Annotated in this window: 41 protein-coding genes and 1 pseudogene (1 of these 42 cut by a window edge); 17 read left to right on the top strand and 25 right to left on the bottom strand. The window is 59.1% G+C overall.

The genetic code is table 11. The features are described from left to right. Positions 1-719: the 3' portion of a helix-turn-helix transcriptional regulator gene (locus tag FHX15_RS21350; RefSeq protein WP_184400359.1), read on the top strand. 427 nt of this gene lie to the left of the window's left edge; only the last 719 of its 1,146 coding nucleotides appear in the window; its start codon lies beyond the left edge, outside the window; it ends in the stop codon at positions 717-719. A 26-nt stretch (positions 720-745) separates the two neighbouring features. Here FHX15_RS21350 and FHX15_RS21345 read toward each other — a convergent pair whose 3' ends face one another. The 9 genes from FHX15_RS21345 to FHX15_RS21305 all read right to left on the bottom strand — a co-directional run bounded on the left by FHX15_RS21345 (position 746) and on the right by FHX15_RS21305 (position 9,661). Next, positions 746-1,084 (bottom strand): slr1659 superfamily regulator, encoded by a 339-nt coding sequence (locus tag FHX15_RS21345; RefSeq protein WP_184400358.1) that lies wholly within the window; start codon positions 1,082-1,084, stop codon positions 746-748. Between the two features lie 15 nt (positions 1,085-1,099). Next, positions 1,100-1,660: a slr1658 superfamily regulator gene (locus FHX15_RS21340; protein ID WP_184400357.1), complete on the bottom strand. Its 561-nt coding sequence runs from the start codon at positions 1,658-1,660 to the stop codon at positions 1,100-1,102. Positions 1,661-1,664: 4 nt separating this feature from the next. Beyond that, entirely contained in the window at positions 1,665-4,025 is a 2,361-nt protein-coding gene (locus tag FHX15_RS21335) for a SpoIIE family protein phosphatase (protein WP_184400356.1), read from the bottom strand. Beyond that, on the bottom strand, positions 4,022-5,188 hold the full coding sequence (locus tag FHX15_RS21330; protein ID WP_184400355.1) for a class I SAM-dependent methyltransferase: 1,167 nt from the start codon (positions 5,186-5,188) through the stop codon (positions 4,022-4,024). Before FHX15_RS21330 ends, FHX15_RS21335 begins: the two co-directional genes overlap by 4 nt. After that, positions 5,185-5,703 carry a ubiquinone biosynthesis methyltransferase UbiE gene (locus FHX15_RS21325; protein WP_184400354.1) on the bottom strand — a complete coding sequence of 173 codons (519 nt, stop codon included), beginning with the start codon at positions 5,701-5,703 and terminating at the stop codon, positions 5,185-5,187. Before FHX15_RS21325 ends, FHX15_RS21330 begins: the two co-directional genes overlap by 4 nt. 49 nt (positions 5,704-5,752) lie before the next feature. Beyond that, complete coding sequence (locus tag FHX15_RS21320) at positions 5,753-7,477, bottom strand: bifunctional diguanylate cyclase/phosphodiesterase (protein ID WP_184400353.1); 1,725 nt, start codon at positions 7,475-7,477, stop codon at positions 5,753-5,755. 568 nt (positions 7,478-8,045) lie between these two features. Beyond that, positions 8,046-8,402, bottom strand: a complete 357-nt coding sequence (locus FHX15_RS31065; RefSeq protein WP_246779014.1) for a hypothetical protein — start codon at positions 8,400-8,402, stop codon at positions 8,046-8,048. 349 nt (positions 8,403-8,751) lie between these two features. Then, positions 8,752-9,189, bottom strand: coding sequence for a CBS domain-containing protein (locus tag FHX15_RS21310; RefSeq protein ID WP_184400352.1), 438 nt, complete (start codon positions 9,187-9,189; stop codon positions 8,752-8,754). Positions 9,190-9,235: 46 nt separating this feature from the next. Beyond that, positions 9,236-9,661, bottom strand: coding sequence for a hypothetical protein (locus FHX15_RS21305; RefSeq protein ID WP_184400351.1), 426 nt, complete (start codon positions 9,659-9,661; stop codon positions 9,236-9,238). A gap of 227 nt (positions 9,662-9,888) precedes the next feature. Between FHX15_RS21305 and hemN the strand changes: the two genes are divergently transcribed. Beyond that, positions 9,889-11,241: an oxygen-independent coproporphyrinogen III oxidase gene (hemN, locus tag FHX15_RS21300; protein ID WP_184400350.1), complete on the top strand. Its 1,353-nt coding sequence runs from the start codon at positions 9,889-9,891 to the stop codon at positions 11,239-11,241. A 343-nt stretch (positions 11,242-11,584) separates the two neighbouring features. On the opposite strand, the gene FHX15_RS21295 is transcribed toward hemN, so the two are convergent. The 9 genes from FHX15_RS21295 to FHX15_RS21255 form a co-directional block, all read right to left on the bottom strand. Beyond that, positions 11,585-12,289, bottom strand: coding sequence for an HAD family hydrolase (locus FHX15_RS21295; protein WP_184400349.1), 705 nt, complete (start codon positions 12,287-12,289; stop codon positions 11,585-11,587). After that, positions 12,286-13,272: a UbiA family prenyltransferase gene (locus FHX15_RS21290; RefSeq protein WP_184400348.1), complete on the bottom strand. Its 987-nt coding sequence runs from the start codon at positions 13,270-13,272 to the stop codon at positions 12,286-12,288. The genes FHX15_RS21295 and FHX15_RS21290 overlap by 4 nt, the downstream gene beginning before the upstream one ends. A gap of 39 nt (positions 13,273-13,311) precedes the next feature. Then, positions 13,312-14,889, bottom strand: coding sequence for a hypothetical protein (locus tag FHX15_RS21285; RefSeq protein WP_184400347.1), 1,578 nt, complete (start codon positions 14,887-14,889; stop codon positions 13,312-13,314). A gap of 234 nt (positions 14,890-15,123) precedes the next feature. After that, on the bottom strand, positions 15,124-16,185 hold the full coding sequence (locus FHX15_RS21280; protein WP_184400346.1) for an ABC transporter ATP-binding protein: 1,062 nt from the start codon (positions 16,183-16,185) through the stop codon (positions 15,124-15,126). Between the two features lie 21 nt (positions 16,186-16,206). Continuing rightward, a complete protein-coding gene (locus FHX15_RS21275; protein WP_184400345.1) occupies positions 16,207-17,061 on the bottom strand; it encodes a sugar phosphate isomerase/epimerase in 855 nt (284 codons plus the stop codon). A gap of 31 nt (positions 17,062-17,092) precedes the next feature. Continuing rightward, on the bottom strand, positions 17,093-18,331 hold the full coding sequence (locus tag FHX15_RS21270) for an ROK family transcriptional regulator (RefSeq protein ID WP_184400344.1): 1,239 nt from the start codon (positions 18,329-18,331) through the stop codon (positions 17,093-17,095). Positions 18,332-18,370: 39 nt separating this feature from the next. Next, positions 18,371-19,213: a carbohydrate ABC transporter permease gene (locus FHX15_RS21265; protein WP_184400343.1), complete on the bottom strand. Its 843-nt coding sequence runs from the start codon at positions 19,211-19,213 to the stop codon at positions 18,371-18,373. Continuing rightward, positions 19,210-20,139, bottom strand: coding sequence for a carbohydrate ABC transporter permease (locus tag FHX15_RS21260; RefSeq protein WP_184400342.1), 930 nt, complete (start codon positions 20,137-20,139; stop codon positions 19,210-19,212). The genes FHX15_RS21265 and FHX15_RS21260 overlap by 4 nt, the downstream gene beginning before the upstream one ends. An 85-nt stretch (positions 20,140-20,224) precedes the next feature. Next, a complete protein-coding gene (locus FHX15_RS21255; RefSeq protein ID WP_184400341.1) occupies positions 20,225-21,523 on the bottom strand; it encodes an ABC transporter substrate-binding protein in 1,299 nt (432 codons plus the stop codon). A 277-nt stretch (positions 21,524-21,800) separates the two neighbouring features. Here FHX15_RS21255 and FHX15_RS21250 point away from each other — a divergent pair, with 277 nt between their 5' ends. Further along, on the top strand, positions 21,801-22,847 hold the full coding sequence (locus FHX15_RS21250; protein ID WP_184400340.1) for a Gfo/Idh/MocA family protein: 1,047 nt from the start codon (positions 21,801-21,803) through the stop codon (positions 22,845-22,847). A gap of 15 nt (positions 22,848-22,862) precedes the next feature. Here FHX15_RS21250 and FHX15_RS21245 read toward each other — a convergent pair whose 3' ends face one another. Then, the gene (locus FHX15_RS21245; RefSeq protein WP_184400339.1) at positions 22,863-23,999 is read right to left on the bottom strand and encodes an ROK family transcriptional regulator; all 1,137 of its coding nucleotides are present in this window, start codon (positions 23,997-23,999) and stop codon (positions 22,863-22,865) included. A 363-nt stretch (positions 24,000-24,362) separates the two neighbouring features. Next, the gene (locus FHX15_RS21240; RefSeq protein ID WP_184400338.1) at positions 24,363-26,147 is read right to left on the bottom strand and encodes an adenylate/guanylate cyclase domain-containing protein; all 1,785 of its coding nucleotides are present in this window, start codon (positions 26,145-26,147) and stop codon (positions 24,363-24,365) included. Positions 26,148-26,400: 253 nt separating this feature from the next. Here FHX15_RS21240 and FHX15_RS21235 point away from each other — a divergent pair, with 253 nt between their 5' ends. Together FHX15_RS21235 and tkt are read left to right on the top strand one after the other, a co-directional pair. Next, entirely contained in the window at positions 26,401-29,427 is a 3,027-nt protein-coding gene (locus FHX15_RS21235) for a glycoside hydrolase family 38 C-terminal domain-containing protein (protein ID WP_184400337.1), read from the top strand. 212 nt (positions 29,428-29,639) lie between these two features. Beyond that, a complete protein-coding gene (gene tkt / locus FHX15_RS21230; RefSeq protein ID WP_184400336.1) occupies positions 29,640-31,670 on the top strand; it encodes a transketolase in 2,031 nt (676 codons plus the stop codon). 75 nt (positions 31,671-31,745) lie between these two features. On the opposite strand, the gene FHX15_RS21225 is transcribed toward tkt, so the two are convergent. Next, positions 31,746-32,129, bottom strand: coding sequence for a nuclear transport factor 2 family protein (locus FHX15_RS21225; RefSeq protein WP_184400335.1), 384 nt, complete (start codon positions 32,127-32,129; stop codon positions 31,746-31,748). Positions 32,130-32,268: 139 nt separating this feature from the next. Here FHX15_RS21225 and FHX15_RS21220 point away from each other — a divergent pair, with 139 nt between their 5' ends. From FHX15_RS21220 to FHX15_RS21195, 6 genes are all read left to right on the top strand, one after another. Beyond that, entirely contained in the window at positions 32,269-33,606 is a 1,338-nt protein-coding gene (locus FHX15_RS21220; protein ID WP_184400334.1) for an epoxide hydrolase family protein, read from the top strand. A 227-nt stretch (positions 33,607-33,833) separates the two neighbouring features. Then, the gene (locus FHX15_RS21215) at positions 33,834-36,086 is read left to right on the top strand and encodes a CDC48 family AAA ATPase (protein WP_184400333.1); all 2,253 of its coding nucleotides are present in this window, start codon (positions 33,834-33,836) and stop codon (positions 36,084-36,086) included. 381 nt (positions 36,087-36,467) lie between these two features. Then, positions 36,468-37,613 carry an extracellular solute-binding protein gene (locus tag FHX15_RS21210; protein WP_184400332.1) on the top strand — a complete coding sequence of 382 codons (1,146 nt, stop codon included), beginning with the start codon at positions 36,468-36,470 and terminating at the stop codon, positions 37,611-37,613. Beyond that, positions 37,613-38,503 (top strand): ABC transporter permease, encoded by an 891-nt coding sequence (locus FHX15_RS21205; RefSeq protein ID WP_184400331.1) that lies wholly within the window; start codon positions 37,613-37,615, stop codon positions 38,501-38,503. Before FHX15_RS21210 ends, FHX15_RS21205 begins: the two co-directional genes overlap by 1 nt. Next, positions 38,500-39,321 carry an ABC transporter permease gene (locus FHX15_RS21200; protein WP_184400330.1) on the top strand — a complete coding sequence of 274 codons (822 nt, stop codon included), beginning with the start codon at positions 38,500-38,502 and terminating at the stop codon, positions 39,319-39,321. The genes FHX15_RS21205 and FHX15_RS21200 overlap by 4 nt, the downstream gene beginning before the upstream one ends. Before the next feature lie 22 nt (positions 39,322-39,343). Beyond that, entirely contained in the window at positions 39,344-40,423 is a 1,080-nt protein-coding gene (locus FHX15_RS21195) for an ABC transporter ATP-binding protein (RefSeq protein WP_184400329.1), read from the top strand. A 6-nt stretch (positions 40,424-40,429) separates the two neighbouring features. Here FHX15_RS21195 and FHX15_RS21190 read toward each other — a convergent pair. Together FHX15_RS21190 and FHX15_RS21185 are read right to left on the bottom strand one after the other, a co-directional pair. Beyond that, positions 40,430-41,264, bottom strand: a pseudogene (locus FHX15_RS21190) (inositol monophosphatase family protein). A gap of 154 nt (positions 41,265-41,418) precedes the next feature. Continuing rightward, a complete protein-coding gene (locus FHX15_RS21185) occupies positions 41,419-42,444 on the bottom strand; it encodes a LacI family DNA-binding transcriptional regulator (protein ID WP_184400328.1) in 1,026 nt (341 codons plus the stop codon). Positions 42,445-42,651: 207 nt separating this feature from the next. Between FHX15_RS21185 and FHX15_RS21180 the strand changes: the two genes are divergently transcribed. The 5 genes from FHX15_RS21180 (at position 42,652) to FHX15_RS21160 (ending at position 49,530) form a co-directional block, all read left to right on the top strand. Beyond that, the gene (locus FHX15_RS21180) at positions 42,652-43,935 is read left to right on the top strand and encodes a sugar ABC transporter substrate-binding protein (protein WP_184400327.1); all 1,284 of its coding nucleotides are present in this window, start codon (positions 42,652-42,654) and stop codon (positions 43,933-43,935) included. A gap of 88 nt (positions 43,936-44,023) precedes the next feature. Beyond that, positions 44,024-44,968 carry a carbohydrate ABC transporter permease gene (locus FHX15_RS21175; protein WP_246779013.1) on the top strand — a complete coding sequence of 315 codons (945 nt, stop codon included), beginning with the start codon at positions 44,024-44,026 and terminating at the stop codon, positions 44,966-44,968. Continuing rightward, on the top strand, positions 44,965-45,816 hold the full coding sequence (locus FHX15_RS21170; RefSeq protein ID WP_184400326.1) for a carbohydrate ABC transporter permease: 852 nt from the start codon (positions 44,965-44,967) through the stop codon (positions 45,814-45,816). Before FHX15_RS21175 ends, FHX15_RS21170 begins: the two co-directional genes overlap by 4 nt. 19 nt (positions 45,817-45,835) lie before the next feature. Further along, a complete protein-coding gene (locus FHX15_RS21165; RefSeq protein WP_184400325.1) occupies positions 45,836-48,427 on the top strand; it encodes a GH116 family glycosyl-hydrolase in 2,592 nt (863 codons plus the stop codon). Beyond that, entirely contained in the window at positions 48,427-49,530 is a 1,104-nt protein-coding gene (locus FHX15_RS21160) for an ABC transporter ATP-binding protein (protein ID WP_184400324.1), read from the top strand. The genes FHX15_RS21165 and FHX15_RS21160 overlap by 1 nt, the downstream gene beginning before the upstream one ends. 110 nt (positions 49,531-49,640) lie before the next feature. On the opposite strand, the gene poxB is transcribed toward FHX15_RS21160, so the two are convergent. Together poxB and FHX15_RS21150 are read right to left on the bottom strand one after the other, a co-directional pair. Continuing rightward, the gene (gene poxB, locus FHX15_RS21155) at positions 49,641-51,368 is read right to left on the bottom strand and encodes a ubiquinone-dependent pyruvate dehydrogenase (RefSeq protein WP_184400323.1); all 1,728 of its coding nucleotides are present in this window, start codon (positions 51,366-51,368) and stop codon (positions 49,641-49,643) included. Positions 51,369-51,727: 359 nt separating this feature from the next. Further along, the gene (locus FHX15_RS21150) at positions 51,728-53,587 is read right to left on the bottom strand and encodes an adenylate/guanylate cyclase domain-containing protein (RefSeq protein WP_184400461.1); all 1,860 of its coding nucleotides are present in this window, start codon (positions 53,585-53,587) and stop codon (positions 51,728-51,730) included. 497 nt (positions 53,588-54,084) lie between these two features. Between FHX15_RS21150 and FHX15_RS21145 the strand changes: the two genes are divergently transcribed. Beyond that, a partial coding sequence (locus FHX15_RS21145) for a N,N-dimethylformamidase beta subunit family domain-containing protein (RefSeq protein WP_246779015.1) occupies positions 54,085-57,671 on the top strand: 3,587 nt, incomplete at its 3' end.

Raw genomic sequence — 57,671 nt, 5'->3', positions numbered from 1 at the left:
CGGAAGCCGGTCCCGGCGAGGTATTCTTCAGATCTCTCGGTTATCCCTTTCGCGGCCGAATGACTGATTCAGTCGCTGTACTTGTCTTCTTGCCCTACGAATTGTTGGCTGCGAATGCGAGCCTCCTCCAGGGTGCCAACAACACGCTTCTGTCCGGGAGCCTGGCTGAACTGCTAGTGAACTATATTACTGTTCTGGAAACGAAGCTGAGCAATTTGACGACGGGGGAGGTGCCGCGGATCGTGCAAACCATCTCCGATATGGTCGTCGCATGCGCCGCGTCGTCCACACGAGCAGACACGGGACAAACCCAGACCGGCACGGGAATGATGGAGCGGGCGCACCGCTACATTCACCTCAATCTCCATTCAGATAATTTGACGCCTGACGTCATGTGCCGTGCGCTCGGCATCTCGCGCACGCGGCTTTATCAATTGTTCGAAGCGAGCGGGGGTGTCTCCAACTACATTCGCAAACGTCGATTGCTGCAAGCATATGCGGACCTCAGCAACCCCACCGACAGCAGGCAGATCTCGGAGATTGCGGAGTCCGCCGGTTTCGACACCGCTGCCAATTTTACGCGGGCTTTCAGTCATGAATTCGGGCTGAGCCCCCGTGAAGTCCGAAAAACCGTGACAGCTGAGCGTCCGGTTGGCCCGGTTGCACGGTCTACGCGGCGTCATGGGGCAACGATCGGCGATTGGTTCGTACTTGGCTGATCCTGTGCCACGATCAAGGTCTTTCCTCAGCTAAGTCTGAGATCTACTCCCGGATATAACTTCTTCAAATTCGGAAGGGATTTCGACTGCCAAGGATATTCCGAGCTTCCGCGCACTGTGAATTGGACATTCGGCTTGTTGCGGACCTCAATCGTGAGCTTGGCGAGCAGGTTGATCCCGGAAGAATTGAGAAATTGTAGCCCTGTGAGATCGATGGTGACCCGCTCGGGCGCGGCTTCCAAAATCCCCATGACGAGGGAAAAAATCGGCGCATAGGCCTCCGTGTTGGGTAGGCGCATGACCCCATCGAAATAGATTTCCGTGCCTTCCGACCAGACGTGATACTCTTCTTCCTTGATTTCCATATCCAACCTCTCCCCTCAATTCGAGGCATCTGGAACTGTGATCGACGCGTAGGTTTCCAGCGGAATTCTCCCGTCCGGGTCCCCGGCTCCGAAGACCCATGCAAAATGAGCGCCATAATCGCTCATAAGGGTCAGAAGTCCGAGACCCGAGCCGGTTGTATTCGCATCGGTTGCATTCGCCTCAATTCGCTTGATGAGAAGCTCGCCCGGATCGCTTACGGTTATTTGCGAAAGCAGATCCTGAAACTGTCGGGACGCGTCCTCGTCGACAAGATTGGAGACTTTGGCGCGAAAGACATCGTTCTCAACTGAAGCCTCTATGACGATTTCGCCGGCTGCGCGAAATTTCACTGCATTTTCAACAAGCTCGTTCGTGAGAAAGCGAACATCATGTCGGACCTCCCTATAGAGGTTACGGGATTTGCGGTAGCGCAGGGCGACGATTTCGGCGACGAAATCAGAGGTGATCGCGCAATGTTTCCAGCCGAGATCGAGAGGTCCCTCGAAAAGGCGCAGCCGCGTTATATTCTTGCCTGTTCCGATCGTCAGATCCGCTAATCCGTACAAGATCGTCATCCGCTCACCTGTGCCTCATAACCACGAGTGTTATGTCATCATGGATCTTCTGAGTGCCGATATGAGCCATCAAATCCTCGATGATCCCAACTTTGACGTCCTCCGCACTCAAGCCGTATCGCCGGCCGGCGCTCTCGCAAAGCCGCTCGATACCGAAGAGTTCACCCTTGTGATCCTCGGCCTCGGTCACGCCATCCGTATGCAGAATGATGAGGTCGTCGCGGCCAAAGGAAACCTCGCGTGTGGCCACGAACGGCGAAATATCCGGTTCGAGCCCAATCGGCAGGCCGAGGTCGAGCGTATCGATCCGCTCCACCTTTCCGAATTGGCGGACGACGATCAATTCCTCGTGCTGACCCGAAAGCATCAGGCGTCTTCCGTCGTAGTCCAGGAAGGCGAGGGAAAGATGCTTGTTGGTGCTGGTCCTGACGAGGTTTTTGTAAATGGCCCGGTTCAATCTGTTCAGAAATTGCGAGGGTTCCATGTCGCCGGCTTCCTGCAGTGCCCGCGCGATCGACTGAACCATCAGCATCAGTACGCCGCTTTCCAGCCCATGTCCGGTAACGTCGCCGATGCCGATTTTCAGCCGCTTTCCATCCCTCAAGACATCGTAGTAGTCGCCGCCGACCTCGTCCGCCGGCCGCATATAAGCAGCAATTTCCAGATCCGAAATTTCCTCCAATTCGCCGGCCTTGGGAAGAACCATCATCTGGATGCGGCGCGCAACCGCAAGTTCGGCCCCGAGCCGCAGGTTTTCGCTGCGCAACTGTTGATTCAAGCTGGAGATCTGCTGGTTTGCTTCTTCGATCTCCTTCGTTCTGTCCTCGACGAGCTGCTCGAGATTTTCGGTGTGATAGCTGATCTCTTCAGCCATGCGGTTGAAGGCTGTCCCAGCTTCTCCAACCTCATCATGTGTCGGTATGTCCACCCGGACCGAATAATCCTTGGCTTGGATGCGCTTGGCGGCTTCGGCGAGCGAGCTGATGCCTCTGGTGATGCGCTTTGAGATCGCGAAAACGGCCGTAATGACAAAACACAGAGACACAAGGAGTGCCAGGACCTGGTAGATCAGAATTCGATTTGTCGCCTGTGAAATTCCGGCTTGGGCAGCAAATAGCGAAGCATAGATTTCCCGCTCCGGCACGACGATGCCGAGCAGCATGGCTTCGCGTCTGACAGGACCGGAAATCCACAGATTCGTCGGCTGCAGCTGTTTCAAGACGACAAGGTAGGGAACCTTCTCGCCATTTTCATCAAGGCGGATATGGCGTAACAGTCCATCCTCCCCGAGCGGCAGCTGAGCCACCTCCGGCTGCATACTCCTTTTCAATGAGCGGTTCAGACCCGTGACACCTTCGCCGCCCTGATTATTCGATGCCTGCAATCCGATGATTTTCTCGCCGGTCGGATTGATGGCAACTACATTGCCGTCCGACATGGCCAGGAACCCAAAGCCGTTATCGGCAACTTTGACGTTTTCAACAATTCTGGCCAACTGGTCGAGCGTGATATCCGTTCCCGCGGCGCCAGCAACTTTTGTACGGTCAGGAGACCAGAGCGGCTGGAAGAAGCTGACGATGAGTTTGCCGGTGATTGCATCCGTATAGGGTGCTGTCTGAGTGATGTCGCTATTGACCGGGCGCTGTCCTCTGTCCTTGCCCCATTGCTCCCAAGATTCGTAAAGCCCGGGAAAGAAAAAAGGCCAGAATTCCGCGGTGTTGTGGCCCGGATAGAGCCTGTCGAAAGTTTGCGCCTGGGCCGTATAGGGCGTTGTCCGGAAGATCGGACGCTCCTTCGGGCCGATATAGTACATCTGAAGCTTCGACAGGCCGTCCGACACGAGACTTGGCGCTACAAGGTCGAGGACCGCGCTGTTTTCGATGTCACTTTGGACCTCTGGCAACGGAAGGTGATCAGGTCCGAGGAGATAACCCCAGACGCTGACGACGGATGGCGAGCCGGGCAGATTTTGAGCCCATCCTCCCGTGGCATCGTAAACGACTTTGGTGGTTTCCGGAGAACCGGAAGCCATTGCCCGGCCGATCTGGGCTTCTCTCAAGGGGCGATCGATCTGCTCTTGAAGCACGCCTGCCAATGTGCTGACGTCGGAATGGACCTGGTTGAGGAGCAGATTGACACGCTCGGCGGTTATTTCCGCATAGGAGCGGATATAGCCTTGATTGGCCTGCTCCAGGCCTTGGCCGACTTCGGTAGTGGCATCGCGAGAAAGCCTTTGCACGTTCCAAAGCGCCAGGCCGCCGGTCACCATGAGGTCGAAGAGCACGGCGCTGCCGACGACGAGCACGAACTTTGCACGAAACGAGTTCAAGCCAAAACGTGAGATCTGTCGAGCGGCTGCAGTCATGACGGTTTGCGTCCGGACGCCGCCCAGATTGGCCAGCCGGCATAGCCCTTCGGATGAAGGGCTGCGAAAATGTGGTCTCTGAACCCCTGGCGGAAACGTGCTATAAATTCAGACGAATCTCCCCGCTTGACTGCCATTTCTCCGGCATAGACGTTTTCCCAGGCTGTGATGACGTCGGCAAAATCCTGCGGGTCTCCATCGAGATTGGTGACCATGAAGGATTCGATGAGGATATCGTCAAAGCCGGTCTCGGCGAGATACCGGCGACTCTTCGGGCCGAGTTCCACGTCCATTTCGAAGTGCCTGAAGAGTTTTGCCACTTCGTTATACGTCCACTGGATGCTTTGCGAGTGCGGCTCTCCCAGGCAATGCGAATTTTTCTCGTTGGTTATGTAAACCCGACCTCCCGGCTTGCAGATGCGGAAGAGTTCTTTCAGAAGCATATCCGGGCGGTTGAATATCTGCAGCGAATGGCGGCAAGTCACCAGGTCGAACTGGTTGTCTTCGAGCAGCATTTCGGAGGCATCGCCGTAAGTATATTCGATATCGGTAACGTCAAAGCTTGCGGCCATCTTGCGTGCATAGGCAAGACTCGCCTTGGAATGATCGAGCGCCACGATCCGCGCTGGGCGGAACTCTTTTTTGACAAGCGCAGCAAAATCGCCGATGCCACAGCAGATATCGGCCATCACGATCCCCGGCCGCATGCCGTGACGGGGAAGGATCGTGCGCTCGTGGCGCCAGGTCATCTTCGTTTGCGTGCGCAATATCGGAATGAAGCTCTCATCCTCGACGAAGCTCTGGCCGGGGTAAAATCCGGAATCATAGACCTCCACCGTTATCCGCGGCTCAATGCTGCTCAGATGCTTGAACATGCGTTCGGTCCAGCCGACAACGCTCGAAGTCACCACCACGAAACGAAGATCGGATCTTGTTCGGCAGGTGTCCAGCACAACGCGGGCAATGGCCTGGAATGCGGTGTTATTCATCTGAACGAGGCGTTTCACATTGATGTAAAGAACCCCTCGAACGTCGTCGATAGCCTCCTTGAGCATGAAAATGCTGGCCGCGATCTCATTGATGGAACAGGGCCGGATCACGCCGGCTAACAAGAATTCCTGGCTGCTGGAGTCGAATTCCGCATGGAAGGGTGTTTCGCTCAACGTATGCTTCCCTCAACAGGCAGGTCGACGACCAACGTTATGGATGCCGGAGCGGGTTCTTCCAGATGCAGGCGAGCATCGAAGTTGATTGCCAGATCAAGGAGAATGGTCTCCCTGTTAGGCGTCTGACCCATTGAAATGGCACTGTGATAACGCTTGGTTGCATCTTTCTCATGAGTTCTCGACACTGCCTCGCGGTAGGATTCTTGCTGCCCAGCAGGGCACGTAAAACTGAGCTTCACACGTTCTGTCGCGTCGCGTCGATAGACTGTGCAGTCTATCGAGCCCTGCGGGGAACCGTCGCGGAATGATACTTCCAGCAGTTCATTGAGCGCAAACGAGAAGAAATTTGAATGCCGAACAGGGTCGGTGCGATTGTGGCTGATCATCCGTGCCATGAAGGTCGACAATTGATCGCAATGCTGCCAGTCGGAAAGAAAGGCCGCCATCTCCATCTCGAACTGGAGGAGTGGCTGGAACGCCACGTCCGCTGGCTTGTCGCTACTTGCATGCATGCCGTTTCCTCCTTCCCATATCTTTCGAGGGAGTTCAAAAGCCCGATGCTCACATTCGCCGAGGATTGAGAGATTGGGTTGGTGCGGAAATCAAGAAGTTTTCAAGGGAGACGGGCGGCCTGAGCTTGCCAAGGAACGTACCGATCTCTTCGGTGGGGATCGGCTTGCCGAGGAAATATCCTTGCAGCCGGTCGCATTTCGTTTTCTTGAGCAAGGTAGCTTGTTCTGCCGTTTCCACACCCTCGGCAGTGACGCTCATGCCGAGCCCATGCGCGAGTGCAACAATGAAACGGACGATTGTCTGACTCTTCTCGTCGATCTCAAGATCTTTGATGAAATACTGGTCGATCTTGATCGTATCAAAGGGGAAATTTTTCAGGTAGCTGAGCGATGAATAGTAGGTTCCGAAGTCGTCGAGCGAAATCTGAACTCCGAGCATTTTTAACGTATTAAGGGTATCGAGATTGTTGATTGTACGCTCCAACAGCACAGACTCGGTGATCTCGAGTTCAAGCCGGTCGGCACGGATGCCAACAAGGTCCAAGGTTTGAGCAATGCGATCGGTCAGTCCTTCATGTAGAAACTCCGCCGGTGAGAGATTGACAGCAACTGTAAAATGCTCGGGCCATGACATTGCTTCACGGCAGGCCTGTTCAAGGGCCCATTGGCCGATTTCCCTCATCAAGCCGTCCGTCTCGGCCATGGGAATAAAGATACTGGGCGGGATGATGCCGACAACGGGATGACGCCATCGTAACAGGGCTTCAAAGCCGACGATCGAAAAAGGAGGTTGTACGAGTGGCTGATACTCGATGAAGAACTGGCCCTCCTTGAGCGCTGTGCGCAAACTGCGACGCAGTGTCTCCCGCTGTTCCAGAACCATGAGCATGGAGCGGCTAAACTTCCTTGCCCTGCGCCTGCCGTCCTTTTTGGCGGCATAGAGCGCAATGTCTGCCGCTTTCATGAGCTGTTCGAATTCGTTTCCATCTGCTGGAGCAATGGCAACTCCAACGCTTGCGCCGACAAAGACATTGATACCCTCGACCGTGAACGGCTCCTTGAAAGCGCCGACGAGCGCTTCTGCAAGGCGCTCGGCCTCCCGAGGCTGGCTTGCTCTTTGCTGTATGACTGCGAACTCATCACCGGCCAACCGATACGCAATTTCGTGCTCCCCAAGCACGCTACGTATGCGTTCGGCAGCCATCTTCAGAACAGTGTCGCCTGCGCCGTGGCCCAATGTGTCATTCACCGGTTTAAAATCATCGAGGTCGATCTGCATGAGAGCAAATCTTGCCCCCTTTGATACAGGCAGAGCACTGCGCAATTGATCGCTGAATTGCCGTCGGTTTGGCAGTCCGGTCAAAACATCGTGGGTAGCCTGATGGAAAAGAAGCGCACGGTCATTTTCACCCTGGCTATAAGTGCCCCGCAAGCTCGACATATCGTCCGCCTCGACAACGCCCAATCCATGGGGGCTGCGAAAGACTGTGAGTGTGCGCCGATCTCCCGTCTTCGCGTTTGCGACCTCGACGTTTCGCGGCAATCCGCTCGAAAGGACGAAATCAACCGCAGATTTGGTCGAAGGAGCGAGAAGCTCCGGATAGACATGCCATAAAGTGGCATCGACCAGAGAATCTACGGCATAGGTGTGCCGATGTCTTGCCGAACATTCGGTGAGATGAAAGCTCTCGTCATAAAGAGATACAAGCTCGTCGGTATTGGCAGGGAGATAGGCTTCAACAGGAGCACGCTGTGTCGCATCGCCTTCCGGCATCGTTTCCTCTCCTTCCATAAAGTCCTTTTGAAGACTCCTGCTAGTCCATTTTCGCCCGATTGATCGTGATGTGGATCGAATATCCCTTTAATTTAGACTCGCCTGAATAATGATCGCACAACGTGTCGCGGTCAATGCCACTCCACTGACGAGATAGTGGTTTTTCAGATTGGCCCGGCAGCTCGGCGTCGTGGCTGCGGCGTGAAGCATGCATGCTCTGCACGTTGGCCGAGGCCTATGACTGCAGTCAGGTCGGCTTCTCATGCGGGGCGGATCTTCCGGTTCGAAGACCGGCGAGCACCAGAGGCCCGCCATCGACGGCAAATCATCCGATCCACTGTTGTGCAGGTCCTGGGCGTCTTTCAACTCGAAAGAGCGCCGATGGCAAGGGTTATGGAGAAAGCGACGAGCACCGCGCAACCGCAATAGCGCGCAAGAGGCGGCATTTGCTCATGGCGTCCGATGAGCAGACCACCGAGACCAAGCCAGATCGCCGACGCCACCGTCACGCAACAGACGAATACCACCGTCGCTATGGGTATCCCTACTTCGACAGCGGGTACCAGGGTCAAGCCAATGATAAGGGCTTTGGGATTAAGCAGCGTGGTGATGACCAGTGACGGATGCCGAGCCTATTATGGCCGGCCGCCGGCGTCGGAACCCAAAGCTTGAGCGCAAGATAGAGAACCCAGGTCGCCGAAATGAGCTTGACGAGGCTGGCGAGGTCCGGATGGCTGTTCAGGAGCGGACCTGCGATGCTGGACACAGGAACGATGATTACGAGATAGGTGAGCACCACCGCGGCGATGAGCGACAGCGACCGCCAGACCGTCAGTCCCGTCGACAACAAGGCGAGAACCGCATTGGTAGGGCCTGGGAGGATCAGCAGTGAGAAGACGGCGATGACGAATGTCGGCAAGTTCATCAAATCTGGTCCTTGATTTGATCTCTATCGGTTCAAGTACCGCTCCGGTCGAGCTGAGATTCCGCAAGGACAACAAGCAGGAGCTCGATGGCAACGGCATCATATCCGAAATGCGGTCTATCCTGCCACGCTCCTCAGAGATATCGAGCCAGCCATCGTCAGATGCGTTTATGCCGGCGATTTGGCGAGAGCCCTTCGACCATGTGACGACCGCATATGACTAACCGACACCGACAGAAAATGGTCGCGTGCACCCTCGCATCACTCGCGCCAGGATTATGGCGCGACTGACTTAATGAGCGGATGGCGGTCAATAGCCGGCAGTTCTGCTGCGGAGCTGCGATGATCGTCAGTGAGCTGTCTGCGAATGGGCACCGCCGCGTTGCGAGATGCCCCCCAGCGCCTTGCCTGTTTCCTTGGCACTGCCCTTCATGGCGAGATCGCCAAGCGAAATGATGCCAACGAGCCGCTTTTTTCGGTTCAGCACGGGCAGGCGCCGGACTCGGAGATCGCCCATATTGTGAAGGACGTCTTCCGCGTCTTCGTCCTCGAAGCAGTACTTGACATCGGTACTCATCACGTCCCGTACCTTCGTCTTCGGGCCTTTTCCCTCTGCCACCCCGCGGATGGCGATATCCCGATCGGTGATCATGCCGACCAACCGGTCATTCTCCCCCACCGGGAGAACCCCGGTATCGAGACGTCCCATCATTAAAGCGGCGTCCTGCAATGTCTGCTCCGGATCAGTGATCTGGACATTTGTGGTCATGTAATTGCTAATTTTCATGATAGCCTCCCTCATCTTGCCCAGGCCGAGCTTGGGCTAAGAATGATCAACGCGCACCGGTCGCAAACGTTCCGAAAACAGGCCTGTCGACGACCATGATGCGAAAGTTCGCTTCGCAACGATTGGGGAGGATCAATCGGCCATTGTCAGAGGTCGGTGCAAATCGGTTCAGGATCGGGTGGATCATCTTCGACTGTGTTGGGCGCTTGCCGACCGACGTCGTGCCGGAAAACCGCGTTGCCTCCCTGAGCACGCAGCCGTCCTCACTCACGATCGAATCCAGGCCCGATTGCCCATGCGACGGAAAGATGCCGCGTGCCGGCGTCTTCATCGGTACCGATCTCCACTCTCGAGCCGACAATACCTGCGCGCAGGTAATCCATGAGAAGATCGGGTAACGCCTAAGCGCGGCGAGGACGGCAGCATCGATGACGGGATTGTCGTCTGACTTAGCTCCAGGCAGGCTTCTCATCGTCCATGTCTTCGCTCGTCAGCACGGCTCGTGGACGAGGTCGATAGCGGCCCGTCTTACGCCGGCAATATCCTCAAGGCGCTGACGTGCCGCGTCGGCCGGCCTGCTTTGACAGCGAGCACGCAGCCGGCCGATTGGCGACATGTGCGTTGTTATTGATCCAGGACAAGGAAGCGGCCCTGTCGCCAGCATATGCACATCATAATATTTTTATGAAGGAAGGCGAAATGTCCAATGCCCTGGTCGCCAAATACGGCGAGGCCCGCCTGCCACGTTACACCAGCTATCCGACCGCTCCCGCGTTTTCGCCGGCTGTCGGGCCGGAACAATATGTGCATGGTCTTTCTGAGATCGGGTCCTCCGGACCTGTCTCCGTTTATCTTCACATTCCCTTTTGTCGCTCCATGTGCTGGTATTGCGGCTGTCACACGACCATCACGCGCCACGATGCGCCTGTCCTGCAATATCTCGACATCCTGAGCCAGGAGATCGAACTCGTAACGCAGGCGGCTGGTAACGATGTTTCAGTCAAGAATGTTCATTTCGGCGGCGGCACGCCGACCATCATGAAGCCGGACGAATTTACAAGCCTGATGAACAAGCTAAAAAGCGCGTTTCAGTTTACGAGTGACTGCAGCGTCGCCGTGGAGATCGATCCCCGGACGCTGTCGAACGGGATGATCTCCGCTCTTTGCGAGAACGGCGTCGACCGCGCAAGTCTTGGGGTTCAGAGCTTCGACCCGGTCGTCCAAAAAGCGATCAACCGGAGACAGAGCGTCGAGCAGACGCAGTCAGCCGTGACAGGGCTTAGAGGCTATGGTGTGACGAGCATCAACTTCGACCTGATCTACGGGCTTCCGCATCAGACCACCCAGTCGTGTATCGAAACAGTCAGGACGGCTGCCGAGCTGCGGCCGGAGCGTTTCGCCGTTTTTGGATATGCGCATGTGCCGGCCTTCAAGAAGCATCAGAGGCTGATCGACGAAGCGGCGCTGCCCGATGCTTCTCAACGCAACGAGCAGGCCGAGGCAATTGCCGAGGAGTTGGAGCGCGCCGGATATATTCGCGTCGGCCTCGACCATTTCGCATTGCCCGACGATCAGCTCGCCGTCGCCGCCCTTTCGGGAAGCATGCGGCGGAACTTCCAGGGTTATACAACGGACGAATGCGAAACCTTGGTCGGCCTCGGTGCTTCGGCGATCGGCCGCCTGCCTGGCGGCTACTTCCAGAACCACGTGGCGCTTGGTCGCTATGCCGAGCGGGTCACTTCGGGCATCCTGGCAACGGCCAAGGGATATGCTCTGACCTGGGAGGATAGGTTTCGCGCCAAAGTGATCGAGCGTCTGATGTGCGACTTCAAGGTCGATCTCGCAAAGCTCGGCGCAGAGGTCGGCTACGATATCGGCTTCCTGGTCGAGCGAAACGACCGGCTGGACAGTCTCGTGTCGGATGGCGTGGTGACGATAGACAATGGCTGCGTGACCGTCTCGAAAGCGCGCCGCTTCATGGTCCGTGCCGTCGCGGCGGCCTTTGACGCTTATTTCGGCTCATTCGGCCGGGCGCACAGCAAGGCGACTTGATCGCTCTCTTCGGCCAAGCGGCAGCGATGAGCGGCAATGTGCCGGCCAGCGGATTCGTCGCAACAACACACAAGAACCAGGCGGAAGCGATTCCACCCGGTTCTTGTGTGCAAAGGGAACTTGGTCCTTCCCACCGCGACGTCGGCAAGCTTCTATAAATGGCTGGCAGAGCACTCGCCAACTTGATATGTCCGACGCGAGCTAAACCCGAATATGTCGGAAATCACTCGCAGCTGGTCGCCAGCGCTGCGGTCGCACCCTTCATGCGTGCCTCCACGACGGCAGCTTGCGCGACCAACGCAGCCAGGCCTCCGGTAAACGCATAGCGGATGCTTGGACAGGATCATCCGGACGCTCTGCCCGCTCGCAACGCTTCGAATACCGGGTCTGAATAAGTCGAAAAAGTCAGCCAGCCCTCCCGCGGCCTCTCGGAGCGAATGAGTGGTAGGACGCCGACGCGGCGCGCCGCAAGACCATCCCGCTCCGGCCTGTCCCCAATTAGAACTGTTTGCGCCGGGCCTACGCCAGCGCGTTGCATCAGCATCCGCAGGCCGCGCGGATTCGGCTTTAGAATGCCGACATCGGAATCGCCTGAGGCCAATATGTGGTCAGCCGACAATGTCATCTTCTGCAACTTCTCACCGGCCGGATAATCAGAATAGATTCCGATCGCCTTGTTCTGGCGCCTAAGCTCCGCAAAAAGCTCCGTCACTCCATCATACCGGCAGGATGCTATATGGGCGAGCGGGCGACGCTCGATCCACTCGCTGACGATTGCCTCTATTCTTTCGGCCGGCTGGCCGGTTTGCTCGACAGTTCGCGCCATGAGGCTCGTCTGAAAGTCGTCGATTTCTTCGTTGCCGATGGTTTCCCGCAGGAAGCGGTATGCGCGCAGCACACGCAGATTGGTCAGGCTGGCGCTCATCAGCACATTGGCCACCATTTCGCAGGCCATCCGACGGCGTAGCCTGCTTTGGTTGTAGAGCGTGCCGTCGACGTCGAAGACGACTAAGCGGATACTGCCCCAGTCGACATTCCCCACGGTCATCGAATAGTAATGTAGTGCTGCTCGGTCAGCGTCACCAGAAGCGGGATATCGACAAGGGTCGTGAAGATGAAGGCCACAACCAGGGCCGCGACAATCACGATCAGGCCAGGCTCGCGGAACAGCTTTTCCGGCTTCTGCGCTGTAGAGCCCGGTTTCGTCGCCATCACGAAATAGACCGTGAACAAGGCCACCACGAAGGGCAGGACGAGTATGTACTCGATGCGATACTTGACCAGGAAGACACATAAAAAGCCAATCGAAAACAACGAATAGGCGATGCAGGAGGCGGTCAGCGAGACCTGTGTATACTGAGCGAAACTTGCCCGGTAGCGCGACAGCAGCTCCTTTCCATGTGACGCGACGATCTCTTCATATTCCGACAACCGCTTGGCTGCCATCAGGAACGCGCCGCCGAACCAATATGCCAGGATAATCGAGCCCGGCGGGAGGCTCGTTGCGTCGATCATTGACCAGCCGATCACCAGGCGGATCGGATTGTTGATCGATTCTGATATGACGTCGAGATAGGCCTTGTCCTTGCTTCTGATCGGATCGAGATTGTAGAGAATTCCCTGAATCGTAAATAAGCACGCGGCGAAGAACAGTAGCTTGCTCGCCAGAATGGCGCAGCCGAGGCCGACGGTGAGCAGCAGGGTCCATTCGAGCTGAACCAGCCTGCCGTTCATCGCGCTTTGTACAGCCGACCGATGGGATTTCGTAGGATGATGTCGGTCAAACTCGCGGTCAAACCACTCATTAATGCAGTAATTCGCGGATGCGATGCAGATCACAGTCACAAGTCCGAGCAGGATCGAGGACGCTAGGTCGTCGTTTCTGACGCCGCGGAGAAGGTAGGCGAGGACGATACCGGGAACGATGAAGACATGCTTCGTGCTGTGATCGAGCCGCGCAATGGCAATATAGTCGCGCAAAGCCGCTCGACCTGATGTGGTCGCCCTGTGCTCACCCACGCCTGTGTTCATGTGGGACGCCTCCTTCATCATCAGACGGCCTAATTCCGATCACTTCAACAGATACACATCATAGGTTTCGAAATAATTCGCAGGGCCGAATTCTGCGAGCAGCGTCGTTGCCGATAGAAAATCGTCTATCTGCTGGCGGGAGGCATGGAAGGTCCAGTTGTAACCCTCGCGGTAGATCTCGCCCGGAACGATTTTTTTCAGCTTATGTTGCATCAGGATTACCACTGGAAGGGCAGTCTGCGTGCGCAGGTCCTGGCTGATTGTCAGCGTCTCTCCAAGATCAGTGTCGAGCTTACCCTTCTTGGTAAAGCGGACGTACGTTCCGAATTTGTGCTCGCGGATCAGGTATATCGGATTGTCGATGTAGTAAGACAGGGCTTCGGCGAGATATTCCGGCTCGGCGACGATGGTTGCCTTAGCGAGTTCCGGCGAGGAGCGGATGAGACGAGCAAGGTCCGCACTGCGGCTCTCGACCCTGCCGACGCCAATTGCATGAGCCCCCCTGGTGAACCCTAGCAGTGCCTGCAGCCCCACCATTATCCCCAACAGCCCACAGCCGAAGCGAACCAACGCACTTGAACGCATTGCCTTTTCTCCTGCAAAGCAGTCTGCGATCCGATCCCAACTGATCCAGTAAAGCGACAGGCAGAAGCAGAACCAAACCAGCGCATGCCTTTCATCGCCGGCCGATGCCAGATTGGAAAAGAGCGAAAAAACGACAAGCGCGACGACGGCCCCGACGAAAGCGGCCGGTCTCGCCAGAAGGCCGAGCGTGGAACCGAAGAGCACTAGTGATCCGATCGGGATGGGCACGGTCGGAAAAAGGGCGCCAGGCGTTGTGCTCGCCGGGTTTACGAGCGCATTCAGGGCCAGTTCGACTGGTGAAGTCATCGAAAGATCGGCGACCGCGGCGTCGTTGAACGTCGGCAGGATGGTGATGCCGCAAACCACCAATCCGGCCGTCGCGATCACCGCATTGACGAAGAAGTTGGTCAATGACCGAAATGAGCGCATGGCGCGGTCTTCGAGGAGGTCGAGGAACCAGAAGAGCAGGAAGCCGCCGGTCATGATGGCGGCAATGACATTGGTGTTGGCGAGAAGAAAGAGCAGCCCGCCGATTAGATATCCTCTCGTCCGCCAGGCCTGGTAATTTGCGGCAATGACGAAGAGCAGCAGCGCGGATATGCCGTAGTTCCTGGCCATGACGGAATATTCATAGGCCAAAGCGTCGCTACCTATGATCAAGATGACCAGAATGAGGGGGAATGGTGAGCGGAAGAGAAGTAAGATCACTGCGGCAGTGGCGACCAGCAAGGCAAGGCCGGGGAGAACCTCTACGCTTCCGAATATCAGATGTGCAACACGCAGAAGCAGATACCAGACCGCCGGATGACCCTCACCATGGATTGTTCGGAGCATAGCCCATATGCTGTCGCCGGAAAGAGCCAGTGTCAGGGCACGGACCTCATCGCGAAACATCACATGGTGGAATACCTGAAGGCCGACCGCGACGAACCAGACAGCCAGAACGACCCACTCGACGATCCGGTGGGACCGCGTTCGCGGCTGCACAAGGCGCTCCAGCAGGCCGACCGAGAGTGCTGTTTCAGTAGACATGGTCCTCGAACTGTCATCGATACGAACAGGCCGCCTGCCCCCGAAAACGATGCTGCCGGCACCTTGGCCGACGGGGCTTTCGTCGTTGCTCCTAGAGCACGATCACCTTCCATAAAGGCTGAATGCTAATATAAGCTTTAGGGCGTCAAAAGGTCGTTCGCATCTTTCATGATCTCATGGCCTTTTGGTCGCGTCGGCGTGAGCAGCCGACGCACAGCCGCCCTGTCGACGCAACTAGTTCAGCACCGGTTCACCAGCGGTGATGCGCTGCTCATCTTCGTCGAACAGGTGGACGGCGTCCTGGAGCGGAGCGATCCGCAGCACATCGCCGGGAACGGCTCTGATCCGCTCTCGGAAGACGCAGCTGATCGTCTGGGTGCCCAGACGGGCAACCACCAATGTTTCAGATCCTGTCGGCTCGACAACGGCGGTCGTCACCTCAATGCCATTTTTATCGAGTGTGAGGTGCTCGGGGCGAATGCCGTAGGTGACGGCATCAGCCGGGCGCCGCTCGCTCGGCAGCATAAGCCCGTCTTCCGTCTGGAAGCCTTCATTCGTCATCGTGCCCTTGATAAAGTTCATGGCAGGTGAGCCGATGAAGCCGGCGACGAACAGGTTGTTCGGGCGGTCGTAGAGTTCGAGCGGCGAGCCTGACTGTTCGATCAGGCCGTCCTTCATCACCACGATCTTGTCTGCCATCGTCATCGCTTCGATCTGATCGTGCGTGACATAGATGGTCGTGGTCTTCAGCCGCTGATGCAATTCCTTGATCTCCGTGCGCATCTGGACGCGAAGCTTGGCATCGAGGTTCGACAGAGGTTCGTCGAACAGGAAGACGGCGGGATCGCGAACGATCGCGCGACCCATGGCGACACGCTGCCGCTGGCCACCCGACAATTGCTTTGGAAAACGCTCGAGAAGTGCCTCCAGGCCGAGGATCTTTGCAGCATTGCCGACCCGCTGGTCGATTTCCGTCTTCGGCATGCGCTTCAGCCGCAACGAGAAGCCCATATTCTTGGCGACAGTCATATGCGGATAGAGGGCGTAGTTCTGGAATACCATCGCGATGTCACGATCCTTCGGCGCCAGCTCGTTGACGATATGCTTGCCGATCTGGATTTCGCCCGAGCTGATGCCCTCCAGACCGGCGATCATCCTGAGAAGGGTGGATTTGCCGCAACCGGAGGGCCCGACGAGGACGACGAACTCGCCATCGCGGATATCGACCGACACCCCCTTGATGGCTTTGAACGCGCCATAATCCTTGCGCGCATTGTTCACTCTAACATGGGCCATTTTCGTCCTCCCCGGTCGCCGTCAAAGCGTGTTCAAGACATTTCTGAGGTAGGCAAGACCGACGCGTTCGCCCTCTTTTCGCGCGTCGAGATCTTTGCCCGGCCAGCCGTAGGCAGCATCCTCGTGCTCGATCGAAAGGGTGCCGTCGAAGCCGTTGGTGCGAGCCTGGCGCAGGAAGCGCGGCCAATCGAGAAGGCCCTGGCCGGGCAGCTTGTATTGCCACCAGCCCTTGCCGTGAAAACCGACCGCCTGCTGGACGGCCGCATCGATTGCAGTATCCTTGGCATGGAGAATGGCAATACGATCCTTGACCGCATCCATCGCGGCGTAGGGGTCGACGCCGATGCGGATGAGGTGCGACGGGTCGAATTCAAGACCGAAGCGCCGATCGGGTATGCGCTTGAAGAGCTCCTGCCACCCCTTCGGCGTGGTCCCGAGGAAATTATCCTTTGGCCCTGGCCAGTTTTCGATCGCAAAGACCAGGCCGCTTGCGGTCGTCTTGCCAATCAGCCGGTTGGCAAAATCGGCAAAATCATCGTAATTGGCTTCGTCATCGGCATTGTCGTCGCGTCCGGGAAAGATCACGAAGATCGGCACGCCCGCTTCGCCGATCGCCTGGGCAAATTCCTCTGTGCGGGCGCGCAGCTCGCCACGTTTGCCTCGGTCGGCGTCGAGTTGATTGCCGAAATAGGTGATCGAGGAGACGAAGAGGTTACGCTCGCGGGCAAGTGCTACGGCAGCGCGCACTCCCTCCGGGGCCTTGATATGGCCGCTGACATCGATTTCGATCGCATCGAAGCCGGCCGACGCCGCAAAACCCACCACTTCCTCGAGCGGTCGGTCGTTGAACGTCGATGTATAAAAACCAATCCTCATCAAGATCCTCCCAGCGGCCTTGCCGGCTTTATTAATTGTTCAGGCGATCCATGAATTTGAGGGGCGAACGGGTGCGTTGAACGGCGTTGGCTGAAGCGAGCATCAAGGCGGCCGCCATCGGCATCGCTGCCGCGCCGAGCGCCGAGGCATCCTCGCCGATCGAGGCGCGATGCAGCGTGGGCAGAGTAGCGTCTCCGGCCGTCAGATGTTCGTGAACGTAGCGGAGCAACTCGTCGATCATGCGGATCGGCAGTCGGCCTCCGATGATGATCGCGTCAGGATCGACGATCATGCCGATATGCTTGACCGCAACAGCTAAATGCCCGCTCATTTCCTTCAGCCACTTTGAAACGAGCGCTCTGCCGTGCCCGTCGAGTGAAAGAAGGTCCTGGGGCACGCTTGCGCGGATGCCGTGTTCCGCAAGAAATTTATAGAGGAAGAAAAGCGTTACCACCTCACCGAGAAGATCGACCTTCTGAGCGGTCTTGTCCCGGTGGTTGGCGATCGGCAGCCAGCCGATTTCGCCGCTAAGCGCCATGGCGCCGCGATGGCCATTGCCATCGAGCACGAGGCCGCCGCCCAGGCAGGCATTGATTGCGATGTAAAAGAAGCTGCGGCTTTCCGCCCCGAGGCCATAGTCAAGCTCGGCAAGCGCTGCGGCGTTGGTCTCATTTTCGATGAAGACCGGATGCTGCGTCAGGTTTTCGAGGGCAGCGCGTACGTCGAACATCGTCCATTCGGAATAGTCGTCCGGCATGCCGAGGAAAGGGATCTCTCCAAGCCAATCCGGCATCGCAAGGCCGATCCCGGCCAGATGCGCGTCGTCGACCAGGCGGCTCCGGTGGAAATGCGATATGGCATCGGCCGTCAGCTGCATGAACTCGGCTGGACGCACATAGCGTTTCTCGTGGTGGACGCGTGCGCGCACATTGCCGACGGCATCGACGGCCAGGATCGTAAGGTGGTCGCGATCCATGTCGATGCCGATTGCGAAAAACGCATCGGGATTTATCTCGAGCTCGATTGCCGGCTGCCCCCTCAGCCCGTGCCGCCGGCGGGCCTCGATGATCAGGCCCTCGTCGAGCAGGCGGTCGACGATCCGCGCGATTGCCGGTTTTGTGAAGCCGGTCTGCCTGGCGATCTCGGCGCGCGAAATTGGCGCCTGCCTATGGATGCAGCGTATCACCACGGCTCTGTTGTGCTCGCCCGCATCCTCCACATTGGCCCCCGTCAGATCGGGGGACGGTCTGGCGCCGGTCATCTGGTTCATGGGTTAGGATCCTCTATCAACCACTGGGGCAAACCGGCTCTACCCCTTAACCGCGCCGCTGGTCATGGCGCCGAGGATCAGCCTCTGAAGCGACAGGAAGGCCACGATCGCCGGAACAACGGAGATCAGGCAGGCGGCCGCAAGCAGTTGGATCGACGAGTCGGTCTGCATGCCACGGAAGTTAAAGATTCCGACGCCGATCGGCATCAGGTCATTTTTGGTGAGCAGCAGGAAGGGCACCAGGAATTGCGACCAACCGGCAATGACAGTGATGATGAAGACCGAGGCAATGCCCGGCGCCGACAGGGGCAGTATGATGCGCCAGAAGACCGAGAAGCGGTTGCATCCGTCGATCATCGCGGCTTCGTCCAGGCTGCGCGGAATGCCGTCGACGGTGCCTTTCAAAAGCCAGGTCGCAAGGGGGACACCGAGCGCGATATAGACCATGACGACGGCAAAATGCGTGTCGAGGAGGCCGAGACGGTTCATATAGCGATAGAGCGGCACCATGATGACGAGCGGCGAGATCATCTGGAATAGCAGGAGCCCCATCATCGAGAGGCCTTTGCCACGGAACTGGAAGCGCGAGAAAGCGTAAGCGGCAGGCAAGGCGACTATCAACACGCCGAACCCGCTCAAGGCCGCAAGCTTCAGGCCGTTCCAGAGATAGATTGGAAAATAGCTGTTGTTGAGAACAGTGATGAAATTCTGGATGGTGGGATTGTCGGGAATATAACGTGCCGCGCCGCGATAAACCTCACGCTTGTCACGCAGCGCCATCGACAGGAGATAGGTGAGGGGGCCTGCAAAGAAGACGAACATCACCAGCATGAAGAGATAGCTCATGGCATCGCCGAGCCGTGTTCCGGTGCGTGCGCTCATTGCTCTTCCTCCTTCGGCAGGAACGACGCATAGACGAAGGCCAAGCCAAGGCTGATGATCAGCATCAGCACCGAAAGCACGCTGCCGCCGGAGAGATCGTAGTTTCGAAAGACGATGTTGAAGACGTAGAGAGAGATTACTTCGGTCGCGCGTCCCGGTCCGCCGCCTGTCAGCGTGATGATCGCGTCGAAAGTGTTGACCGTCTGGATGGTGATCAGGATCATGTTGACGAGGATTGCGGCGCGTAACTGCGGAAGTGTCACGAAGAAGAACTGCTGCGAAGCCGTGGCACCGTCGACCTCGGCGGCTTCGTAAAGCGAGGGGTCGATCGATTTCAGCGCGGCATACATCACGACCATCGAAAAGGCTGTGCCGCGCCAGATGTTCGAGATCAGCGTCGACCAGGGCGCCATCGCCGGATCCGAAAGCCAGGCAACCGTCGGCATGTGCATCAGCCTCAAAATGCTGTTCAGCGCCCCATAAGGCGCTTCGGAAAACAGCATCTGCCAGATGATGCCGCCGGCAATGCCTGGGACGACCCAAGCGACCAGCGCCGTCGTCCTCAGGATGGTTGTGCCGAACAGGCCGCGCTTTTCGCCGCGGATGACGGTGACAGCAACCGCAAGACCGAGGATCTGCTGGCCGACGACGCTGCCGCCGACGAAGATCAGCGTCGCCCAGAGAATGTCGGGCAGTTGCGGCGAACTGAGGGCATTGCCGATCGAACCCAGCGTATAGTCCTGGTTTTCGCCGATGAGCGTCGCATTGGTGAAGGAGAGCCGGAAAACGTCGATGACGGGATAGAGGTAGAATATGCCGATGACGATGATCACGGGCATGATCCAGGGCAGGGGGGCACCGGCGAACCGGCGGATGAACGTTCTGCTTCGAGGCGGGTGGTCAGCCTCCATGGCAATCGGGCTCATTGGCTACTCTGTCCGGGTTTGGCACTGTCGACGGCGCCTCAAAGTCAGGCGCCGTCGTTATCTGAGGCGTCAGAAGTGCCCGCGGTCAGAGCCGCTTGTAAGCCTCCATCGCTGCGCTGAACGCGGCATCCAGGGCTTCCTCCGGTTTCTTCGTTCCCGAAAGCACGTCTCCCATCATGATCTGGATCTGGTTGGAGATCTCGGGATAGATCGGCACGCCGGGGCGGGCCTGACCGTTGACTAGAGCATTGGCAAAAGTCTTGTTGGCTTCCGTGGAGAAGACCTCATACTTGTCGAAGAGCGACTTGCGCGTCGGCAGTTGCTGCTGCAGCGCATTGGCCGGCCCCATATAGACCTCGCGGGCAAGATTGGCGCACATTTCCACCTTGTCTTTGTCCTTGCTGAAGGAGGCGATCGTCCATCCGCCGGTGCCTGTGGAACGCTGATCGGCGGTCGGGCCGGGGATCGGTGAGAAGGTCCAGTTGTCGAATTCCTTCTCGTCGAGCGTCGCCTTCAGTTGCGCATATTGCCAGTTGCCGCCGATGAAGAGCGCGGTTGTCGCCGCTGCTGCTGCCGCGTTCATGTCGTCGTAGTTAGCGATGGTGGTGACGCGCTTGGGGGCCGCGCCTGAATCGACAAGATCCTTGAAGTAGTTCAGCGCCTTCAGGAATTTCTCCTTGTTCTCGCCTTCGCCGAAGACCGGCTTGCCCGAATCGTCGACCAGCTTGCCGCCGAGCGCCCAATAGTTCGCCAGCCAGTCGAAGGTGGTGCCTTCCCAGCGCCCGCCGTTGAAGAGGACGCCTTCCATGCCTTCTTTGGTGGAGGCAAGTGCGGCCTTCTTCAGGTCATCCCAGGTCTGCGGCGCATCGGCTACGACAGACTTGTTGCGGTAGAGGACGCGAAGATCCGTATCCCACCACCAGGCGCGGATCGTCTGATCCTTGTCGGTGATGCCGCTGCGGATGAAGGGGAAGAGATCGGCGACTTCTTCCTTCGAGAAATAGGGCGTGAAATCCGCCAGCACCTTGTTGACCATGAACTGCGAGAGCACGAAGGAGTCGACGGCGGCGCAATCCGGCGCATTGCCGGCCTTGGCCTGCTCCAGCATCTTGGCCTGTTCCGTGCCGATGTCGGAGGACATGAACTGCATCTGCAATTTCCAGTCCGGATGCTTCTTGATGAAGTCGACAAAGAGCTTTTGGTAACCCTCTGCGATGTTGGGGTCGGCATTATTCGGACTGTCGTTGGTGAGCCGGACGATGAGGGTTTTTGGCGCATCTGCAGCGCCGATCCTGTCCTTTGTCGCAAGCTCCTGGGCAAATGCGGCAGGCACTGAAAATAACATTGTACTCAGCGCTAACGCGCTGACGAACGCTCTCTTCATGATGGGTCTCCTCCCCATTTTAAATAGATACAGCCTGGTGGTCGGTTGACCTCTCCTCATTTCCATGCTGCATTAATTAGATTAAGTTACTTTGATTTGATGTCAAGCCGCAGCATTGGGAGGATTGAGATGCCGGCGACAATCAATACAAGTTAGCGGACCGCAACCGCACTTCCAGATCATAAAAAATCAGAACACTCCGGCATCCGCGATGGCGTGGAGAGGTTTTGCCCCGGCTACGCGAGGATAGCCGAACCTGACATCTATGGAGGATCAGATGCGCTTACTCATTCTCGGCACGGGCGGAATGGCCAACCAGCATGCGGCAAATTTCAAGGCAATCGACGGCGTAAGCGTCGTCGGCGGTGTCGACGTGGTGCCGGAGCGGCTGGCGGCCTTTTGCTCGGAGCACGGCATTCCCAATCACTTCAGTTCGCTCGAGGAAGCGCTAGCCTGGGGCGAGTTCGACGCCGTTGCCAATGTCACGCCTGACCGTGTTCATCACGCGACGACGCTTCAGGCAATTGCCGCGGGCAAGCATGTCTTCTGCGAGAAGCCGCTTGCGACCGATGCAGTCAAGGCGATGGAAATGACCGATGCCATCGAAAAAGCCGGCAAGGTCGGCATGGTCAACTTTACCTATCGCAATTCTCCGGCTCTGCAGAAAGGCCGGCAGATGGTCCTTGCCGGCGAGATCGGCGAGGTGAGACATGTCGAGGCATCGCACCTGCAGAGCTGGCTCGTCGGCCGCCACTGGGGCGATTGGAAAACCGAGAGCAAATGGCTGTGGCGCCTCAGCAGGAAGCATGGCTCGAACGGGGCGCTCGGCGATATCGGCATCCATATCGTCGACTTCGCGTCCTATGGGTCGGGGCTTGATGTCGCCCACGTTTTCGCGCGGCTGAAAACCTTCAACAAGGCGCCAGGCCACAGGATCGGCGAATATGATCTCGATGCCAATGACAGCTTCACGATGAATGTCGACTTCACAACCGGAGCTATCGGCACCATCCAGGCGACGCGAACTGCCGCCGGCCAGATGGATCAGTTGCGTCTCAGGGTCTACGGCGAGACGGGTTCGATCGAGATGATCTACGATACCGGAAAGTCGACGCTTCGGGCCTGCCTCGGCGAAGATGTTCATACCGCGACATGGCGCGATATTCCCTTCGACCCGGTCGAGACCAATTACCAGCGCTTCGTGCAGTCGGTCAGGGCAGGCAAGACGCAGGAACCGTCGTTCCGCAGGGCGGCGAATATCCAGAAGGTACTTGACAAGGCGCTTGCCTCTGATGCCAGCCACAGAGATGAGGCGCTTGGCTGAGCCGAGGTTGCGGCATCAGCTTGAGACCGGCGGCAGCAAGGTGTTGAGGAAGGGCAGCAATGCTGCCCCCAGCGCCACGCCGCCGCCGCTGAAGCTCGCCGGCTTCATCGGCGAAATCCAGGGCGTCAGGAAGGGCCGCTTGGATGTGTCGCGTCGTTCGACGGAAAGCTGGTGGATCAGTGCTTCGATGACACTTGGCGGCAGGTCGCCGCCGATCATGATGACGCCGGGCGCGACGAAGCCGGCCATTGCGATGATCGGGTCCAGCAGGTGGCTTGCGGCATCACGGATCCACTGCGTCAATTGCGGGGAAGATGGTGCCTCGCCCGTTATGAGGCGCTCGAACTCGTCCTCGCCGACGAGCGCACGCAAAGCACCGAAACCGACCACCGTGTTCAGCCGGACGTTGTCAGGACCGGTCAGCATCTCGCCGATGCTGCCAGCACGTCCGTGAACGCCCGAATAGGGAATCCCGCGAACGAGGAAGCCGGCCTGCACATCCTCGTCGATGATGATCATCGCCAATCCGCCTTCGGGAGCAGGCGCACCGATGGTTCGCTCGGCAAGCAGACTTGCCGTGCACTCGGACTCGACCTGGCTGACGGGAAGGGTCGATGCGGCACCGAGCTCATTGCTTTCTTCTGCGCTCCAGTCGTTCGCGCCGATTCCCAGGCCGATGATCGGCATTCCGGCATTCCGGCTGATCATGTTCTGAGTGACCGAGAGGATCGACGCCACGCGTGTTGCCGCCTCGAGAGAGAAGTATTCGCGATCATGGACCTGACCACTGAGATCGATCAGCACCGCTTCGCCTCGGCTTCGGCGAACCTTGATACCGATCGAGAACGCGCCATCCGGCCTCAAGGCAAACTCGGTCGCGGTTGCGCCGCTGCCTGCGCCATTGCGACGGTGTGACGTTATAAGGCCTTCGTCGGTGAGGCGGCGCAGGATATTGGTGATGCCTGGACCGGTAAGCCCGGAGTGCTGGCCAAGTTCCATGCGGGTCAACGGACCATGCCGGCGGATCGCCTCCAGAATGACACGGATGTTCCTGTCGGCGATTTCCCCTGAGCGCAAACCAATTGTTTTACCCCGCGCAACGGCGGTTTCCTCTGGCTGACGTCGCCGCGGCCCGGATCGAAGATACCGCATGATCGTCTTCCCTATGATATGCGCCGACACACCTTGCGGAGGGTACGAATTGGGCCATTGAATTCAACAGGTAATTTTGAAGGGTGCCCATGGCATATTGCCGACATATCACGATAGTTTGCCGATCCGCGATAGCCCCTTCGTTTCGGTCAGTCCTCTTTCGCCCGAGGTATGCAGGCGCGGCGAAGTATGGATCGCGGGAAGTAAGCTGTCCTCGTCCCGCTTTGGCAGAATCTCGAAACCACAGCGTCGGTAGCAAGCGAGGACGTAACCCAGAGAGGCATGCTATCTGAGATCAGCGGCGCCTTTCTTATCGCGATGTTGCGAGGATCTGGCGCTGCCAATTGTCGAGAGATGTAAAATTCAGCCAAGGTTCCTGCGTCTTTCCAGATTGCTGGCCGCTGAGGCGAACCCGCCGGCACCCGCCTTGATAAGCCCCTCGCGGATATGCTCGATGTCGGATTCTTGAGTGTAGTGCAGCGTGGCGAGAAACGGCTCGATGCCGAAGTCGGGCGCAAGTACCTTGACCTGCTTCATATGTGCGGATGCGGCTATATCGTCGGCGAGCCAGCCATAGCAGGCAGCGACGAAAGCGTGCTGGACGTGGTCCATGGCGGAAAGATGCATGAAGGCCTCGATCGCCTCGCCATATTGCCGAGCGGTGAAATGGGCCTTTCCGAGGTGACTCCAAAAACGTGTCGGATGATGCGGGTTGAGCCGCATGGCTTTGCGGATCCAATCGACGCCTTCTTCCGCGCGGCCGAGCCAGGTCAGCAACTCACCCTGCTGAACCACCACCAGGTCGTAATTGGGGTTGAGCGAGAGGGCGCGCTCCTGATGATAGCGTGCGGTCGTCAGCTGGTTGTTGTTCACACTGACCGCGGCGAGAATGCGATGCACGTCGGCGTCGTTGTCGTCGAGCGCAAGCGCCCGCTCCAGCTCGGAATTTACTTGCGCCCAGGTCGCATCCTTGTCACGGCACCAGTCGTTCACCCACGCCTGCCCGAGGATACAAGCCCGCCAGGCATGGGCATGCGCATAGCCAGGGTCGAGTTTGATGGCCCTGTCGATCAGCGCCTGGGCTTGCGCATTGTCCGCGGCGCTGCTTCGATGATGCAGCACCTTGGCCGCGAGCGCGCATTCGTAAGCGGCCATGTTTGCCGGCTTCGTGCGGGCGAGTTGGTCTCGCTGGGCCGCCTCGACGCGCCCAGGAAGCGTGGCAGCGATCGCGGCGGTCACCTCGTCCTGGATGGCGAAAATGTCATCGAGTTTGCGGTCGTATTTGTCCGCCCAGACATGGGCATCGTTGACCGCATCGATCAACTGGACCGTGACACGCACCCTGTCGCCGATTTTCCGTACGCTGCCTTCGACCAGGTACTGCGCGCCGAGCTTGTCGGCCACCTCGCGCACATTGACGGGTTGGTTCTTGTAGACGAAGCTGGAGTTGCGCGAGATGACGAAGAGTTCGTGGCGGCGCGACAGTTCGGTAAGGATATCCTCAGTCAGGCCGTCCGCAAAGAACTCCTGCTCGGGATCGCCGCTCATGTTATTGAAGGGCAGAACGACGATCGTGGGTTTGGAAGCGGACCGCTTGCCGTCCGCGGCATCCGCCGTGGGCGCCAGGACGGTGTCGTCCACCCCCACCCGGTAAAGGTGAACCGGACGGCTGATATTCTTCAGTGCCTTCTCGCCAAGGTCCTCGATAGCCACTTCGAGGCGGTCGGCAATTTGCGTCGCCACTGCGGCTGTGATGCAGATGCCTCCGACATCGGCCAGTTGTTCGACGCGCGCGGCAATATTCACACCATCGCCGAAAATGTCATCGTCGTCGAAAATGATATCGCCGACATTGATGCCGATCCGGAATTCGATCCGTCGATCCTGCGGCACGTCGGAATTGCGCCGCTTCATGCGCTGCTGGATTTCCAAGGCGCATCTCACAGCGTCGGTCACGCTTTGGAATTCCACCAGCATGCCGTCGCCCGTCGTCTTGATGATGCGGCCCTCGTTCTTGGCGATGGCAGGATCGATCAACTCTATCCGGTGCGTTCTGAGGCGGGCGAGCGTGCCTGCTTCGTCCGCTTCCATCAGTCGGCTATAGCCTGCCATGTCGGCCGCTAGGACTGCTGCTAATCTCTGTCTCATCGATTTGCCACCGCCATGACCGGGCTGGAATTGGCGACTTTGGCGCCATTCTACCGCAGGCCGGTGCGATCGCCTATCTAAATTAGCGCCCACGGATGATACGAGGCGTCTGCGCGCTTGACTGCAAAACAAAGTTACTTAATCTAAGGATGACATGCGCCCCGGTTGGAGGAGAGGGGGCGGTGCCTGCGGCCTATTGCGCGCCTATTTTCTCCCCGCCCGTCAGTTTGCTTGTTTTCCGATAGGACCTGCCATGTCTCTCACCATCGCCCAACGCCTCGACCGTCTGAAGGTCCGTACCGCCGAGCTCACCCACTGGCGCGACAGGCAAAGCACTCTGGTCGACGGCTGGACCTTTGACGGCGAGCCGATCGCTCATCATCAGGACTGGCCGCACCGAAACGGTACGGTCCGTTTTGCGGCATCGGCGAAGGTGCCGAGCGACTGGCCGATCGAGGAGGTTCGGCTGCAGCTCGATCTCGGCGGCGAAAGCTTGATCACATTGCGCTATTCCGGCGGCCAGACAGAGACATTCGGGCTCGACCCCTACCACCAGGAATTCCCGCTGAAAGACAGAGAATTCTCGATTACGACCGAAAGCGTTGCCCGCTTTCCCTTCGGCGAACCCAACCGGGCGCCGCGGCTCAACAAGGCGCGACTGATCTGGCTGGATGAGCGCGTCCACGAATTGCACCTCCTGTTGCGGCAGATCGGCGAGGCCGCCGCCGTACTCGAAAGCCATGAAGTCGTGCCACATCTGATCGATGCGGCCGAACAGGCGTTGCGCGGCCTCGACTGGCCGTCGGACACCTTACGTTATATTTCGCGCACATCCGGCGCGGTCATGCAGCAAAAAATCTGGGAACTGCCGGAACTTCAGGAAAATCCCGCCGGCTTGACTGAAGCGCAGAGCGCCTCGGCTGCTCAAGCCTATGATCAGCTGATCGTTCGACTGAAGGAGCTTCAGAAGCGTTTTCCGCCGAATGGCGAGTTGCTGCTTACCGGCCATGCTCATATCGATCTTGCCTGGCTCTGGCCCTATCGTGAAACGCGACGGAAGATGCGCCGCACCTTCCATACTGCTCTGTCTTTGATGGAGAGGTCGGACGACTTCCGCTTCAATCAATCGACCGCCCATTATTATGCGCAGATGGAAGAGGACGATCCCGAGCTTCTCGAACGCATCAAGAAGAAGGTCGCCGAGGGCAAGTGGGAAACCGTCGGCGGCATGTGGGTCGAGCCTGACACTAATATGCCGACCGGGGAAAGCCTTGCGCGGCAGGTGCTCTACGGGCAGCGCTATTTCGAAAAACATTTCGGCCTGCGCCACACGGTTTGCTGGCTGCCGGATTGCTTCGGCTTTTCGGGTGCCTTGCCGCAGATTTTGAAGCTCGGCGGGATCGACAGTTTCTTCACCATCAAGGTGAACTGGAGCGAGACAAATCACATCCCATCCGATCTTTTCTGGTGGAGGGGGCTGGATGGAAGCAAGGTGCTGACCCATACATTCGACAATCCGATGCAAGGCTACAACGGTTTTGTGCAACCGGATTGCTTCGTGCCGACCTGGAAGAATTTCCGCGGCAAGACGCAGCACGACACATCGCTGCTCGCAGTCGGTTACGGCGATGGCGGTGGCGGCGTGACACCGGAAATGGTCGAACGCGAGGTACAGTTGCGCGATTTCCCGGCGATCCCCAAGGCACGTTGGGGCACAGTGAAGGGCTTTTATGAAAAGGCCCACCGTACCGCGGAGGAAAAAGAGCTTCCGGTATGGGACGGTGAAATCTATCTCGAACTACACCGTGCGACCCTGACGTCTCAAAGCGGCGTCAAGCGCAAGCACCGCCAGGCCGAGCGGGCACTGATTACGGCGGAGACGATCGCTTCACTTGCGCATCTGATGGGTGCCGGCAAGCCGGAAAGCCTGGAAGCGGATTGGCGGGTCGTCCTGAAGAACGAGTTCCATGACATCCTGCCGGGCTCGAGCATCCGCGAGGTCTATATCGATGCAGAACAGGAGCTCGACGGCGTCATCGGTAATGCCAAGGCGCAGCAGGCCGAGGCTCTGAAGAGATTATCGGCTCATCTTCCGGCGGGCGGCGTGACGGATGCGCTGGTTGTCGTCAACCCATCGCTTGCGCCGCGGCCACTCACGGTGACGCTTTCCGATGGGACGGTCCTCGCATCTGCCGATCCCGTGGCGCCTCTTTCCGTCGCTGTCTTCGATCGCAATGCCCTGAAGCCCGCCGGCGTGCTGAAAGCCGATGCGCAGAGTCTTGAAAACGAACACCTATCTGTCGTCATCGGTAAGGATGGCGCCGTTTCGAGCCTTGTTCACAAGGCAACGGGCAGGGAGGCTATCGAGGGTTCAGCAAATCAGCTCTGGGTTTATCCTGCCGACAAGCCGCGCAATTGGGATGCCTGGGATGTCGATGCCGACTATGCCGAAAAAGCTGTCCGCCTCGAGGCGCCGGAGAGCATTGCCCTCGTCGAACAGGGGCCGCATCGCGCCGCGATCCGCGTCGTTCATCGATACCGGAATTCGACCGTTACCCAACTTTATGCGCTGAGCGCCAACGCGCGCCGGCTCGATATCGAGACGACGATCGACTGGCATGACCGGCGTACTCTCTTGAGGACGTTGAATCCGGTTGCCGTGCGGTCCCGTACCGCCACCTTCGAATGCGCCTACGGCGTCGTCGAGCGGCAGACGCACACGAACACCTCGTGGGAGCAGGCGATGTTTGAAGCCGCGGCGCACCGGTTCGTTGATCTCAGCGAACCCGGCTTTGGCGTTGCTCTGCTCAACAATGCGAAATACGGGCATAGTGCGCGTGGCAATGTCATCGGCATGAGCCTCGTGCGTTCCCCGATCTACCCCGATCCGCTTGCCGACGAAGGCGAGCAGAGTTTTACCTATGCGCTGATGCCGCATGAAGGCGCCTGGCATGAAGGCGATGTTCTTGAGGAAGCGATCGATCTCAATCAGCCGCTCGTTACCACCGAGGCAAGCCGGCTTTCGGCGGGCACGCTATCGCCACTCGGCGTGAAGGGCATCCCGGTCGCCTTTTCGGGGCTGAAACCGGCGGAGGATGGAGAGGGCCTTATCCTGCGGCTTTACGAGCCGGCAGGCCGCCGCGGGCAGCTTTCGCTTGCCCTGCCATCCGGGTGGAAGTCTTCGGAACCGCTGAACATCCTTGAAGAGCCGATTGAACGTGCAGGCCCTGCCGACATCATGCCGTTTGAAATCCGGACCTGGCGACTGCAGCCAGGCTGATTGCAACTGTATCCAGGCATTCCCAACCCGTTGTCGATTGCTGCGATCGGCAAGGGGCGCGCATGTCTCGACAGGATGCTGAATGAGGCCTGGAGGCTCATTTGACCACGTGCAGGTGACGTCTGCGGCCATATTTCGAGATGTCGCAGTAGCCCAGTTCGCATCGAGCGCTATCTTCGGTTTGTCCTTTCATCAGACCCGAGGAAACGATCATGACGGAATCCGTGAAATCCGTACCGGCGCCCCGCGATCAGCACCTTCGCGACATGGCCAATTGCATCCGATTCCTCTCGATGGATGCTGTCGAGAAGGCCAAGAGCGGGCACCCCGGCATGCCGATGGGCATGGCCGACATTGCTGTCGTGCTCTTTTCCGAATTCCTGAAATTCGATGCCGAAGACCCCTACTGGTTTGATCGGGACCGTTTCCTGATCTCCAATGGGCACGGCTCGATGCTGCTTTACAGCCTGCTCTTCCTGACCGGCTATCAGGATATGACGATCGACCAGATCAAGAACTTTCGTCAAGTCGACAGCAGGACGGCAGGCCATCCCGAATATCGCCATGCCACAGGGATCGAGACGACGACGGGTCCACTAGGACAGGGCATTGCCAACTCGGTCGGCTTGGCGCTTGCAGAGCGTATCATGAACGCCAGGTTCGGCGACGATCTGTCCAACCACTTTACCTATGTGTTCCTCGGCGACGGATGCCTGATGGAAGGCATCAGCCAGGAGGCCATATCGCTCGCCGGTCACTTGAAGCTCGGAAAGCTGATCGCGTTCTGGGACAACAATTCGATATCGATAGACGGGGCGACAAGCCTCGCTGAGTCCGACGATCAGCCGGCGCGTTTCCGTGCATCGAACTGGCATGTGCAGGAGATAGACGGACATGATACGGACGCCATCCGCAACGCGATCGTCGAAGCACAGCGGGTCACCGATCGGCCCTCATTGATCGCCTGCAAGACAATTATCGGCTTCGGCTTTCCGACCCGCGCCGGTACGCAGAAAGCCCATAGCGATGCGCCCGGAGAGGAGGAGATTGCCGGCGCTCGCAAAATTCTCGGCTGGAGCGCGCCAGCCTTCGAGATCCCGTCCGAGCTCCTGGCAGACTGGAGGAAGATCGGATCCAAGGGGCGCAACGCCCGGATGGCCTGGGCGGTTCGGGTCCAGACGGCGAAGGCTGATGTTCGCGCTGACTTCGAACGTCGGATGAAGGGCGAGCTACCGTCTGGCTGGACCAGCGCAATAGAAGCAGCAAAACAGGAGCTTCTGTCTGCCGACAAGGATCTGGCGACCAGACAGGCGAGCGGGGTTGTTCTCAACCACCTCGCCGAAGCCCTGCCAGAGCTTCTCGGCGGATCGGCGGACCTCACACCATCGAACAATACGAAAGCCAAATCCATGGTCGAGATTGCGCCGGGCCAATATAATGGATCCTATGTCCATTACGGGGTGAGGGAGCATGGAATGGCTGCGGCCATCAACGGAATCGCCCTTCATGGCGGGCTGATCCCTTACGGCGGCACCTTCCTGACCTTTTCCGACTATGCCCGTCCGTCCATCCGGCTTGCGGCAATGATGGCGGTGCGGTCGATCTTCGTGATGACGCATGATTCGATTGGTCTCGGCGAAGATGGACCGACGCATCAGCCTGTCGAGCATCTGACGGCGCTGCGCGTCATTCCGGGCCTTGCCGTGTTCCGTCCGGGCGACCCGATCGAGACGGCGGAATGCTGGCAGGCCATTCTCGAGGCCCCGCGCCAGGCCGCCCTGATCGCTCTGTCCCGCCAGCCCATGCCGCTTCTGAGGAAGCAGCCCGGCCCTCTCAACCTGTCGGCAAAGGGCGGATATGTTCTGCTCGAGGCTGAAGGTGGCGCGCGCGAATTGACCATCATGTCGACGGGATCGGAATTGCACCTTGCTGTCGAAGCAAGGGCGAGGCTTCAGGCGCAAGGCGTTCCGACCGCGGTCGTCTCCATGCCGTGCCGGCTGCTGTTTGAGGCGCAGGCACCGGATTATAAGCGTGAGGTTCTCGGAGACGGAACCGCGCGGGTCGCGGTGGAGGCAGCCGTTCAAGATAGCTGGGACCGATATCTCGGCCTCGATGGCCGGTTCGTCGGCATGCACGGCTTCGGCGCGTCCGGCAAGATCGACGATGTCTACAGGAAATTCGACATCACCACCGACGCAGTTGTGGAAGCCGCACGGGGAGCACTGGGTCTTCGCCGTCGGTGAGTTCTCGGCGATCGCGGACGAATTGTGATTCCCGACAGTTCTCGGCGCATGGGCTTCGACACTATCGGGATAAGACTATTTCGTCATCCGCTCGGTAAGATGTACTCGTGACGGCGCTGGTTCGAATCCATTTGTAAAATATTGCGTTTCATGGGCCACCAGCCCGTCGCGAAATTCCATGATGCTGACGGCGTACGAGGGTACGTCGTCGTAGGCGAGTGTAAATTCGGTGACCCAAAGATCGCCGCTTCCGACAATTCGTCGGACGGTGAACCGTTTCTTGTTTGGCTGAACGAACCGGCTTTGCCGAATATTATGACGACCGCGAATCCGCTCTCCTGATTGCGGATAATCCAGTAAGGCGTCTTCGTGATAGATTTCGTGTTCGGCATCGAAATCGCTCGCGTCCGACGCCTGCCAATGGCGCTCCAATCTCTCCTGCACCGTTTGATCTTTCAATGGGATCTCCAACCTGCGTTTGCGGTACACGCTGATACATTTCAGCCGATTTTCGAAATATCTAGGACACGTTGATCCTTGAAATCGCTCCTCGTTAACAGGCGCCGCGAATGTGGCAGCAATTGAAGGAGAATTTTTCATGGCCAAGGCCGACAATATTTCAATTCGGCGTAGTGTTTCCGAGCGAGCAATCGCTATGGCGTTTGGCTCGCTGTTGCTCGTACCGGTAATCTATGCACGACCGGCCCATGCCGCCGATCTTGCATCGAATGTTTCCACGACGGCGGCGAGTGCGGACGAGAGCGTCCGCCCGTTCCAGATCCACGTTCCGCAGTCGCAGCTTGACGACCTGCGCAGGCGCATCGCCGACACCCGATGGCCGGACAAGGAGACAGTCGGCGACGACTCCCAGGGTATTCAATTGTCACGCGTTCAGGATCTGGTTCGTTACTGGGGTACCGAGTACGACTGGCGCAAGACCGAGGCGCAACTCAATGCACTCCCGGAGTTCGTCACGACGATCGATGGTGTCGACATCCAGTTCATCCATGTTCGTTCGCGCCATCCCAACGCTCTCCCGATCATTCTGACTCATGGCTGGCCGGGGTCGATATTTGAATTCATCAAGACCATAGGCCCTCTCACGGATCCGACTGCATATGGCGGCCAGCCGGAAGATGCGTTCGACGTCGTCATTCCCTCGATACCAGGCTACGGATTTTCCGGAAAGCCGGCCGATCAGGGCTGGGGGCCCGACCGGGTTGCCCGTGCCTGGGATGTCCTGATGAAACGGCTCGGTTATGACCACTATGTTTCCCAGGGCGGCGATCATGGTTCGGTGATCTCAGACGCGTTGGCGCGCCAGGCACCGAAGGGTCTGCTGGCAATCCACCTCAATATGCCCGCGACGGTGCCGGGCGACCTCATGAAGGCTATCAACAGCGGGGACCCGGCCCCTGCGAGCCTGTCGTCGCCGGAGCGGGAAGCCTATAATTCCCTGAGCACCTTCTTCGGACGAAACGCTGCCTATGGCGCCATAATGGTGACCCGACCGCAGACGATCGGCTATTCGCTTGCCGACTCGCCGGCTGGCCTGGCGTCCTGGATCTACGAGAAATTTGCGCAGTGGAGCGACAGCGGCGGCGTTCCGGAGCGTGTTTTCTCCAAGGACGAAATGCTTGATGACATCACACTCTACTGGTTGACGAATACCGGCGCATCGTCATCGAGGTTCTATTGGGAAAACAACAATAACAACTTCAGTGCCGAAGCGCAGAAGACGAAGGAAATAAAGATCCCTGTTGGCATCACGGTATTCCCGAAGGAGATCTACCAGGCGCCGGAAACCTGGGCCAAACAGGCCTATCCCTCGCTGACTTATTATCATCAGGTCGAAAAGGGCGGACATTTTGCCGCCTGGGAGCAGCCACAGCTCTTCGCCGAGGAAGTGAGAGCCGCTTTCAAATCCGTACGCTGACGACGTCGAATAGGTGGTCCTCCTTCGAGGGCCACCCCGCTGGCGTCGCCGCCACGCTGCGTCGTTTATGATCGCAGCGACCTCGCACATTAACCTCGTCGACGCCGCGGCTCGAAAACCGGCATCAACGCCCTATACTTTGATCCACTTTCCAATAGGCGATCGGACGTAGTAAGCCTCCGGTGGCGATGCTTACGCGTTTCAGTTCTCGACTTTATGGAGGTTCCATGTCCGTCCCAGATGACCAGATACTCACATTGCAAGTGGCAAACATGAGACCGCAGGATGCGGGAACAAGCATTGCGCGGCTGTCTTCGAGCGCGATGGGCAAGCTTGGTATTCGAGAGGGCGACCTTATCGAACTTATCGGCAAGCGTCATACGGCTGCGGTCGCCATGCGCCCTTATCCCGATGACGAAGGGCTGAACATCGTGCGCCTGGACGGCCTGCAACGTGTAAATGCCGGAGTGACGAGCGGAGACCATATCGAAATCCGCAAAGCCGAGGCGCGTCCGGCGACAAAGGTTGTTCTGGCGCCGGCGCAGAAGAATTTGGTGCTGCAGGGATCGGGTGAGGCTCTGCAGCGAACTTTCCTCCAGATGCCGATGGTTGCGGGCGACGTCGTGTCGACCTCGGTGCAGCAACGGATAAGGGACCCGCGGTTCAGTCTTCCAGCTTACGGTCTGCAGGAAATCAGGCTCGTTGTCGTCTCGACGCAGCCTCGCGGCATCGTCCAGATGACAGAGCAGACCGCAGTCGAACTGCGTCCGCAGTTCGAGGAGCCGAAGGAAGCCCGACGCGCGGACGTCACCTATGACGATATTGGCGGTCTCGGCTCGTCCGTCGAACAGGTTCGCGAGATGGTGGAGCTTCCCCTGCGCCATCCGGAGCTGTTTCAGCGCCTCGGCATCGACCCGCCGAAGGGTGTTTTGCTCTACGGCCCTCCAGGAACCGGCAAGACCCTTCTTGCCCGGGCGGTGGCGAACGAGACGGAGGCCAACTTCTACCATATCGCCGGACCGGAAATCATGGGAAGCCGCTACGGCGAGTCCGAGGAACGGCTGAGGCAGGTCTTCCAGGAAGCCTCGCAGAACGCTCCTTCGATTATCTTCATCGACGAGATCGATTCCATCGCACCGAAGCGTGAACAGGTCACAGGGGAGGTCGAACGGCGTATCGTTGCCCAGCTTTTGACATTGATGGATGGGCTGGAGCCCCGGCAGAATATTGTCGTCATCGGTGCGACCAACAGGCGCGATGCGATCGACGAAGCGCTGCGGCGTCCAGGACGTTTCGATCGCGAGATCGTTATCGGCGTTCCAGACCAAAATGGACGGCGCGAAGTCCTCGCCATTCACACCCGCGGCATGCCGCTTGCGGAAGATACCGATCTCGACGAAATCGCCAGAACGACCTACGGATTCGTCGGCGCGGATCTCGGGGCGCTCGTTCGCGAAGCCGCCATGGATGCGTTGCGGCGCGTACTGCCCGATATCAATCTTCGGGAAGGCATTCCGAGTGAGGTTCTGGAGAAACTGACGGTTTCACAAGATGACTTCCTGTCGGCGATGAAGCGTATCCAGCCATCGGCCTTGCGTGAGATCATGATCCAGGCACCGAACGTGCGCTGGGACGACGTCGGCGGACTGGACGAGGCGCAGACGAAACTGAAGGAGGGGGTGGAGCTGCCGCTGCGTGCGCCGCAGTCCTTCAAGCGCATGGGCATTCGTCCGGCCAAGGGTTTCCTGCTCTTCGGGCCTCCTGGAACGGGCAAGACACTTTTGGCAAAAGCCGTGGCGCGCGAGGCGGAAGCGAATTTCGTGGCGACGAAGTCATCCGATCTCTTGTCGAAATGGTATGGCGAATCCGAACAGCAGGTTTCGCGGCTTTTCGAACGCGCCAGGCAGGTCGCCCCAACGGTTATCTTTATCGACGAGATCGACTCGCTTGCTCCGGCCCGCGGCGGAGGCTTGGGTGAGCCGGCGGTGACGGAACGCGTGGTCAACACGCTTCTGGCAGAAATGGATGGCCTGGAAGACATGCAGGGTGTCGTTGTCATGGCGGCGACCAACCGGCCAAACCTCCTCGATCCTGCGCTTCTGAGACCAGGCCGTTTTGACGAATTGGTCTACGTTCCGGTCCCTGATACGAAGGCGCGGCTGAAAATCCTCGGTATTCATACGAAGAAGATGCCATTGGCGAAAAATATCGATCTCGAGGAACTCGCCGAACAGACCCTGCGCTTTACAGGGGCCGACCTTGAGGACTTGACACGTCGCGCTGGTCTCATTGCGCTGCGCCGATCGCTCGACGCTTCCACTGTGACCAAAGAGGATTTTTCCAAGGCTCTCCAGGAAGTCCGCCCGTCAGTCACACCGGAAATGGAACAGGAATACGAGGAGATGCTGCGGACGCTGAGGCAGGAAAGCCCGCAGCGACGACAGATCGGTTTTACCCCACTGCGGCAGGCTGCGGAGTAAAGACGATGGAGGCGGCCAGATCGCGGTCGCCTCCAATCTCTTGGTTTGATGCGCAAACCGCTCGAGCCGATCAAGCAAGCCAGCTGTAGGCCGGGCATCGCCTTAACTGCGAGCTTTCTCGCGCCCACGCGATCAAGTCGCTTGTTGACCAGTCCTTGGTGCCACTCCTTCTGGCTGGGCTGTTTCACTCAGGAAATAACCTACTTGTCTGAAGAATTTTCCGGGGTCGATAATGTTGCCCGGAATCGAGTATCGGCCTCGTCTATCGCATTTGGCGCACGTGTGCATTTTCTTCGCTTCTGTCATTCCGATGTTACGCGCCGGAGCTAGCAAGTCTCAGAACTCATCTGGGGCGCGGCTTCGATACGACGGGAGACAGGTATGAATAGGCGCGAATTTCTGATCACCTCATCGGCGGCCGCGGGTCTTCTTGCCCTTCCGCGTTTCGCCTCGGCCGCCGCAGGCACGATCGACCTCTACAGCGGTTCGGATGCCAATATCATCGACCTCTGGAACAACATCATCCGTCCGGCTTTCGAAAAAGCGCATCCGGAAGTCGCGCTGAAGGTGACCGATGCTGGTGACAATAATGGCCTGCGCGCCATCGCCGATCGTGCTTTCGCGGCGCTGAAGGCCAAGGCCGATCCGCAGGCCGATATCTTCGAAACCTTCGATCCGCGCCTGCCGGCCGGTGGCATCGATGCCGGTCTCTGGGTAAAATTCTCCGCCGAGAACGTTCCTGGCTTCGACCGTGTCAATCCGCTCGCTATCGACACGCCCTACGCGCTGCCCTATCGCGGTTCGCAGGTTCTGCTTGCCTATGACAAGACCAAGCTCGACCCGAAGGATGCGCCGAAGACCTGGGAACAGCTGACGGGCTGGATCAAGGCCAATCCCGGCCAGTTCATCTACAACCGTCCCGACAAGGGCGGTTCGGGCGGCAATTTCGTTCGCCGTGCGATCCACGAAGTTAATGGCCGCGATCCGAAGAAGTTCAAGATCGACAATTTCACCGCCGACTTTGCCGAACAGACGCTGACGCCAGCCTGGAAGATCCTCAACGATCTCGCGCCGTCGCTCTATCAGAAGGGCGCCTACACCGCCGGCAACACGCAGTCTATCCAGCTGCTCGCCCAAGGTGTCGTCACCATGGCTCCGGTCTGGTCCGACCAGGTCCTGCAGGCGATTTCGCAGGGTGTCCTGCCGGAGACGACCGGCCTCGTGCAGCTCTCCGATCTCGCGCTCTGCGGCGGTTTTTCTGCCATGACGATCTTCACCAACGGCGCCAACAAGGATGCGGCTCTCAAGCTCGCCCCCTTCATGCTGACGAGCGAGATGCAGGAAGCCATCATCACCGAAATTGGCGGCTTTCCGGGCGTTTCCTGGGATCACATTTCCGAAGACCTGCGCAAGAAATATGCCGACGTCATCCCGGCGGCCATACCGACCTTCCCGGCCGGCGATTGGGAAAAGGCAATCAATGACGGCTGGTACCGCAACGTCGCTCCCGGCATCAGCCGCACCTGATGTCAGTCGGTACGGCCAAGCCTGCGGTCATCGACCGCGCTCAGCCTTTCAGCAGGGGGAGCCTTTACGGGCTCCTCCTCGTCGGCATGCCGGTCTTTCTGGTCGGCTGGCTGATCATCTTTCCAATCTTCTCGGCGGTCGCGACGACCATCTTCGTCCGCCAGCCTGATGGGACGACGGCGTTTTCGCTCGCCTCGTACCATTTCTTCTTCACGGATGGCTACAGCCTGAACAATCTCTGGCTGACGCTCTGGACGACCCTTATCTGCGGTCTGCTCCTGCTTGCGATCGGCCTTCCGATCGCCGTTTACCTGCGCTTTTCCGGCAGCCGGCTTGCTGCCTATGTCCAGGGACTTGCCATCTTTCCGATGTTCGTTCCTTCGATCATTCTTTCCTATGCGCTGATCCGCACGATCGGGCCGAATGGTACGATCGATATCATGCTCAATGCCGTTGGCCTGCCGAAATTGCCGAGCCCTTATCTGACACCCTGGGGACCGGTTATCGGCCTTGTCTGGGACAACCTGCCCTTGACCGCCTTGATGCTGACGGCTGGCCTCTCTTCCGTTTCCAACAGTTCGGTCGAGGCCGCCCGCGATGTCGGTGCAACGCCTTTGAGGGTCTTCATCTCGATCATCCTTCCGCGCATGGGCAATTCGCTGCTGGTGACGGCATCCTTTGCCGTGCTCGGCATATTCTCTGCCTTCACCCTGCCCTATGTGCTCGGTCCAGCCTCGCCTGAGATGATGGGCCCCTTCATGCAGCGGACCTTCGCCGATATGAACGACCCGCTGAACGCGCTGACGCAGGCGGTCATCACCTTCGGCTTCTGCCTTGTCTTCGGCGTCTTCTACGTCTGGTCGATCGTCCGCAATCGGGAGGGCCGATGATGCGCCAGTCGCTCGACTTGAAATTCGACTGGATTGGTCTTTCCCTTTCGCTGCTGCTGACGCTCTTTATCGCGCTGCCGCTGCTGGTCGTTGCCACCTGGGCCTTCACGGAGGTCTGGCGCTTTCCCTCAGTCATTCCCCAGCAATTCGGCTTGCGTTTCTGGTCGCAGACGCTGGCCCGCAAGGATGTGTGGGACGCGCTTTTTCTCAGCCTGCGGCTGACGGCGACAGTAACGGTGCTATCGGCAATCATCTGTCTTCCTGCGGCCTACGCCTTTGCGCGCATGCGTTTTCCCGGTCGCAACATCCTCTTTCTCTCCTTTCTCGCTTCACACGCCTTTCCGAAATTCGGATTGCTAGTGGCGATTGCCGGCATCTTCCTGCGGCTGGGGCTGATCAGCACCTTCTGGGGCGTGGTGCTCATCCAGCTCGTCGGCACGCTGATGCTGATGATCTGGATCCCGGTCGCCGCCTTCCAAAATGTCGACCGGCGCATGGAAGAGGCCGCGCGCGACGCCGGCGCGACGCCGCTTCGCGTCTTCTGGTCGATCACACTGCCGCAGGCTGCTCCGACGATCTCGGCGGCCGTGCTCCTGACATTCGTCGGCACTTTCTATGAGACGGAGGGCGCCTGGCTGATCGGCGCTCCGGAAATGCGCACCATGCCGGTGCTGATGATCAGCTTCATCAACAGCCAGATCGTCGTTCAATATGGCGCGGTCCTCTCGGTCATGCTGTGGGTGCCGTCCTTTGCGGCATTGATGTTTGCGCGACGCGTTGTGGGGACCGGCGCCTTTGCACGGGGCTTCGGCGCCTGAGCGCGGCCAGAAAGGATAGGAAATGGCACATCTGGCGATCGAAGGCGTTTCGAAGAGCTTCGGCCATACTTTTGCCGTCCGCGATTTTTCGCTTGAGGTAGGCGATGGCGAACTCGTCTGCCTGCTCGGCCCGTCAGGCTCCGGCAAATCGACATTGCTGCGGATGATCGGCGGCTTCGAGCGTCCGACGGGCGGCAGCATCCGTATCGATGCCAGAGACGTGACGAGCTTGCCCCCTGAGCGGCGTCCGACTGGCATGGTCTTCCAGAGCCACGCGCTCTGGACCCATATGGATGTCTTCAACAACGTCGCATTCGGTCTGAAGCTGCGGCGCTTGCCGAAGGCAGAGATTCGCCAGCGCGTCGAGGAAGCCCTCGCTCTGGTCGGTCTTGCCGATTACGGACGGCGGTCGGTGACACAGCTGTCGGGTGGCCAGCAGCAGCGCGTGGCCCTTGCCCGTTCGCTCGTCCTCGAACCGAAGATCCTTTTGCTCGACGAACCCTTCGCCAGCCTCGATCAGCATCTGCGCGAGCGGCTGCGCGAGGAAGTGCGCGATATCCAGCAGCGGCTCGGCATCACCACGCTTTTCGTCACCCATGGCCAGGATGAAGCCCTGGCACTTGCCGACCGCATCGTCGTCATGCGCGACGGCCGCACCGAGCAGGTCGCACCGCCGAGCGTCATCTATCGCGAGCCGCAGACCGGTTTCGTCGCAGGCTTTATCGGCTCGATGAATTTCATCGAGACCGAGGTCCGTAACGGGGTCTGCACGCATCCGCCTTTCAGCTTCCCGATACCCGTTGCGGACGGGAAGGTGACACTCGCGATGCGTCCAGAAGCTTTGACGGTTCGTTCCGCCGGGCGTCCGGCAGAGGCGACGGTCCACCGCGTCACCGATTTCGGCACGCACAAGATCGTCGATATCGACCTTGCCGATGGTGTCAGGCTGAAGGCGATGGTCGCGCCGGACGACCCAATTAGGGCCGGCATGCTCGTCACTCCGAGCTGCTCCGGCTTTTTCGCCTTCCGCGACAATGCTCTGATCCATCAATCAGCATCTGCCGAAGCGGCGGCGATCGAGCAACCGCTCTTTACGGCCTGACATCCCTCAGGGTTTCGGCTGAAAGCCTTCCAGCAACCAAGGATAAAGTGCCTTGCTTGCTGCGAGGATATCGCCTTTGCCGCTTACGTCAGCACCGGAAAAGCGCGAGACGATGCCGCCCGCTTCCTCGAGCATCAGCGCCGAAGCGCCGAAATCGTGCACCGACAGGCCGTCTTCGAAAAAGCCATCCAGCCGGCCGCAGGCGACATAGGCAATCGACAGTGCTGCAGAACCGAGACGGCGCACACCGGCGGTATTGGCCGCAAGGCGCTTGACGGCATCGAAATAAAGCTCTTCCGGGACCGCCTTCACCTGGCCTGGGATCGGCAGACCGGCCCCCGACAAGCACGTTCTGGATGTCGGCGACGTCGGCGCAATGGATCTGCTCGCCGTTCAGCCACGCACCGCCGCCAGCCTCGGCGCTGAAGAGTTCGTCCTGCATGGCGTCATAGACGACGCCGGCAACGATGCGGTCGCGCTCGGCGATCGAGATCGTCATGCCGAAATGCGGAATGCCCCAGGCGAAATTGGTCGTGCCGTCGATCGGGTCGATATAGATGACCGGGGCGTCCGTACCGCCCTGTCGGTTGCCCACCTCTTCCTCCCCCTTAATTGCATAGGTCGGAAATGCGCTCGTCATCTCGTCGACGATGATCCGTTCGACGGCGACATCGATCTCCGTCTGATAGTCGCGGGCTGCCTTGTGGACCATTTCGCCCGCCGCGCGTCGCCTGAGCGCCTTGCGCGCGGTTTCGCCTGCCTTGAGGGCGGTTTCGGCAAGTATGAGAAGGCGGGGCGAGGCTGCAGGCGACAGGCGCGCGGCGGTCGTAGACAATTTCATGATACAATCCGTGTGATGGCTGGAGATGACGGGCAGTTCTGCCATTCCCATTACAAATGTGCATGATGTTTTTATGAAGAAGGCATAATGGTGCGCGCCGAGGCGCTGTCGTGGCTGAGTTGGTCGTCACCCGAAATCGACTGCGGTTCTCAGATCACGCCTCAGCTCGTTCGTCCGCCAGTGCAGCACAGGATTCACGAAGGATCAGGCTTGGGGGAAAGATCGTCCGCGCAGCACTTGGCGGCCTTCTGGTCGAGATCTCGTTGAGAAGGGTGGAGATCGCCCTTTGGGCCATCTCCAGCACCGGGGCGGCAACGACTGTTGGCGGCGGGTTCATGATATTTGCGAAGTCGAAATCGTCTATGCCGATAACCGAGACGTCGTCCGGCACCTTGAAAGCCATTTCGCGCAGCGCGTTCAGGACACCGAGCGTCATCATGTTCGACAGCGCGAAAATCGCCGTCGGCGGGTCCGGCTGACGCATGCGCCTGATCGTACTGTCATGCGCCAGCGCCTGGTCGAAACGCCCCTCGAGCAGCAGACCCGGATCGACCGGCAGGCCATTGGCTGCATGGGCCTGCATATAGCCGGCAAGACGATCTTCGCCGGTGACGATGTTGTTGCGCCCTACGGTAACGGCGATTCGTCTGTGGCCAAGGCCGATCAGGTGCTCCGTGGCGATGCGGCCAGCCGCGATATTATCGAGTTTGATGACGTCATAGGGCAAGCCCTCGATAAAGCTGTCGAGCAGGATCGTCGGCACATGGATCTTGTCGACCATGCGGGCTCCGTGCTCGGCGTCCGAGCGGGTGGGGATGATGATAAGCCCTTCGACGCGCTGCATGCGCATCATGGTCAGGATCTGCTGTTCGCGGTCGTGATCCTCGCTCGTCGAATAGACCGCCGCCATGTAACCAGCGTTCAGGCAGGCGGACTCGACGACCTTGGCGACCTTGGCGAAATGCGGGTTGGTGATATCGGGCAGGATCAGACCGATCAACCGCGACCGGCCCATGCGCAGGCTGCGTGCGCCGCCATGCGGAATATAACCGATGTCGCGGACAGCGGCCTCCACTTTGGCGATTACCTCGTCGCTGACAGGCGCTGAGCGATTGAGTGCCGCCGATGCCGTCGATATGGCGACACCCGCCCGTTTCGCCACATCCTTGATGGTGGCCATGCATCCTCCGGCTTTTTCTCGGACCCTCTTGCCATCAGGCCGTTCTGATGCTGTTATACGAAACGTTTCGACTAAGCAAATGACGCCAAGCGGGGCTGGGGAGGAACTGGGTCTCGCGATATTTCAGTAGAAATACACGAAACGTTTCGACCGTTGGAGGCCGGGATACGTGGCAACGCGCCGGAGGAGGCGCACAGGGAGGATCACATGCATGAGTTCTCGCGGCGTTCGCTGCTGATTTCGTCTGCCGCTCTTGCCGTCGGCGCAAGTGTTGGGCGTGCCTTTGCCCAATCAGATGTCACAGCGACCCTGAAGATGCAGGGCTTCGGTGGCGATGCGGAATTATCCGCCATGACCAACGCCATTGCGCGCTTCAACAAGAAATACCCGAACGTCAAGGTCGAGCTTTCCGTCGATCCGATTTCGACGGGCTGGGGCGATTATGTCACCAAGGTCTTCGGTCAGTTCAATTCCGGCCAGCAGGCCGATGTCTACGGCACGGCGATCGAGACATTTCAGAGCTTCTCGTCACGCGGCCTCTTTCTGCCGCTCAATGATTTCGTTGCCGCCAATCCGGGCTTCTCGGACTTCGCGCCGAGCCTCTTCAAGCAGTCGAGTTACAAGGGGGACATCAACTATATCCCGATCGGCTGGAACAACATCATGATCAACTACAACAGGGATCTGTTCGATAAGGCCGGCATTGCCTATCCGAAGGACGGCAAATGGACCTGGGACGAGTTCCGCGACGTCGCCAAGAAGCTGACGGTCAAGGATGCCTCCGGCAACGTTACCCAGTTTGGTTATGAAGTGCCGAACCAGAATTTCTTCATCCAGCCCTGGTTTTTCTCGAACGGCACCGGCGTCATCAACGATGAGTGGACGGCGTCGAACATGCTCGATCCCAAGGTGGCCGAGAGCCTGCAATTCCTCTACGACCTCATTCATGTCGACGGCGTCTCGCCGATCCCCGGCAAGGACACGATGGACAACCAGTTCATGGCCGGCCAGGTGGCCATGATCAGCCGTGGTCACTGGATCATCCAGAGCGCCAAGAACAACAAGCTCAACATGGATGTCGCCATTCCGCCGAGCAAGGCAACCGACACGACCGTGATCGGCTTCGGGGGTTATGCGGTCGCTAAGACGAGTAAGGAGCCGGATCTTGCCAAGGCGCTGATCCTCGAACTGACGAGCGAGGAAACGCAGAAGGAGGAAGGGGAGAAGGGTGGTGGTGTTCCTGGCCGAAAGTCGGCGGCAGAGACGCCGGGCTTCCTGAGCTTCCCGCCAAGTGCCGCGCTCTATTACCAGACGCTGCCGAACACCAAGGCCGTGCCGTCTCCTGCCAATTTCCAGGAAGTCGAGAAGATCTTCATCCGCTACTACACGGCGATGATGGCCGGCGAGGTCAAGATCGCCGATGGCGTCAAGCAGGCAGATGCCGAGCTCAACGCCTCCTTCGAGCGGCTGAAGAAGCGCATGGGCGGCTGATCGATCCTGGGTTCTCACGATCTTCCTCCCGCCGTCGCGGCCGGGTGGCAGGTTGCCGTGACGGCATCTGCCATTCCGGGCGCGGCGAATGACGAACCATGTCCGCCCATCCGAACCAGGTGCCATGACCGCGACCATTGAAAGACGTCAGACATCGCAGCTCCGCCGTGCGCAGGCTGCAACCGGCTACCTCTTCGTGCTGCCGGCGACAGTGCTTTATCTGACTTTCGTCATCGCGCCGGTGATCGTCACGACGATCCTTGCCTTTGCCTACTATGATCCCATGCTCGGCTCGCAATGGGTCGGTTTCGACAACTTCATTCGCTTCTTCACCGATCAGCGTTCGCTTCAGATCCTCTGGAACACCCTGCGCTTCGCGCTCTTTGCCGTTACGTTCAACGTGTCGATCGGGCTTGTGCTGGCGCTGGCGCTCAACCGCGCCATGCCGGGCTGGTTCCTCTATTTCTTCAGGCTCGCCTTCTTCCTGCCCGTCATCATCGCTGCCGCCTTCGTCTCGATCGTCTGGACCTATTTTTACGGCGATGATCTAGGCGTCATCAATTATTACCTGCGACTGATCGGCCTCCCGGGCGTGCGCTGGCTCACCGATGCCGGCCAGGCGATGACCTCGATCATCATCATGGACGTCTGGAAGAATACCGGCTTCTTCATGATCATCTTCATCGCAGCTCTTCAGGGTGTGCCGAAGAACATCCTGGAGGCGGCGGTCATGGACGGGACGCCCGCCTGGCGCCAGTTCTTCCGCATCACGCTGCCCTATATATCGCCGGTCGTCTTCTTCTGCATCGTCTACGCCTCGATCGGCGCGCTGCAGGTGTTCGAATCGATCGTCATCCTGACGCAGGGCGGGCCGGGCGATGCCACGCGCTCGCTGTCGATTCAGATCGTCGAAGAAGGCTTCGGCAGTTTCCAGATCGGTTATGCGGCGTCGATCTCCGTCGTCATGACCGTGATCATCCTCATCATTACCGCCATACAGCAGATCCTCTCGCGCAAATGGGTGCAGCAATGAACGATATGATGCAGACACGTGCTGCCCGGCGCTGGATCGATTGGGCGATCATCGCCACGATGGTGGTGATGGCGATCGGCATGCTCTTGCCCTTCCTGTGGCTATTCTCGATGTCGTTCCGCCCGGTCTCGGATGCTTACAAGCTGCCACCGAGCTTTCTGCCGCCGAATTTCGATCTCACCAATTACCGGCAGGTGCTGGCCTCTCGCGTGCCGTTCCTGGAGATCTACCTCAATTCCGTCATGATCGCTGTTATCGTCACCGTCGGCCAGATGGTGACCTGCACGCTCGCCGCCTTCGCTTTCGCGAGGCTCCACTTCCGCGGCCGCCATACATTGTTCTTCATCCTGCTTATCGGATTGATGTTTCCTGCCCAGGTGACTATCCTGCCGATCTATCTCGGCTATGCGCGGCTCGGCCTGCTCGACAAGCCGATCGGGCTGGCGCTCATGTATCTCACCTCCAGTTTCGGCATCTTCCTGGTGCGGCAATTCATGCTCAGCCAGCCGAAGGCACTGGAGGAGGCGGCGCTTATGGATGGTGCCGGCTATTTCAAGATCTTCTGGCGGATATCGCTGCCACAGCTTCGCCCGGCGCTTTCGGCGCTCGGCATCATCACCTTCACCCAGACCTGGAACTATTATTTTCAGGCGAAAGTGCTTTTGAGCTCAAATGAATCGCTGACGCTTCCGGTCGCGATGGACGTGCTGCGCGGCTACATGGCCTCAGGCAATCTCTCGGTCGTGATGGCGGCCATGAGCATGTCCATCCTGCCCGTTGTTGTCCTCTTTCTCCTCGCCCAGAAATTCGTGATCGAAGGCATCACGATGAGCGGCATCAAGAACTAACATCAGGGATATTGACTTCATGTGGGATGATCTCGCCTCCATCGAACCCCGCTTTGCCTATAAGGGCGAGCGCACGCGCTATATCGCCTTTCCGCTCGGCGGCATCGGCTCCGGCGGCCTGTCGATCTCCGGCAGCGGCCGGCTGATCGATTGGTCAATCCGCAACCGGCCTGCGCTGCAGGGCTATAACGGCTACTCGCATTTCGCCATCAAAGCCGAGAGGGGCGGGGAACTGGTCGATGCCCGTGTGCTCAACGGCCGCTACGATCTGAACCCTTCCGGGGCGCCGGGCCTGCGCAAGATGTTCGACGGCTTCGGTCATGGCGCAAACCGCCAGACGCTCGTCGGTGTGCCACATTTCCGTGAGGTCGATTTCTACGGGCGCTTCCCGATCGCCGACCTCGTCTTCAAGGACCAGCGTTTTCCCGGTAGCGTCAGACTGTCGGCGCTGAGCCCCTTCATTCCGCACAACGATCGCGATTCTTCGATGCCGGTCGCAATGTTCGAATTCGAGGTCGTCAACGACACGCCGGACGAGTTGACTTACACGCTTGCCGGTACACTCGGCAATTACGGCTCGAACAGCGGCATCCATACGTTCAGGCAGGCAAGCGGGATCAGCAGCCTGCACCTAACCTCATCCGACACGACGCTGCCGGCGACAGAGCGCGGCGATTTGACGATCGCGACAGATGCTGCGGACGTCGACCACACCGATCACCATTACCGTGGCCAGTGGTTCGACGATCTTTCAGTTTACTGGAAGGAATTCGCAAGACCTGGCCGCCTGCCCAAGCGGCACTATGACGAGCCGCGCACCTCCCGCCATATGAGCCTGCAGCCTGAGCACGCAACACTCGGCGCCCGCTTCGTCCTGTCACCCGGAGCGCGCAAGAAGGTGCGCTTCGTCATCACCTGGAATTTCCCGCAGGGTGATGTCTACTGGGCCTATCGTGACAAGCCTGATGGAGCCATTCCCGATCGGCCGACGCCGAGCTGGACGAATTATTATGCGACGCAATGGGCGGATTCCACCGCAAGTGCAACCGAAGCGCTGACGCGCTGGGACGCATTGCGCTCGGAAACTGCGGCCTTCCGCGACGGACTGTTCGACACGACGCTTCCGGCGGAGGTCAAGGATGCGGCGAGCGCGACGTTGGCGCTGCTGCGCACGGCCACCTGCATCCGGCTCGAAAATGGTGCGCTCTGGGCTTGGGAAGGCCAGCATACGCAAGATGGCTCCTGCGAGGGCAGCTGCACCCACGTCTGGAATTACCAGCAGGCGGTCTCGCATCTTTTCCCTGCCATCGAGCGGACGCTGCGTGAGACCGAATTCAGCTATAACCAGTTGCCGACCGGCGGGCTGACGTTCCGCCAGAAGCTGCCGCTCGGCTCAGGTTTCGATATTATCGGCCCCTGTGCCGATGGGCATTTCGGCGCGATCATCAAGACCTATCGGGACTGGAAGCTTTGCGGTGATACCGAATGGCTGTGCCGCTACTGGCCGAATATCAAGAGAGCGATCGAATATGCCTGGTCGCCCGAAAATCCCGACCGCTGGGATCCCGATCAGACCGGCATTCTCTCCGGCCGCCAGCACCAGACCCTCGATATGGAGCTGTTCGGCCCGAATTCCTGGCTGGGCTCCATGTATGTGGCGGCCCTGCTCGGTGTTTCCGAAATGGCGGCGGCTCTTGGCGACACGGAACTGTCGGAAAAGACGGCGCGCATGGGCAAAGACGGTGCGGCCTATATTAATTCGGAACTCTTCAACGGGCGCTGGTTCATCCAGAAAGTCGACCTCTCCGACAAGGGCGTGCTGGCCCCCTTCGATGTCGGCCGCGCGGCCGGAGTCCTTGCCGACGGTTTTATGGAAACCTATTGGTCGGAAGAGTTTCAGGAGCTCAAATACCAGATGGGTGAGGGCTGCATTTCCGACCAGATCCTCGGCGAGTGGCATGCCGAGGTTGCCGGGATCGGCGGTTTCCTCGATGCCGACAAGGTCAGGACCGCGCTGAAATCGGTACACAAAAACAACTTCCGCTCGACGCTGGAGGATCATTTCAACCCCTGCCGAAACTATGCCTATGAAGACGAAGCGGGGCTTTTGATTGCGACCTATCCTGAAGGCATCCGCCAGCCGATGGTTGCTGCCCCCTATGCCGAGGAGGTCTGGACCGGCATCGAATATATGGCCGCCTCGCACCTCATCATGCATGGCCTCATCGAGGAGGGCATGGATATCGTCTGCGGTGCCCGCAATCGCCATGACGGTTCCCGCCGCAATCCCTGGAACGATATCGAATGCGGCTCCTACTATGCGCGCTCGATGTCGGCTTGGCAGCTGGTCAACGCCTTCTCAGGCCTGAGCGCCGATTTCGTCGCCGGCACACTTGCCTTCGCGCCGAAAGTGCAAGGCGACTACCGGGTGTTCTGGTCGGCCGGCAGCGCATTCGGCACATTGACCCGCGAAGGTGATCGCCTCATTCTCGCCGTGCTCGGTGGCAGCCTCAGCGCCGCCGCAATCTCGGTGGACGGGCTGACGCATCGTCTTGCCGGGAAGACGCCTGTGGAAGCGGGTCAGTCGATCGAACTGGAGATGGTGGCATAATGGCCGGCATTGAACTCAGGGCAGTCCGCAAGGCCTTTCAAAACCTCGAAGTCATACACGGCATCGACCTGACAATCGCCGACGGTTCGTTCACCGTCTTTGTCGGGCCTTCCGGCTGCGGCAAGTCGACCCTGCTGCGCATGATGGCGGGGCTGGAGGAAGTCACGTCGGGGGAAATCCGCATTGATGGCACGCGCTGCGACCATCTCCTGCCATCTGCGCGCGGCATGGCGATGGTCTTCCAGTCCTATGCGCTTTATCCGCATATGAGCGTCGAACAGAACCTAAAATTCGGCCTGGAGAACCAGAGGCTCGCCAGGCAGGAAATCGCCGCCCGTGTCGCCAAGGCGGCCAATATTCTGCAGATCGAGCACCTCATGACGCGTCGCCCGAACCAGCTTTCCGGCGGCCAGAGCCAGCGTGTTGCGATCGGCCGGGCCATCGTCAAGGAACCGAAGGCCTTTCTCTTCGATGAGCCGCTCTCCAATCTCGATGCCGAACTGCGTGTGAAGATGCGTGGCGAACTGATCAGCCTGCATCGGCGGCTGAAATCGACGATGGTCTACGTCACGCACGATCAGGTGGAGGCCATGACCATGGCCGACCAGATCGTCGTGCTCAACGAAGGCCGCATCGAACAGGTCGGCCCGCCGATCGAGCTTTACGCACGCCCGGCAAACCTTTTCGTCGCCCGCTTTCTTGGCGCGCCGCCCATGAACCTTCTGACCGGTCGGATCGCGTGCATCGGGGACCTGACGGGCGTTTCGCTTGAGGATGGCACCCATATTCCCTTGCCTGGTCGTCAGGTCGATCTGCCTGATGGCTCCCCGGTCACCTTCGGCATACGGCCCGAACATTGCGAAATCGGCCAGGGCAGCCTGCAGATCGTGGTCGGCGACACCGAGGTTCTCGGTTCGGAAACGATCATCCACGCCGAGACGGTGGCCGGAAATGGTTTCACCGTGGCACTGCGTGGCATCAGCCGGGCAGCCGCCGGCGAACGGATCCCGATCGTCATACGCGAGCCTTTCGTCCATTTGTTCAACGAGGCTGGCGTGACGATCGGTTCTGGCAGTGATTGGCGCGATGCTTATCTGAACTGAATCAAGCATCAGCTTCAATCATGTGTCGTCAGGGGTCAACGCCGTCGGCGGGAGCTCTTCCCACAGGCGGTTATCGCGGCGTCGACCGATTTGCAAGACAGCGCCCGACGTCAACGGGATAGGAAATTCGAAACCGTCAGGTCCACGAGTTCGTCTCCCCGGCCATTCATCACCGCGCGGATTGCCCAGAGACCGAAACCCTTCACCTGCGCTGCTTCGATCTTGGGCGGCATCGACAATTCTTGGGTATTTGTGACGACATCGAGCAGTGCCGGGCCGGGATGAGCCAGAATTTCCCTGATGGCGCTATCAAGCTCGCCAGGATTCTCGACGCGGACGCCATGGACTCCGGCTGCGCGGGCAACGGCCGCAAAATCCGGGTTCTTGAGTTCGGTGCCGGTTTCGAGGAATCCCGAAGCCTTCATTTCCATCGCCACGAATCCGAGAACGGAATTATTGAAGACAACGACCTTCACCGGCAGATTCTGCTGCACGAGTGTCAGGAAGTCGCCCATCAGCATGGCGAAGCCGCCATCGCCGGACATGCTGATGACCTGGCGCCCCTTGTATGTTGCCTGTGCGCCAATCGCCTGAGGAAGGGCGTTGGCCATCGAGCCGTGGACGAGGGATCCGATCAGGCGCCGCTTTCCGTTCATTTTCAGGTAACGCGCCGCCCAGATGGTGGGCGTTCCGACGTCGAAGGTGAATACGGCATCGTCTGATGCATATTCGCTGAGAAGCCGTGCCACATGTTGCGGATGGATCTTGCCGCCCTCTCTGCCGGTGGCGAGGTCGTCGAGACCCTCACGCGCCTTTCTGTAGGCGGCAAGGCAAGCATCGAGGTGATCCCTGTCCGCTCGCTCCGACAGTTTCGGTAGCGTCGCGGACAGCGTCGATCTGACGTCGCCGACGATGGCGAGATCGAGCGCGGCCCGGCGGCCAAGATTTTCCGGTCGAATGTCGACCTGCACGATCTTGGCGTCGGTTGGGTAGAATTGCCGATATGGGAAATCGGTGCCGAGCATGACAAGCGTGTCGCACTCGAGCATGGCCTTGTAACCAGAGGAGAAGCCGATCAGGCCGGTCATGCCGACATCGAAGGGATTGTCCCATTCGACATGTTCCTTGCCGCCCAGCGCGTGCACGATAGGCGCCTTCAGCCGGTTCGCAAAGGCGATCAATTCGTCATGGGCCCCTTCGCAGCCGCGGCCGCACAGAAGGGTAATCTTCGAGCTGTTGTTGAGCAGTTCGGACAGTCGATCGATCTGATCATTGGCCGGCACGATGTTCGGCTGGGACAGGGTGAGTGCGGCCGCGTTCGAAATCTTGGCGGCAAAATCGGTCAACGCAACGTCGCCCGAAATGACCACGACGGCAACGCCGCGCTTTCCGATAGCCGTGCGGATGGCCGTTTCGATGACAGCAGGCAATTGCTCCGGATGGCTGACGAGCTCGCAGTAATGGCTGCATTCCCGGAAAAGCTGGTCAGGATGCGTTTCCTGGAAGTAGCCTCTGCCGATTTCTGCCGAAGGTATCTGTGCGGCGATGGCAAGGACCGGCACCCGTGAGCGATGGCAGTCGAACAAGCCGTTGATGAGGTGGAGGTTGCCGGGGCCACAGCTTCCGGCGCAAACCGCGAGGCCGCCGCTGAGATGGGCTTCGGCGCCTGCCGCGAAGGCGGCTGTCTCCTCGTGGCGGGTATGGACCCACTCGATATCGCCTCTCTTTCGAAGCGCTTCCGTGAGCCCGTTCAGGCTGTCTCCGACAACGCCGTATATTCGCTTGACCCCGGCCGAATGCAGCACTTCTGTCAGTACGTCAGCTACTTTGGACTTCATCGAAAGGCTCCTGCGCTTGTGTCCTAGGGTGGAGTGGCAAAGGGAAGCTAGGCTTCGTTCCAAGCTTCTCAACCCGAGGAACTACCAGAATGGCGAAGGCTTCAAACTGGACCTTGGTGTAGGCCGCGACAGTGACGAACGCCGCTTGCCGGACGGTTCGGGAGATTGCCGATCAATCGAAAGCATAGGTCTGGTGTCCGCAACATGCTGCCAGCGTCCGGTCGATAGAGTTGCCGAGCTTGCCTTTCCATCGCCCGCCGCGCTCGGATGATCCGGTATCAGTGCCGACGCCTGATCGGTGGGGCCGGTCCGCCGGCTGGGGAGACAGCGAACAGGCCACAGGCGTCCTCATTTCAGATCTATCCCGCGACCCGCTCTCGTTCTCTCATGGCCTCTGCCAGGAGCGTCTTGAAGCGCGGATGCCCACGCAGATTGTCCAGATCGGAATCATGGGTGAACCATTTGATGTGGTAGACGGAGCTGCGAGGCAATAGCCCTTCCAGGATATCGATCGCCTGCTGGACATCGCCAAGCACCGAATGAACGCATGCTAGGTTATATTGGGCGACGATATCATCCGGATCGATGGCGATTGCCCGTGCAGCCCAGTCGTAAGCGCGCGCCGCATCGCCGAGATGGGCAAAGGCTAGGGCGCCGCGATGGGCGGGGCCTGAATTTTCCGGGTTCAGGTTCAGCGCCCTCTCCGCTCTTGCAATGCCTGTGCGCGCCCAGTTTTCTTTGTCTCGCATCCGACCGAGAGAGTGGTAGGCCGACATCAGATGGATCGGCGACACGTAATCGTCCGGACGAATGTCGGCCGCACGCGCGAAGTAATGCACTGCTTCTGCAAAATCACCACGCATGAAGAAGATGCGGGCATAGTGGAAATTCGCCTCGTAGAGATTGGGGTCGAGGGCGAGCGCGCGTTCGAAACATGCCGTTGCCTCGTCGTCCTCTCCATTCTGATGGAGCGCCAGGCCGCGGGAGGCATGGGCCTCTGCCAGGTCCGGGTCGAGTTCGAGGGCTCTTGCGCTCGTCTGCAAAATACGCTGCAATGGCACGTCGGCCGGCGCCCAGTCACGGATCGCTGCGTCGCAATCAGCAATGCCGGCATAGGCGCGGCCGTAGTCGCAATCAAGCTCGACGGCTTTGTAGAACATGCGCCGGGCAAGCTGCAGATAGGATTTTGTCCAGCTGTGAGAAAGCTGTCGGCCGCGCAAGTAATAGGTATAGGCCTCGACATTGGCCGTAGGTTCAGCGGCGATCGCCTTGCGCTCCTCGGGTAAGAGCCGCACCTTCAGCTGCTCGACGATCGCATTGGTGATCTCATCCTGGATGGCGAAAATATCAGTGAGGTCGCGGTCATAGCGTTCGGCCCAGAGGTGGTCGCCGTTCGTCGTATCGATGAGCTGGCCGGATATGCGCACCCGTTTGCCGGCGATGCGCACGCTGCCTTCGAGCATGTAACGCACGCCAAGCTCCTGAGCGACCTGCTTTATCTTCACCGACGTGCCCTTGTAAGTGAAGGCGGTGTGGCGCGGCACGACGTGCAAGCTGGAGATCTTCGAGAGATCGGTGATGATATCCTCGGTAATGCCGTCGGAGAAATAATCCTGATCGGCATCACCGCTCATATTGGTGAAGGGTAGGACCGCAATGAAGCACGTATTGCGGTTTTGTGCGATGAGGCGCGCCGAACCGGGTTTTTCAAAGGAAACCGTGTAAACTTGAACTGGCTGGCGAATATTTTTGAACACGTGTTCACCTAAAAACTCGAAACCGAGATTGAGGCGTGAACCGACCTGATCGCGCACGATTGACGAGACGGCAACGCCGCCGGCAGGAGCGATCGTTTCCAATCGCGCGGCGAGGTTGACACCGTCACCGAAAATGTCGTCTTTTTCGACCACGACGTCGCCGAGATTGATACCGATGCGAAATTCGACGCGCTCCTCCTTCGGCACGGTCTCGTTGCGCACCGCCATATTGCGCTGGATTTCGGCCGCACAAGCGACAGCGTTCACGACGCTTTGAAACTCCGCCAGGATGCCATCGCCCGTCAGCTTGACGATTCGGCCCTTGTAATCGGCTATGCTGACATCGATCAGTTCCGAGCGATGGCGGTTCAATGCCTGCAGCGTGCCTGTCTCGTCCACGGCCATGAGCCGGCTGTAACCGACCACATCGGCAGCGAGTATAGCACTCAACCGCCGCTCCATGACCCTCTCCATGGATTGTCTCATGTCAGTTTCTCGCTTTTTCCAGATTTGACCGCGCGCAAGGGCTCCCACCCTTGCAGGCGATATCCTGCGATATCGGCGCACTGTCGCGGCGGGCCAGAGCCTATATTGTTACAGCCATGCATCAATACTCCAAACGGATGAAGATTGCGCCAAAAGCTAATCCTTTTGGATTGCAACGGCTCCGGACGCGGTGAGGCGCACAATTTTGAGGCAGTGCATCGATTTTGGCAGGTATGCGCAAAAGGGCGCTCAAGTCGGATCCAGGGTTGTTGCCGGGCACGATCGTGCCCGTGGCTGCTGCGGCGTCTCAATGAAAAAGTGCTTTTGCCTAAATGGATGTCGTCTATAGGTCGAAATGGGTAGGTTATACTCACCTATTTTTCGATTATACTTGGAGTGCCGCGTATCGAACGATCGCGTATCGAACGATCCTCATAGATATTGACCCTGACAATTTCGCGAGAGGGCACACCATGTATCGCAATGCTTACCGGTGGGCTTCGCGCTCATTCTTGATGGATTCGTGGATTCCGCGGTGGCTGGCCGACGGTGGCGAGCCGACGTGGCGCAAGACTGTCGAGCGGCACGACGATGGCGCTCAGCTTGCGGCATCCCTACAGCCAACAGCCAAAAAGAGCCATAGTGCCCCGGTTGACAGTCCTGACAACCACTCTGCGCTGAGCGAACAAGACGCTGAACAGAGAGGGGGACTGATCGACGGCACGGACGATCAAGGCAATGTCAATCATGTGTCCTTGCCCGACGCTTTCGCTGGCGCGCGCACGATGGGAGCTAGAAGCTCCGATCCCGTCAAGCCTTTGCCAGCCGTCCACGCTGCGGGTTTTGCACCCGTCGAGCATCGCTCGAACGGAACTGGATTCGGAGCCGTTTCGTCCCTTTATCGCGCCTATGCTGGCATCAGCCTCATCGGCGACGATCCCCTGGCGCCATATCTGCAGCAAAGCCCGGCAACAGCTGGGCAAGGATCAGCCACCGGAGCGGGGGAACGCACTGCTTCCGGCAATGTCGTCATTCTTGAATCCAGTCCGTCAACGCAGACGATTGAGCAGGCTGCCGGAGCTCGATCACTGGCGTCTGGCATGCCCTATGGTATCTGCGGCTGCGGCTACTATACCTCGCCCACGCGGATTCTCGATTGGGCCCATGGCAGCGCCTTGATGCAGCAGGACGGTCAATTGCCGGGCACTAGGCTGGACGACGGGCCTGACCATGTGACGACATTGAAGGCGGCCTTCGGGGCTTCGGTCAGCGATCCGCTTCTCGATCGTAACCTGTCTCCGCTATCGGGCTGGCACGGAACTGCCGGATGGACCAACTCGACGGTCTGGAACGGATCGCTGCCCGGCGGTGGAGAGACGGGTTCGGCAACTGGTACCGGCGTGGGCATCGGCAGCCTTTCCGGCTCGGTCACCAAAATGCAGAACCCGCAGCCGTCATCGAAGACGCAAAGTCTGGCGGCGACGGCCACAGCAGCAGCGACAGCCGTCAACCCCATCGTGCTGGAAAACCAGAAGCAGGGTAATCCTGAGAGCGAGTGGGGCATCACAGGTGCCGGCAGCTCCAACATCGAGGGCTTTGCGACCGACATCAGCGTCGATAACGGGAATACGATCAGCTTCAAGATTAATACCGATTCCACCAATTATCGAATCGATATCTACCGGCTCGGCTATTATGGCGGGATGGGTGCGCGCAAGGTCGATACCCTGCAGCATACCGGACTGCAGGTTCAGCCCAATCCCTTGCGCAATGCCACGACCGGCACGGTCGACGCTGGCAACTGGGCGGTTTCAGCCTCATGGACCGTGCCTGCCGACGCCGTCTCCGGGGTCTATATCGCCAAGCTCGTTCGACAGGATGGCACTTTCGGGGAAAATCAAATCCCGTTCATCGTGCGCGACGACGCCAGCCACAGCGACGTCGTCTTCCAGACCGCTGATGAGACCTGGCAAGCCTATAACGGCTGGGGGGGCGCAAACCTCTACGGCGGCAACGGTCCGGCGACGGGGCAGGGGGCCGGCCGCGCCTATGCGGTCAGCTACAACAGGCCGATTGCGACCCGCGGCGGGGTCGGCACCTATGCCGGTCCGCAGGACTATCTGTTCGGCGCCGAATATGCTGGCATCTACTGGCTGGAACAGAACGGTTATGACGTCTCCTATATGTCGGGTGTCGACGTCGACCGCTATGGCAGTTTGTTGCTCAATCACAAGACCTATATCGATGCCGGGCATGACGAATATTGGTCGGGACAGCAGAGGACCAATGTCGAAGCCGCACGCGATGCCGGTGTCAATCTTATGTTCTGGAGCGGCAACGAGGTCTATTGGCGCACGCGCTGGGGCAATGCCTACAGCGCCGACGGCACACCCTATCGTACCCTGATCACCTACAAAGAGACATGGGCAGGCGGTGACATCGATCCTTCCAACCAGTGGACGGGCACCTTCCGCGATCCACGCTTCAGCCCACCCGCGATTGGCGGCGGCAATCCGGAGAATTCGCTGACCGGCCAATTGTTCAAGGTCGATGATGTCGGCAGCAATCTCGGTGCGATCACCGTTGCCTATGACGATGCCAACCTGCGCTTCTGGCGCAATACGAGCGTTGCCAATCTTCAGCCCGGCCAGACGGCGACGCTCACCAAGAACTATCTAGGTTACGAGTGGGACGAGGCGCCGGATAACGGCTTCGATCCGGCCGGCCTCGTCAAGCTGTCGTCGACCACGCTTCCGGTCAGTACCTACCTGCTCGACTACGGAAACACGACCGGCAATGCGACCGCGACCCATAATCTGACGCTTTATCGCGCCCCCAGCGGAGCGTTGGTGTTCGGCGCCGGCACTGTCTACTGGACGTGGGGCTTAAGCGACAATCACGACAATCAGGCCACCCCAACGGATCCCCGCGTGCAGCAGGCGATGGTCAATTTGCTTGCCGATATGGGCATTCAGCCCGGGACACTGCAATCCGGCCTCACGGCCACAACCGGTTCGACGGATCACGCCGCGCCGACCTCCGTCATCGCAGCACCGGCCACGGCGGCCGTTGGATCCACTGTCACGATCACAGGCACAGCTACCGATACGGGTGGCGGGGTTATCGCGAGCGTCGAGGTTTCGACCGACAACGGTGCGAGCTGGCATCCAGCGACCGGCGATGAGAATTGGACTTATACTTGGTCGCCGCAAGCTGCGGGCACTTACACGATCCTCTCCCGTGCGGTAGACGACAGCATCAACCTTGAAACGCCCTCGGCGGGCCGCACAGTCACCGTCAGCGGGCCGAGTTATGTCACGCTCTTCGGCGCGGCGACACCAGCGGTCGTCAATACCGCCGATACGTCAGCCGTCGAGCTTGGCGTCAAATTCCAGAGCTCCGTCGCAGGAACCATCACCGGCATTCGCTTCTACAAGGGCAGCCAGGATACAGGTACGCATACAGGCACGCTCTGGTCGAGCACAGGTACGCAGCTCGCCACTTTAACCTTCACGAACGAAACCGCCAGCGGCTGGCAGATTGCGAATTTCTCCAGTCCGGTAACGTTGACGCCCGGACAGACCTACACCGCGTCTTATCACACAAATTCCGGTCACTACTCGTCGAGCGCGAACTACTTTGTTTCCAATGTGACAAGTGGCCCGCTGACGGCGCCTGCGAGCGGCAACGGCGTATACAGATACGGCAGCACCAGCCTGTTCCCCTCGACCACCTTCCAGCAGACGAATTACTGGGTCGATGTGATGTTCAATCCGGCATCGAACACGGTACCGACGGCGGTTGCCGATACGGGTGACGCGACGGAGAAGGGCGGCGTGGCCAACGGTTCGGGTGGCGTGGTTGCGAGCGGCAACGTTCTGACCAACGACACCGATCCGGATGCCGGCGACACCAAGACGGTGACGGCAGTCAGCTTCGGCGCGACCTCAGGCACGCTCGGTTCAGCGCTGAACGGCACCTATGGCAGCCTGGTGCTCAATGCATCGGGTGCCTATAGCTATGCGATCAACGAGACCAATTCTGCCGTGCAGGCATTGCG

It is taken from the genome of Rhizobium sp. BK650 (assembly GCF_014195325.1).
GTDB lineage: Bacteria > Pseudomonadota > Alphaproteobacteria > Rhizobiales > Rhizobiaceae > Rhizobium.
Note: the sequence above shows the minus strand (reverse complement) of the source record. Positions and strands in the feature narration are given on the sequence as shown.

Bases quoted from the DNA above. Each gene is read 5' to 3' on its own strand.
- FHX15_RS21345 (WP_184400358.1), bottom strand. From the start codon at position 1,084: ATGGAAATCAAGGAAGAAGAGTATCACGTCTGGTCGGAAGGCACGGAA.
- FHX15_RS21340 (WP_184400357.1), bottom strand. From the start codon at position 1,660: ATGACGATCTTGTACGGATTAGCGGATCTGACGATCGGAACAGGCAAG.
- FHX15_RS21335 (WP_184400356.1), bottom strand. From the start codon at position 4,025: ATGACTGCAGCCGCTCGACAGATCTCACGTTTTGGCTTGAACTCGTTT.
- FHX15_RS21325 (WP_184400354.1), bottom strand. From the start codon at position 5,703: ATGCATGCAAGTAGCGACAAGCCAGCGGACGTGGCGTTCCAGCCACTC.
- FHX15_RS21320 (WP_184400353.1), bottom strand. From the start codon at position 7,477: ATGCCGGAAGGCGATGCGACACAGCGTGCTCCTGTTGAAGCCTATCTC.
- FHX15_RS31065 (WP_246779014.1), bottom strand. From the start codon at position 8,402: ATGAACTTGCCGACATTCGTCATCGCCGTCTTCTCACTGCTGATCCTC.
- FHX15_RS21310 (WP_184400352.1), bottom strand. From the start codon at position 9,189: ATGAAAATTAGCAATTACATGACCACAAATGTCCAGATCACTGATCCG.
- FHX15_RS21305 (WP_184400351.1), bottom strand. From the start codon at position 9,661: ATGAGAAGCCTGCCTGGAGCTAAGTCAGACGACAATCCCGTCATCGAT.
- hemN (WP_184400350.1), top strand. From the start codon at position 9,889: ATGTCCAATGCCCTGGTCGCCAAATACGGCGAGGCCCGCCTGCCACGT.
- FHX15_RS21295 (WP_184400349.1), bottom strand. From the start codon at position 12,289: ATGACCGTGGGGAATGTCGACTGGGGCAGTATCCGCTTAGTCGTCTTC.
- FHX15_RS21290 (WP_184400348.1), bottom strand. From the start codon at position 13,272: ATGAACACAGGCGTGGGTGAGCACAGGGCGACCACATCAGGTCGAGCG.
- FHX15_RS21285 (WP_184400347.1), bottom strand. From the start codon at position 14,889: ATGTCTACTGAAACAGCACTCTCGGTCGGCCTGCTGGAGCGCCTTGTG.
- FHX15_RS21280 (WP_184400346.1), bottom strand. From the start codon at position 16,185: ATGGCCCATGTTAGAGTGAACAATGCGCGCAAGGATTATGGCGCGTTC.
- FHX15_RS21275 (WP_184400345.1), bottom strand. From the start codon at position 17,061: ATGAGGATTGGTTTTTATACATCGACGTTCAACGACCGACCGCTCGAG.
- FHX15_RS21270 (WP_184400344.1), bottom strand. From the start codon at position 18,331: ATGAACCAGATGACCGGCGCCAGACCGTCCCCCGATCTGACGGGGGCC.
- FHX15_RS21265 (WP_184400343.1), bottom strand. From the start codon at position 19,213: ATGAGCGCACGCACCGGAACACGGCTCGGCGATGCCATGAGCTATCTC.
- FHX15_RS21260 (WP_184400342.1), bottom strand. From the start codon at position 20,139: ATGAGCCCGATTGCCATGGAGGCTGACCACCCGCCTCGAAGCAGAACG.
- FHX15_RS21255 (WP_184400341.1), bottom strand. From the start codon at position 21,523: ATGAAGAGAGCGTTCGTCAGCGCGTTAGCGCTGAGTACAATGTTATTT.
- FHX15_RS21250 (WP_184400340.1), top strand. From the start codon at position 21,801: ATGCGCTTACTCATTCTCGGCACGGGCGGAATGGCCAACCAGCATGCG.
- FHX15_RS21245 (WP_184400339.1), bottom strand. From the start codon at position 23,999: ATGCGGTATCTTCGATCCGGGCCGCGGCGACGTCAGCCAGAGGAAACC.
- FHX15_RS21240 (WP_184400338.1), bottom strand. From the start codon at position 26,147: ATGAGACAGAGATTAGCAGCAGTCCTAGCGGCCGACATGGCAGGCTAT.
- FHX15_RS21235 (WP_184400337.1), top strand. From the start codon at position 26,401: ATGTCTCTCACCATCGCCCAACGCCTCGACCGTCTGAAGGTCCGTACC.
- tkt (WP_184400336.1), top strand. From the start codon at position 29,640: ATGACGGAATCCGTGAAATCCGTACCGGCGCCCCGCGATCAGCACCTT.
- FHX15_RS21220 (WP_184400334.1), top strand. From the start codon at position 32,269: ATGGCCAAGGCCGACAATATTTCAATTCGGCGTAGTGTTTCCGAGCGA.
- FHX15_RS21215 (WP_184400333.1), top strand. From the start codon at position 33,834: ATGTCCGTCCCAGATGACCAGATACTCACATTGCAAGTGGCAAACATG.
- FHX15_RS21210 (WP_184400332.1), top strand. From the start codon at position 36,468: ATGAATAGGCGCGAATTTCTGATCACCTCATCGGCGGCCGCGGGTCTT.
- FHX15_RS21205 (WP_184400331.1), top strand. From the start codon at position 37,613: ATGTCAGTCGGTACGGCCAAGCCTGCGGTCATCGACCGCGCTCAGCCT.
- FHX15_RS21200 (WP_184400330.1), top strand. From the start codon at position 38,500: ATGATGCGCCAGTCGCTCGACTTGAAATTCGACTGGATTGGTCTTTCC.
- FHX15_RS21195 (WP_184400329.1), top strand. From the start codon at position 39,344: ATGGCACATCTGGCGATCGAAGGCGTTTCGAAGAGCTTCGGCCATACT.
- FHX15_RS21185 (WP_184400328.1), bottom strand. From the start codon at position 42,444: ATGGCCACCATCAAGGATGTGGCGAAACGGGCGGGTGTCGCCATATCG.
- FHX15_RS21180 (WP_184400327.1), top strand. From the start codon at position 42,652: ATGCATGAGTTCTCGCGGCGTTCGCTGCTGATTTCGTCTGCCGCTCTT.
- FHX15_RS21175 (WP_246779013.1), top strand. From the start codon at position 44,024: ATGACGAACCATGTCCGCCCATCCGAACCAGGTGCCATGACCGCGACC.
- FHX15_RS21170 (WP_184400326.1), top strand. From the start codon at position 44,965: ATGAACGATATGATGCAGACACGTGCTGCCCGGCGCTGGATCGATTGG.
- FHX15_RS21165 (WP_184400325.1), top strand. From the start codon at position 45,836: ATGTGGGATGATCTCGCCTCCATCGAACCCCGCTTTGCCTATAAGGGC.
- FHX15_RS21160 (WP_184400324.1), top strand. From the start codon at position 48,427: ATGGCCGGCATTGAACTCAGGGCAGTCCGCAAGGCCTTTCAAAACCTC.
- poxB (WP_184400323.1), bottom strand. From the start codon at position 51,368: ATGAAGTCCAAAGTAGCTGACGTACTGACAGAAGTGCTGCATTCGGCC.
- FHX15_RS21150 (WP_184400461.1), bottom strand. From the start codon at position 53,587: ATGGAGCGGCGGTTGAGTGCTATACTCGCTGCCGATGTGGTCGGTTAC.